Source organism: Streptomyces canarius, assembly GCF_014650735.1.
GTDB lineage: Bacteria > Actinomycetota > Actinomycetes > Streptomycetales > Streptomycetaceae > Streptomyces > Streptomyces olivaceoviridis.
This window is the reverse complement of record NZ_BMVN01000047.1, coordinates 1-56931: the sequence shown is the minus strand read 5'-3', so window position 1 is coordinate 56931 and position 56931 is coordinate 1. Positions and strand designations below refer to the sequence as shown.

Genomic DNA, 56931 nt, shown 5'->3' with positions numbered 1-56931 from the left:
GGACGGGCGCGCTGACCGGTATCGCCTTCCGCGTGCTGTGGGTCAACGCTCCCCGCTGGCTGTACACCCCCTGCTACCTGGCCCTGGGGTGGGCACCGGTGCGTTACCTGCCCGACTTCCTGCACACCGGCGGTGCGGCCGTGGTCACCCTGACAGTGACCGGTGGTCTCCTCTACAGCGCGGGCGCGGTGGTCTACGCCGTTCAACGCCCAGACCCCTCGCCCCGCTGGTTCGGCTTCCACGAGGTGTTCCACGCCTTGACCGTGGCGGCCTTCACCGCGCACTACATCGCCATCTCCCTCGCCGTCTACTGACCACAGCAGCAGGCGCATTCACCACTGCGGCACGGTGCTCTCGCCGCACTATCGGCCGGATCAACAACTGGGGCCGGGTGGGGGGATGCCTGGAGGGGAGGCGGCGGCGCCCGGGTAGGGAGCGTGCCAGCCGCCTCACCCTTTCTGGGCGGCGCCGCGACCGGGGCCGGAGGTGAGCGACGTGCCGGTGGAGCCGTTCGGACACGAGCACCATCTCTGCGCGCCACAGCCCGGCCACGCGCGGGTGTGATAGCCCGCCGATACCGGCGGGCCCGCTCACCTCAGGCTGCGGGCGATGGACTGGACGATCCGCCGGTGCGCCGGTATTCGGCGTTGATGCGCTGGGCTTCTTCGAGCTGGTCTTCGAGGATGATGATCCGGCATGCGGCCTCGATCGGGGTGCCCTGGTCGACGAGCTCACGCGCGCGGGCCGCGATGCGCAGTTGGTAGCGGGAGTAGCGGCGGTGTCCGCCCTCGGAGCGCAGTGGTGTGATCAGTCGCGCTTCGCCGATGGCGCGGAGAAAGCCGGGAGTGGTACCGAGCAACTCGGCAGCCCGGCCCATCGTGAAGGCGGGGTAGTCGTCGTCGTCAAGACGACTCAGCGACTCGTCTGCTGTCATCTCACCTCTCTGTGGAACGCGTGGAGGGGCCTTGGTGCCATTGGCACCAAGGCCCCGAAGGAACTGCAACACCATCTGCCGACCCTAGTGCTGCGCCGGCCTTCTGTTTCCGCCCAGCCGCCTGATACTCCGACGGGGGTGCGGGGATCGCGGATGCGTGACCGGAGACCACCTACCTATCGATGTCCTGCGGTACCCGGGCTCGCGTCTCCCGCCCGGGCGATCCTGATGGTGCTCGACTCCTTCGTTCCTCCCTAGGAACCAGTCACTTGCAAACAGGGACTGCATACTGCTCGTACTGCAACCGCGTCAACTGCGGTCCTGCTCACGGCGGCCCCTCGTCACTTCAGGCCACCCGGTCCGGTCGTCAGCCCCGTCGCCGTCGTACAACAACCTGGCTTCGAAACTCCACCACCGCACCGCCATACGTGGACTAGTGCCCGGCAGTTCGTGTCTGCCGGGCCTTGATCGATCTCAGCTACAAAAGAAACCATAAGCGCGAAGACATCGAATGTCTACTCCAGCCAGCATAGATTTTCTGCGGCTCGACGACGAGGTCTGGCCGTCCGCAGCGCAGGTCCGACGCACGGATGAGACCCGGAGCCGCCCACGGAGCTTCCCGTGGCGGCGCCGACCGCGGTTCTCAGCCCTCTCCGGCGAGCACGGCCGCTCGGGTGGGTTGGCAGGCGGGGCACAGGGTCGGGTGGGCAAGGGCCGGGCATGAACGATCCCGCAGACGAGAGTGACCCTGATGAACACGGTGTCCGTCAACGCCACAGCTGCCCCGTTCCACGCGGCCGTTGCCGGCGCACGCGATACCGCACAAGCGTTCATCGAAGACCTGTGGCAGCCGAACGGCAGCCGACCAATGCCTCGAAGCACGCCCCTGGCGCCCATGCGCACCCCCTGACCTGTAATGCGGCACCAGGGGAGCCGTGTGCGCCCTTCTCGCCCGGTTGCGGCGTCGTCCAAGCCGCCCGGGCGGGCCGGTGCATAGAATCCGATCCCATGCCGAAACCTGACGAGCTGCTCGTTGCGATAGCCGCCCTCGTGGAATCCGGGCAGAGCAATCAGATGACCCTGACCGTGGTCACCAGTGGTGCTGTCATCACCGGTCGGCTGGCTCCGGGAGCCATGTGGAGACAGAGGGCGTCTGAGGTGCTGACGGACTCCGCCGACCTTGGCGAGTTCTCCGCCGTCTTCAACACCCCCGCGAGGAAGGACGGACCGCCCACGCATCTGCATTTCCACGTCGCCCGGATCCTGCAGGGTACGGTGGGGATCCCGGAGACAGGCGGGATGTACCGCGTCGCGATCGAGGACGTCAGTGCCTGGACCGTGGGCGACTTCAGCTACTCCGATCACTTCAGCTACTCCGATCACTGACGCTCTACGGCCGGCAGGCATCCGGGAGGTACAAGGCAGCCCCGCCCATCGTGGACACGGGGCTGCCCTGGCAAGCACCCGAACCCCCGGCTCGCCCTGAGGAACCCGCCGGCCTGTCGCGCTACCTCACCGAGGCCGACCGCATCCACATCGCTGACCGGCTCGGGGAGAAGGTGTCCGTCCGGGCCATCGCGGCCGAGCTTGGCCGCAGTCCCTCCGCCGTGAGCCGGGAGATCCGCCGCAACCGCACGCTCATGCCCAACGGCAGCTGGTACTACCGTCCGCACGCCGCCCAGCGCCGCGCGGACGCCCGCAAACCGCGCCCCAAGCCCGGCAAGATCGGCCAGAACCCCAGGCTGCGGGACTTCCTCCAGGACCACCTGACCCGGCGGTAGAGCCCGGAGCAGATCTGCCACGCTCTACGGGCACGCTTCCCCGACCAGCCGGAGACGCACGTGGTCCACGAGACGATCTACCCGGCGCTTTGCGTCCAAGGCCGCGGGGAACCGAGGCGCCGGCTGACCCGGGCCCTGCGGACCGGACGCGCGTTGCGCCGCCCGCACCGGCACTCGGCAGCCCGCCGATCGCGGTTCGTGCCCTCCATGGTCATGATCAGCGAACGGCCCGCCGAGGCCGCCGACCGGGCTGTCCCCGGCCACTGGGAAGGCGACCTGGTCGTCGGCAAGAACAACGGCTCCGCCATCGGCACCCTGGTCGAACGCAGCACCCGCTGCCTGATGCTCGTGCACGTCCCACGCGACCACGGCGCCGCCGCCGTCCGCAACGCGCTCACCGAGACCGTCCTGATCCCCCGCTCACCTGATGCGGTCCCTGACCTGGGACCGCATCGAGATGGCCTCCCACCGCGCCTTCACCGTCACCACAGACATCCCGGTCTACTTCTGCGACCCGGCCAGCCCCTGACAGCGCGGCTCGAACGAGAACACCAACGGCCTGCTGCGGCAGTACTTCCCCAAGGGCACCGACCTGTCCCGCCACACCCGCGAGGACCTGGACGCCGTCGCCACCGAACTCAACAGCCGCCCAGGCAAAACGCTCGACCGGGAGACCCCAGCCGAGCGTCTGTCCGAACTGCTCGCGGCTTGATCAACTCACCGCGGTGTTGCTCCGACCCCTGGAATTCGCCCACGCCGGTGGGAGCTCACCGCTCTGTTCGGCTCACACCTGTCCGTAAGTCAGGCGGACAGGGGGAGTGCCGAGCGTTGCGGAAGCCGGCTCGTACGGGCCGGCCAGGGGCGCAGATGTGGCGGTAGGGCGGGTGCGGCAGGTGAAGCCGAGTCGGGTCATGGCCCTGAGGACTTCGCCGGTGCTGAAATCACGGCGGTCCTGGCGGGTGATGACCTGGCCGACCTGCTTGGCGGGGTAGTGGCGTCGTCCGATGATGACGAACTCACCGGTGACCGGCTCAGGTGTGACGCCCTTCATCGATTCCAGCACGCCGCTCTTGGTCAGATCGAACGGGAAGCGGGCGATGACACAGCGCATGATGCCTCCAGGGAGAAGAGAAGACGGGGCCGGGTAGGGGTGAGGGCGGTTCAGCGAGAGAGGGCGACGACGCCCAGAGCGTTGCCGTGTCCGTCGACCACGGGCGGGGCCCCGAGCCGGCGGCAGCGCATCGCACGCTCGGCTTCGGCCCTCGTGGCCAGCGGCGAGGCGAAGGGCCCGATGACGTCGGCGACGTCACGCAGGCGGATCCGGTCCGTGTATCCGGAACCGTCACGAACGGCCGTGAGCCGGTCCCGGGTGACCAGGCCGGTGCACATACCGTCCTCGTCGCAGACGACCAGATGACCTGTACGGGCGGCGGCCATCACGGACAGTGCCACCTCCACGGTCATGTCCTCCCAGACCTGCGGTTCGGCCGCGTCCATGGTGTCGGCCACCGTGCTGTGCGCGGGGTGGGCACTCGCCGGGCGGAACTGCGTCTGGTCCAGTGTCAAAGGGTGCCTCCTGCGGAGTTGGGCCGGCTTCCTGATCACCAAGGTTCTATGCCGCCGCACCGGCGGTGGACTGCCGTACGGGCGCGCGGCGGGCCGCCGAGACGGGGCGGCGTCGGCCGCGTGAGGTGGCGCCGCGCTTCTTGGGGCGTTCGACCACCGGTGCGGTGATGACGACCGGGATGCCGGAGGGGGCCTGGGCGCCGGTGATGCGGTGCAGGGCCTCTTCGCCGACGCGGACCTGGGTGGTCTGCGGGACGATGCCGGCCGCTGCCATGAGGCGGGCCATGCTGCGGCGCTGGTTGGGGGTGACCAGGGTGACGACGCTGCCGGACTCTCCTGCGCGGGCGGTACGGCCGCCGCGGTGGAGGTAGTCCTTGTGGTCGGTCGGCGGGTCGACATTGACGACGAGGTCGAGGTTGTCGACGTGGATGCCGCGCGCCGCGACGTTGGTCGCTACCAGCACGTTGACGTGTCCGGTCTTGAACTGTGCCAGCGTGCGGGTGCGCTGTGGCTGTGACTTCCCGCCGTGCAGGGCGGCGGCCCGTACCCCGCTGTTCAGGAGGTGCTCGGTGAGGCCGTCGACGGCGTGCTTGGTGTCGAGGAACATGATCACGCGGCCGTCGCGTGCGGCGATCTGGGTGGTCGCCGTGTGCTTGTCGGCGCCGTGGACGTGGAGCACGTGGTGCTCCATCGTCGTGACCGCGCCGGCCGAGGGGTCGACGGAGTGCACGACGGGGTCGCTGAGGTAGCGGCGCACGAGCAGGTCGACGTTGCGGTCGAGAGTGGCGGAGAAGAGCATGCGCTGGCCTTCGGGGCGGACCTGGTCGAGAAGGGCGGTGACCTGCGGCATGAAGCCCATGTCGGCCATCTGGTCGGCCTCGTCGAGGACGGTGATGGAAACCTCGTTCAGTCGGCAGTCGCCGCGGTCGATGAGATCTTTGAGGCGTCCCGGTGTGGCGACGACGACCTCGGCGCCACCGCGCAGCGCGCTCGCCTGCCGGCCGATCGGCATTCCGCCCACCACCGTGGCCAGCCGCAGCCTCACGGAGCGGGCGTACGGGGCGAGCGCGTCGGTGACCTGCTGCGCCAGCTCACGCGTGGGTACGAGGATCAGCCCCAGCGGCTGCCTGGCCTCGGCGCGCTGCCCGGCCGTACGGGCCAGCAACGCCAGCCCGAAAGCGAGGGTCTTGCCGGAGCCGGTGCGGCCACGACCCAGTACGTCGCGGCCGGCGAGGGAATTCGGCAGGGTCGCGGCCTGGATCGGGAAGGGTACGGTCACGCCGTGCGAGCTGAGCGCGCCCAGCAGCGCCCCGGGCATGTCGAGATCGGCGAAGCCCTCCACGGCGGGGAGCGCGGGAGTGATCGTCCTGGGCAGCGCGAACTCCCCCTGGACCGCGGCGGGCCGGCGGCCGTAACCACCGGAACGGCTCGACCCGGCGGAGCGGCTCCTGGCCGACGAACCGAATCGACTGCCACCCCTTCCGGATTCGGCACTGCTGTTACGGGTGCGGGTGAAGCGGTCGTTCGTGCGTGTGCGGTTCATGCGGAACCTTCCTCGATGCGGCACATATCAGGGAATTCCCGCAGCGATCAGCAGCGCAGAGAATTGCAAGAATGGACCGGTGGAATGCGGAAGCGAATCTGACCGACGAAAAGTCCGTGCGGGTACAGGAGCTGGAATGAGTGGCGCGAAGCGGACGCAATGTTCGGGGAGTGCACCGCGATGAAGCCATGAAGGGATGCGTGCACCACGCTCCGCATACGGTGAGCCTACGGGCTTCCTGGTTGTCATCCGCAGGCAAGACCACTGCGGAAAAATGCAAGTAGCTGGGGCCCGCACCCCGAAGGACGCGGGCCCAGCTACAAGTACGCGACAGTCAGTGTCAGGCGAGAACGATGTTCTCGGCCGTGGGGCCCTTCTGGCCCTGCGCGATGTCGAAGGTCACCTTCTGGCCCTCCAGCAGCTCGCGGAAGCCCTGGGCGGCAATGTTCGAGTAGTGGGCGAACACATCAGCGCCGCCACCGTCCTGCTCGATGAAGCCGAAGCCCTTTTCCGCGTTGAACCACTTCACGGTACCAGTAGCCATGTCATTTCTCCTTTGGGGCAGTGCATCGGGATCCGCGCTGCGCGGGCCCCGTGTCGCCGCGATGATCACCCCGCCGGAAAAGACCCCGGATAACAAAAGCACTTCCAGTGGGCACAGGTGTCGACCGGAGAGCACTTGAAGTTTTGGGAACCACAACTGCAACTGACATCGACAGTAGCACGCCGCAGCGGCCCGTGTACGGCGCATAGTCCCACTTCACTTTAATGCGGTAGAGAAACTGCCTGTCTGTTCCGTTGAAACCTCAGCTCGCGGGCACAGATATTTACCCAGCCGGAGCGTAACGTTTCGGGAAGCATTGGGGGCGCGCCCAGGGTAGGGCTGGTCTTCAGCCATGCCTTCGCGGGAGATACGGTGCTGTGGCCCGCCGTACGAGCCCCAGTCCCGGATGGCGAGGAACTGACGGCCCGGTCGAGGAAGAACTTCGTGCCGGCGATCCCGGGCGGGAGGAAAATTGCAGCGGGCCTTCGCGCGGATACGGCAGGCCATCAGGGACGAGGAAGACCTCCTCCTCTCCCGGGTACAGGAGCCGATGGACACCGGCCGGCTACGCGCACACTCGGCACCACCTGGGCGGCGGTTCGACAGACTCCCCCCGACGCGTCCGCTCCCCGTCATCCCCCGGCGGCCCCCGGGAACGCCCTGCTGGGTGTACCGCTGAGAGACGCAGCGCCCCAAGCGGAACTGAGCGCCCGGAACCGTGTTCCTTGACGGCGCCGCGTCGATCATCTCCGGAGTGCTGCTCTCGACGCGCCTACAGCCTGCCGACAAGGCACGCCATGACGATCGGAGTCTGTAGCGGCCCCGTGGGCTCTGCCCCATGTCACCCCCTCAGCACCCCAAAACCGCAGGCGAGTGCGCATTCTGCTGGGTCCTCCCCAGCCACTCCGCTGGGGAGCGGCTGGGGAGGAACCGGGGAGTCTCTCGCCGGTCAGGGAGGCTCTGGGGAGTTCGAGCGACACAAGCTCGAATGTCCCTGAAAGACGGTGAAAGAGACGTTCCCGCGGGTCAGAGACCACGAAGGGGCCAAAAGCCCAGGTCAGCGGCCCGCCCCGGGGGCTTCCATGCCGAAGGTGCCCTGGAGGGTGGGGCGGGTCGTGAACGTCATCTCTCACCTCGGTGTCCGGGTGCGTCGGTCGGCCCGTCCATCCTCATACAGTCCTCGGAGAGATTCCGGGGTTCCGGGAACGGGGCCGGCGCGGCCCGGACCGTTCCGTTCCGCGAGCGCCGGACACGGGCTCGCCGTCCGCAGAAGGAGCAGCAACGTCCCGCTCGGCCGACCGCTTCTTACCGGTGGACGGACACGTGCCGGTATCGACGCCACCACCGGGACACGGTTCCGTGCGGCCACGACGCCGGGGGCGTGGTACCGGGAGCGGCCGGCGGCGATGCGGGGCCGCCCGGCACGGTGGCTCCGCATCGCCGTTCCGGGCGGCCCCGCTGCGAGAGGCACCGCCGGGGAGGCGCGCGGTGCACGAACACGGCACCGCGTGCCTCCCCGCCCGGTTCCTCGCGCGGACGGTCAGCGGCGGTCCGCCGGCTGGGGAGCCGCGCCCCGGTCCACCTCCTCGAAGAGGGCCGCCGCCCGGGCGGCGGTCTCCTTGGCCCAGGTGCCGGTGCTGAGCAGCGCCAGGGCGACGATGCCGGGGCCGAGGCCGACCAGCAGCCACCGGACGCTGTGTTCCGCGTGGGTGTACGCGATCACAGTCCGTTCGCCCGCGGGCCGAGCCCGACCAGGTCCGACCATCGCCGAGGCCGCGCGCCGCACCGGGGTCAGCGTCCACACGCTGCGCTACCACGAGCGTGCCGGTCTGGTCATCACCGGCGTCGACCGAACGCCCGGCGCCGTTACCACCAGCGGAACCTGACCTGGATCACCCTGTGCACCACGCTCCGGGCGATCGGGATGCCCGTCGAGACGATCCGGCGGTAGGCCGAACTGGTCGCCGCCGGGTACGGCAACGAGGAGGAGCGCCTGGCCCTCATGGAGGCCCACCGCGCCGAAGTGGCCACGAGGATGACGGAGTTGCGGGAGAACCTGGTGCTCCTCGACCACGAGATCGACGTTTGCCGGGGCCGGCTCGCCGCCGGTGACGCCGACCGGCTGTGGGTGCCGCTCCCCAAGCCCCAGGCCGGCTGAGGAGGTCCCGCACCCCCGAGGGACGTGACCGGCGACCGGGGGAACACCACGGCCGGCCCCCGCGTTGATCCCGTGCGGGAGGAACGGAGGCCCAGGCAGTGCACGGTGAGTACAAGGTGCCCGGCGGCAAGCTCGTCGTCGTGGACGTGGACGTCGAGGACGGGGTGCTGCGGCACGTGCGCGTGGCGGGTGACTTCTTCCTGGAGCCGGACGAGGCTCTGGAGGCGGTGAACCGCGCGCTGGAGGGCGCCCCGGCGGACACGGACGCGGCGGGGCTGGCCGCGCGGATCGAGGCGGCGCTGCCCGCGGGGACGGTGATGTACGGGCTGACGTCGGAGGGCGTCGGCATCGCGGTGCGCCGGGCGCTCGCGCACGCCACGGACTGGACGGACTACGACTGGCAGCTGATCCACGAGGCCCCGCAGCCGCCGGCCCTGCACATGGCGCTGGACGAGGTGCTGACCGCCGAGGTGGCCGCGGGCCGGCGGGCGCCGACGCTGCGGGTGTGGGAGTGGGGCGCCCCGGCGGTGATCATCGGCAGCTTCCAGTCGCTGCGCAACGAGGTGGACCCGCAGGGCGCTGCCCGGCACGGCATCGAGGTGGTGCGGCGGATCTCCGGCGGCGGCGCGATGTTCGTGGAGCCCGGCAACACGATCACCTACTCGCTGTCGGTGCCCGAGTCCCTCGTGCAGGGCCTGTCCTTCCAGGACAGCTACGCCTATCTGGACGACTGGGTGCTGGGCGCCCTCGGCGACATGGGCATCCGGGCCTGGTACCAGCCGTTGAACGACATCGCGACCGACCAGGGCAAGATCGCGGGCGCGGCGCAGAAGCGGATCGTCGGCCCCGGCGGCGGCCCGGGTGCCGTGCTGCACCACGTGACCATGTCGTACGACATCGACGCGGACAAGATGGTCGAGGTGCTGCGGATCGGGCGGGAGAAACTCTCCGACAAGGGGACCAGGAGCGCGAAGAAGCGGGTCGACCCGCTGCGGCGGCAGACGGGGCTGCCGCGCGAGGCCGTCATCGACCGGATGATCGCCTCCTTCCGCGCGCGCTACGGCCTGGCGCAGGGCAAGGTCACCGACGAGGAGCTGGCCCGGGCCGAGGAGCTGGCGCGCACCAAGTTCTCGTCGCCGGAGTGGACCGCGAGAGTGCCGTAACCGTAACCAGAGCCGTAATCGCAGCCGTAGCCGTATCCGCGCCGGACCGGCCGGCCGTCGGCGGCTCGTGCTGCTGGCGGTCGACCGGGGGGCATAACGGGCAGAGCAGTACGTCGTGAACGCGCGCCCGTGATCGGGCGGGTACGCAGCGAGTTGGCACTTCCGCCCCACAGGGAGTCGTGTGACACTGTCGTCCCCGTCCACCCTGCGGACCCCTTCCGCACCCCCTCCCCCACGAGAAGTGCGCTGTGCGTTCCCTTCCTCTGCCGCTCGCTCTCACCGCGCGCCTGACGCCGGTCGCGGTGCTCGCCTGTGCCGGCTGGGCGCTGTCGTCCGGCCCGGCCGCGCCGCCGGCCTCCGCCGGGCACCCGACGGCCCAGAAGACGCCCCCCGGGTCCTCCGCCGCCGCACCGTCGTCCAGCGCGGCGGCGAAGACGTACACCACCGCACCCGCCCCCTGCTCCGCCGTGCCCGCCGGCACCGTCAAGTCCCTGGTGCCCGGGGCGAAGACGGCCGGCAAGGAGATCCCGTCCACGGACACCGCGCTGCGCCGCACCTGCTCCTGGAACGCGCTCCAGGGCTACGACTACCGCTGGCTCGACGTGTCCTTCGAGATCAGCGAGTCGGACCAGGGGGCGAAGAAGGAGTACGAGCAGCGGGTCGCCGAGAAGAGCGGCGGCGGGGTCGTCCCCGGGCTCGGGGACAGCGCCTACTCCGTCGTGAACCTCACCACGGAGGACGGCCAGCAGACCCGTGAGGGCGTGGTGCTGGTCCGTGCCGCCAACGCCCTCGTCGTCGTCACGTACAACGGAAGCGACTTCGAGAACAAGAAGGCCCCCGGTACGGACGAGATCAACAAGGGGGCCATCAAGGCGGCGAAGTCCGCGGTGGCCGCGCTGGGCGCCGGCCGGAACTGAGCACGCACACCGGACCGAGGGCTCGGGCCGGTGCCGGGGGCCGGGCGCGTACGCGGTGCGCCGGTGTCGAGAGCAAGTCCGGTCCCGCGCAATGGAATTGAGGTCGACTCCGAGCGCCTGCACCGGTGTTGAGGCCGAGCCCGTGTGCCGGTGGTCAGGCCGGCGGGTCCGTGGGCTCGGTCTCGATGCCGCGGACCACGAAGCCGGCCCGGGGGCCGAGTTCGACGCGGTCGCCGTTGCGCAGGCGGACGGCCCGGTCCGGCACCAGGACACGGTCGTTGACGCGCGTGCCGTTGGTGGCGCCCTGCGCGACCTCGGTCACCCAGGCCGCCCCGTCCGCGGTGTGCACGACGGTGGCGTGCCGGGCCGAGACCGTCTCCTCGTCGGCCAGGATCGCCGCCGCCTCGGGCGCCCAGCTGCTGCTGCGCCCCAGCCGGAGTTCCCCGCCGCGCGGCACGTCGAGGTGCCGACCGCCGGCGCGGAAGACGAGCCGGAGCACACCGCCCGCCAGCCGCTCCGGCCGCGGACCCGTACCGGGCTCCCGGCCGGGCGCGCCGAGCGGGGACAGGCACGCGGGGCACACGGCCGTACCGGCGGGGACGACCCTGCGGCACCCCGGGCACCGCTCGCCGACGGACGGCGGGGACGGGCGGGGTGCGGCGACCGGGGAGGCGACGCCGGCGCCGACCTCCCACTCGTCGTCGTCATCCCAGTCGTGCACCTCCGCCATCTGCGTCTCCCTTCTTGAGCACGACGGTCGTGTCCACCCGTCCGCTGTCGGTCTCCCGTACGTCCGTCACCACGACCGTGGTGCCCGGCCCGAGGTCGGAGGAGGCGAACAGTTCCCGGGCGAGCGGGTTGATCAGATGTGTCTCCAGGACCATGCCGATGCCACGGCCGCCGTTCCACTTGTCCCGGGTGCAGTGGTCGAGGAGCCGGCTCCGGGCCGTGTCCTCGATCCGCAGGACGAGTTGGTGGCCCTGGGCCAGCTGGCGCTGGATGTTGCGGACCTGGAGGTCGAAGATCTGCGCGGCGACCTCGTCGGAGATGAAGTCGAAGACGACGACGTTGCCGCCGATCCGGTTCATCAGCTCCGGCCGCCCGATGACCTGTTCGAAGTGCTTCTTGACGTTGTCCCGGACGGTGGCCTCCAACTCCCGGTACGGCGTGCCCGGTTCCACGATCCACTCGCGTTCCCCGGTCTCCGGGTCCGTGCGCTGCACGCCGAGGTTGGAGGTGAAGATGAGCACGCACTCGCTGAAGTAGGTGGTGACGCCCTGACCGTCGGTGAGCCTGCCGTCCTCCAGCACCTGGAGGAACTTGTCCAGGATGCCCTTGTCGGCCTTCTCGATCTCGTCGAAGAGGATGACGCGGAAGGGGTTCTCCCGTACGGCGGAGGTCAGTTCGCCGCCCGCCTCGTACCCGACGTAGCCCGGGGGCGCGCCGACGAGCCGGTCGGCGGAGTGCGCGGCGGAGAACTCGCTCATGTCGAAGCGGAGATATGCCTGGTCGCTGTCGAAGAGCACGGAGGCCACGGCCTTCGCCAGTTCCGTCTTGCCGGTTCCGGTCGGGCCGGCGAAGAACAGCACGCCGCGCGGCCGGTGTCCGGGGCTGGTGGCCTGCGCCCCGGACAGTCCGAGCGCGGCGCGCTTGAGGATGTCCAGGGTCATCGCCACGGCGGCCTCCTGACCCAGGACGCGGCTGGGGATGGACCCCTCCTCGCGGGGGTTCTCGCCGCGCAGGATGCGCTGCCGGATCTCGTCGCGGCTCCAGGGGTTCTTCTCCACCCCGAGCCGGTAGATCCGTACGGCGTCCGGCATGGCGGCGAACGGCAGGCCCCGGGAGCGGGCGAGCTTCACGCTCTCCTCCATGGCCCGCAGGCTCAGTCCGGAGGCCGCGCGGGCGAACGCGCCGACCGCCCGCGCCGACTCCTCGGCGTCCACACCGCCCGTGGTGGCACCGTCGTCGCGTGCGCCGTGTCCGGGGTACCGCTCGTAGCGCTCGTGCAGGAGGCGGGCCATCGTGGTGCGTTCGTCCGCGTCCGGCTCCGGTACGGCGACCGCGCGGATCCGCTCGCTGCCGGAGACCAGCCACGCGGGGACGTCCCGCTCCCCCTCGGCGAGCCAGACGACCGGGTTGAACAGGCCCGGCCCCTTCGGTACGACGCCGGTCCCGACGCGGGGCGGCAACGGCTCGGCCTCGTGGGCGAGTTTGAGGCAGGCGAGGAAGAAGTCCCGTTCGTCGGGGGTGACTCGGGACGGGTCGGTGAGCAGGCGGGAGGCGTGGTCGATCACCAGGGCGACCCGCAGTGGTCGCAGCCGGCGGCCGTCGCGCATCATCTCCTCCCGCTGCCGCGCCCACCCGCTGGTGATGTTCCGCAACTGCTCCAGCACCGCCTGGCGTTGCGCCGCCGTCTGACCGGGGAACTCGTGCGGTCCCTGGAGCAGTTCCTCCACGGCCGCGCGGACCTCGCCCTCACCGACCTGTGCCACGCGGAAGCCGCTCACCTGGTCGCACAGCACCAGCGCCTCGTAGCCCTTCTCCCGCAGCGGGTTCCAGAGCACGTCGTGCAGCGAGTGGAACCGGTCCCGGCCGCGCCGGCGCACCAGGTGCAGATCACGGATGTTGCCGTGCAGCACGTACTGCGCGTGCACCCCGAGTGTTCCGGTCAGCTCCTCCACGAAGGGCGGGAGCCGGTCTTCCTTGGACAGGTCCATCGTTCCTCCCCGATGCGCGCTGTCGCGGGCCGCGCGCCGGCCTCAGGTGGTCTCGGCGGCGCGCGCCCGGCCTTCCCGGCGGCGAGCGGCGTCCGTCATCTCTCAGCGGCGGCCGTCACCGTCGACGGTGCGGTGCCGGGGGGCGTCCCGGGGCACGTCCCGGTGCGTGCCGGCCGCGGGGCCGGCTTCCTCGATCAGTTCGTCGAGCACCCAGGCGTCCTCCCCCAGGACGCCCGGCAGGGCCCCCTCGGTGCGTTCGACCTCGAGTTCCAGGTCCAGGCCCAGCGCGCCGCTGATCTTCTCGAACTCGGCGAACCGCTGCTGGGCCTCGGCGCAGCGGGCGTCGTCCAGGGCGCGCTGCTCGGGCGTCCGCTCCCCCGGCGTGCCCCGGTACATGGTCGCCACGCGTAGGCGGCCGTCGACCAGGGTCGCCCTCAGCCAGTGCCCGGGCTCCCAGCCGTCCGGCGTCCAGTCGAGGCGGATCTCCTGTCCCTCGGGCCGGCCCGCCCCGGCCCGGCCGCCGAACCTCCTGGCCAGCTCCGCGACGGCGCCGGCGCACTGCTCACGGACGTACATCGCCTCCAGGGCGTGCAGCCGCTCCTCCACCCGGCACCGGACCAGTTCCTGTTCGGCCGGGGTCAGCGCGGTCCCCTCCTCCAGGGCCCGGCGCAGCAGCGCCACGGCGTCCGGGGCGGGGGGCAGGTCCTCGGCGCCCCGCGGGGTCTCGTACACGAGGAAGTCGTAGTGCAGGGCGGCCTTCTCCTGGGCCTCCCGCGTCCGCTGTGCCTGCTTGTTGGCGTCCCGCACGAACTTGCGTGCCTCCGTGAGGTGGATGCGGGCCCGGCGGGGGTCGTCGGCGGCCCGGCGTACGGCGTCCCGGACGGCGCCCGCGGCGAGTTCGCCGGCCTTGGTGTCGGCGTACGGGTCCAGTTCGCCGAGGATCTCCGCCCCGGTGCGGCGGACCTCCTCGGGGCCGAGCGCGGCGGGGCCGCGCCGGGGGGTGGTCTGCCGGGGGGTGGTCTGTCGGGGCAGTTGCCGTGCCTCGGCGTCGGCGGTGCGCTCGGCGGAGAACCGTCCCAGGGTGCGCAGACGGCTTTCGCGCAGGGCGCGCTGCCAGTCGTCGTCCCGTTCCTCGTCCAGCCGCAGCAGGGCGGCGAGCCGTTGCTGTTCCCACGCGGCCTGCCGGTCCTCCGCGCGGCGCAGGGCCTCCTCGGCACGGGCCATCTCCCGCCGGAGTTCGCCCAGTCGCTCCCCGACGGGCGTCAGCGGCGGTGGCACGTCGGGCGGTGGCGGGGGTCCGGGCGGGCCGCCGTGCGCCGCGGCCCGCGCCACCCGGGACAGCAGGGCGCGCCTGCGGGCGTTGACCCGGACGGCGGCGAACGCTGCGGCCTCCCACTGCTCGGCGGCCGTGGCCGCCAGGCGCTGCTGCCGCTCCAGGCAGCGCTGTTCCTCCGCGGCCCGCACCGCCGCGGCGGCGAGGACCCGGGTGCCGAGCAGGGCGGCCCGCCCGGCGAGCAGGACGCCGCTGAGCGAGCCGAGCACCTGGAGCGCGGCGTCCGCGGCCTGGTGGACCGCGTGTCCGGCCGCGTCGGCGAGGTGGGCGGAGGCCTGTCCCGCCGCGTCGTGCAGGTGCAGCATGCCGGTGTGCGGCAGCGCCTGCGGGTCGAGGGGCGGCGGGGGCGGTGCGAAGTGCACGGCGGGTGCCACCGTCTGGATCGTGGGGATGCCCAGACCCGAACTCATGCCTGCTCTCCTGTCGTATCGGTCGTCGTCCCGGACCGCCCGCGGGCTGGCTGCCGCGCCCGGCGCCACCGGCCCCGGCCACCGCCGCCCCGGCGGGACACCCGCCGTGCCCGGCGTTCGCGCCATCGCCGCCACCGGCCGCCGGCACCCGGACGCACCGCCTGCCGCGCCCCGGGCCCCCGGTCCCCGGCACTCCGGCGCACCCCTTGCCATACGCCCCGCAACCGGTCCCCCGCGCCTCGGCCGACCGCCTGCCGCACCCGGCGCCACCCGTCCCCCACACCCTGGCGCACCCTGCGCGCTACCTGCCGCCAGGTCCAGCCGCCTCGGCCGCCGGCTCGCCGGTCGGGGCGCCGGTCGAGGCCCCGGCGGCGGGCCGTCCGCTGGGCCCGGTGCTCGCGGCGCAGGCGGCGCCAGGCCCAGCCGCGGCGGACGCTCCAGACGGCGACGGCGGCGGCCGAGGCGAGCGGCCACAGCCAGGGCACGACGGCGATGGCGTAGAACGCGAGGACGACGGCGAGGACGAGCAGCGCCGCCGCGACGTAGCGCCCGGCCCGGGTGCGGGCCAGCCTGGCGGGGCGGTCCGCGCTGCGGATCAGCAGGCCCGCGAGCGAGCGGCCGGGGTGGTAGAAGGGCGGCCCGATGTACACGGCGGTCCACAGCTCCACCACGAAGACGAACGCGGCGGCGGGCAGCGCCTCCAGCCAGGCCGTGACGACCGCCTCCTGGGAGGCACGGCCCAGCACGTCCGCGAGACCGATGACGAAGCTCCAGGGCGCGGTGACGGCGGTGGCGCCGAGCAGCGCCCAGCCCAGGGTGGGCAGGCGGTCCAGCCGGCGCAGTACGGCGAGCAGGCCGTCCTGGTCGGCGGCGAGCAGCCGCTCGTGCTCCTCGACGACGCGCCTGTGCCGGAGCTCCTGCGCGTCCTGCCGCGCTCGGCCGCCGAGCAGGAGGGCTGCGACCAAGCGCAGGTCGTCGTCCTGGGCGGAGAGCAGCGCGTCGAACCACGGCACCCGCTCCGGGAACTCGGCGCGCAGCAGTACGAGTTGACGGGTGAGCAGGCTCCTGGTGCGTTCCGGTTCACGCGCCAGTTGCAGCAGCCAGGCGTCCACGGCCACGGTGCGCCGCAGGGCCGCCCGGTCCCGGCGGTCGCGCCTCAGCTCCCGGACGGTGGGATCCCAGCGGGCACGCAGGACCCGCCAGGCGCGGTCCGTCTCGTCCAGGCCGTCGCCGCCCGGTCGCTGGGCGAGTCCGGTCAGCACCTCCGGGTGCTGCGCCAGGTGCCGCAGCAGCGCGACCGCGTCGGCGTGTCCGTCCCGGGCGCCCTGACACAGCCGGCGCATGCTCTGCGCGTCCAGGGCGGCTCCGTGCCAGGTGACGTCCAGGCCGGGGCCGAGCCAGTTGAGGAGCCGTACGAGGCCCGCGACGGACGGGGGCTGCGCCAGTTCCCGCCGCAGGTCGGCGAGCCTGCCCAGTTCCTCGGGGCTGCGGCCCCCGACGGTCTCGAACTGGCCCAGCCACACGACCAGTCGGGCCCGGTCGCCGTCGTCGGCCAGCATGCGCGCCGCCGAGACGTGGTTCTGGTCCAGGTGGACGGCGAGGTGGTCGGTCCCGGTGAACTCCTGCCCCATGAACGGGAAGGGGTCGACGGCGGGGCGGGTGGGGTCGTCGGGGAAGATCCGCCCGTCGGTGCGCGGGGCGACGTCGGGGTCCCGGCCGTCGAGCCAGTCCCGTACCTCGGCCGCCTGCCAGCGCTGTTCGGGCGCCCGGGTGAGCAGGCCCTCGCAGAGCAGCCGGGTCCTGCGGTCGGTGATGTCACTGACGTCGGGGTCGTGCGTGGCGATCTCCGCGAGCACGTCCTCGTCCCGGCGGAACCCGATGGGGTGCCTGCCGAGGGCGAGTTGGGCGACGACCATGCCGAACGACCACCAGTCGCCCGCCTCGGAGACGGTCTGCCGGAGCAGTCCGGCCTCGGGTGCGAGGTAGAGGGGTTTGCCGCGCCAGTCGGCCGGGGGGTCCAGCGCTTCGTCGGGCCGGTGGGCGGCGGCGCCGAAGTCGACGAGGACGAGGTCGACCGTGTCGGCGCGGCGGGTCTGCACCATGATGTTGTCCGGGGTGATGTCCCGGTGGACGACGCCCCGCTCGTGCAGGGCGGTGACGGCACCGTGGAGCTGGCCCACCACGGCGCGGACGGCCTCGGGGGGCAGCCCGTCGGGGTGGTCCACGTGGTACTTCTCCAGGGTCTCCTCGCCGTGCGACCAGTACAGGTGCCAGGGGTGTCCGTGCGCGTCGCCGGTCTCGAGGAGCCGTTCCAGATGGGGAGTCGGGGGCTCGGCGAGGTCGCGCAGCTCCCGTTCGACGTTCGGGTCGGGGGCGTGCAGCCGGTGGTACCACTTGAGGACCAGGGGTATCTCCGCGGCTCCGTGACGGCCCGACAGGTCCCGTACGCGCAGGACGACGGCCTCGACGGGCCGGCGCGCCTCGCGGAGCACGGTGACGAGCAGGAAACGATCGGCCAGTTCGGGCGGCACATCGGCGCCGACCGGGCGGGTCTCGATGAGCCGGGCATCGGTGAAACCCCCGTCCGCGGGGTCGACGAAACGGGTGGGCGGTGTGGTCGTCATCTTCCGGCCTTCCGGGAAACGCGCGGGGTGAACCGGGGGGCCGCAATGCGGAGCGAACCGGCCCGGCGCGCGGGCCGCGGGACGATGAAGATAACGCGATTCCTGCCCGGTGGCGGTGACTTTCCCGGATCTTCAGGGAATCCCCGGCCGGGGCTACGATGCGCATCATGCAGCCCCTGCCCCCGCACGGAAATCTCGTCGCCGAACTCAGGGAACTGAGACGTCGCGGCCTGCCCGGGTTGCGCCACTGCACCAGGGACGCCCTGCGCGAGACCGCCGTAGCGGCCGGTCTGTGCACCGGGCCGGACGACGAGCAGACCGGCATCGAGGAGCTGCTGGGCGCGGCGGTACGGCGGCTGGCCGGCGGGCATCCGGTGCGGGACGACGACTCGTGCGATCCGCTGGCCCGGGCCGCCGCCCACTCCTTCGGGATCTTCGCCGCGCGGCGCGGGGTCCCCGGCACCGACCGGCGCAAGGCCGCGGCGGCCGTCTACGGCGTGACCACCGAGCGGTTCCGCAAGAGCCAGGAGCACGATGTCGTCGCCGAACTCGCGGCGGCGGTCCTGGCCGTGGCCCGGGAGGCGGGCGTCGGCGAGGCACCCGGCCGGCAGGTCGTCGTGGTGGGCGATTCGGCGGCTCCGGCACCGCCCACTCCGCCGGCGCACGCGGGGCCGCCCGCCGCCGGGCTGCCGCGGCGCCCGGGTGCCCGGCCGGCCGCCGCCGCACCCGTGGCCCCGACGGGCCGCATCACCGTCCGGGTGTGCCCGATCGAGGAGGTGCGGGACGTGGACGTCCTGGTCTCCTCCGAGAACACGTATCTGGAGATGTCCAAGACCTTCCGCCCCACGGTGTCCGGTGCGCTGCGCCGGGCCGCCGCCCTCCGGGACGCCTCGGGCGAGATCGTGGACGACGTGCTCTCCCGCGAACTGCGTGTGTGGCAGCGGACGCACGGCCGCGCGGGCATGCCCGTGCGGCCGGGCACGGTCGTCGCCACGTCGTCCGGCGCCCTGGCCGCCCACGGGGTGCGGCGCATCCACCACGCGGCGATCGCCACCCCGGTCGGCGACGGCGACCGCTATCACGTGTCCCCCGCCGTGCTCGCCGAGGCGGTGCGTGCGTCCTTCGAACTGGCCCGCCACGAGAGCGAGTTCCTCTCCCTGCCGATGTCCTCGATCTGCTTCCCGCTGCTGGGCGCCGGCCGGGGCGGCCTGCCCGTGGAGACCGTGGCCCGCCGGCTGCTCGACGCGATCCGGGCGGAGTTGCGCCGGGACCCGTCCTGGTCGGTGCTGCTGGTCACGCCGGAGGAGAGCCACGCCAGGCTGCTCACGGCCGCCAGCTCCGCTCCGTGAGGGCCACCCCGCCCTGCCCCAGCCGCCGTTCCAGTTGCAGGAGTTCACCGCGCAGGGGGACACCGTAGAGCCGTAGCTCCCCGTCCCCGCCCGAGGTCACCTGGAGGCGCGGGCCCGGCGCCTCCCGGGCCAGGTACGGGCCGTAGCGGGCGGCGCCGAGCGGTGTCAGCGGGACGATCCGCTGGTTGGCCGAGCCGCGCCAGGCGAGCCGGGTGGGCTGCGCCACCCGGAACCGGCCGGTGATCACGGCGTCCGCGCCGGCGAGGGCGGCGTGCCGCTCAGGCGTCAGCTCCGCGGGCTCGTACCCCGTGTACACCAGCAGGTCGGCGGGACGGTGCCCGGCGCTCCCCTCGCGGCGCCGGGCACCGTCCCGCAGGCGTGCCGCACCGGCCAGCAGTTCGGCGAGCGCCGCCGCCTGCTGCAAGGGCTCGCCGCCGCTGACCGTGAGGCCACCGGCCCCGTCGGCCAGGGCCCGCCGCCACAGCGCGAGCACCTCGGAGACGGTGGCGGGTGTGCCCGCGGCCGGGTCCCAGGTGTGCCGTGACATGCATCCGGCGCAGCCCAGGGAGCAGCCCTGGAACCAGACGCCGAGCCGTTTTCCGGGGCCCAGCGTTTCCAGTGGGTAGTGCGTCCCGTCGAGGCGCAATTCCACGGCATCTCCTCCTCGCACCGGCTTGGAGTATCCAGTGCGCCGAGGGGCCCCCGCAATTGCCGGAAGGCCCCGATCCGGCTCTCCGCCGGGCGAGAACCGGTTGTTTTCCGGAGCACCGCAAAGAATGATCGGTTCCTCTCAAATCACGTGTCCCGCTAGGGGTTTTGCTCCGCTACTCTCTCCCCATCGCGGCGCCTTCCCACCCGGACCGCCCGCGACGAATGGGGGCTCTTCGAAAATGATCAACAAAGCTCGAATAAATGTCCGGGTTCGACGGCTGAAAGCGGGGCGGCTCTCCTCGGCACGCGCCCGGTTCCACGGCCGCCGGGACGCGGCCGGGCTCCGGGAATTCCTGACGGACGCGGCGGCCGGCCGCACACCGGCCGACGACGACGGCCTGCCGCCCTACATCCTGGGCCTGCGGGCCCAGGTGCGGCGCGGCACCGCACGGCTGCGCTCCCGCACCCTCACGGCGCACCGCGCGCTGCACATCCGCATCCAGGCCGAGTCGGTGCGGGTCGTGACCCAGTACACGGTGCGCGGGGAACCGGCGCCCGCCGCGCTCGCCCGGTTCGGGCAGATGGTCGGTCAGTGGCGCTCCGCCGCCTCCGTCTGCCGCCAGCAGGCCCAGCAACTCGCCGACGAAGCCAACCAGTTGATCGCCTGCTACTGGGACGGCGCCTGGACCCGCAGCCAACGCGACGGCCATGTCAGCGGGCCACGGCCCACGGGCTGGCTGCCCGGGGAGATCACCCTGGACCACACCTGGGCCCACCTGGACGACGGTCTGCTCAACGACCGCTGGTACGCCCCGGACCACGCCGGACGCGACACCGATCCGTCGGCCGTCGCGCAGGCGCTGCACATCCTCGACCACCAGGCGGCGCGCGGCGGCGACGCCACGAGCGGGGTCCGCGGCCGATGACCGTCCGTCTTCCGCTCCCCGTCCGCTCCCCGTCCCCCGCTCCCAGGAAGGCCAAGGAAGTGATCGTGCGTCACTCGGCCCGGACCGCTCACCGGTCCCCCGTCCGCGCCGCCGCCCGGCTCGCCGTCGTCGTCCCGCTGGTGTGCGCGCTCTCCGCCCTCGTCTCCTGCACCAAGCAGGAGGAGGCCCTCACCACTCCGTGCGGGGTGGTCGTCGACGGCTCGGGGTCGGCCGCCGCCGTCAAGCAGGGATTCGACTCGGAGGCCAAACTGAAGGACAGCCTCGTCGAGTTCCTCACCGACCAGAAGTGCGGCACCGTGGACTTCGCGCCCATCACCCGGTCCTCGCGCAGTTCCTCCTGCCGGCAGGGCCAGGTGGACCTCGACCCGCCGCACGACGCCAACACCGACCAGAAGGTGCAGCGGGCCAACGCCCAGCGGAACGCCGCCGTCGCGGCGCTCGCCGAGCTCAAGTGCGCCCGCTCGCAGAACGGTTCGGACGTGTGGGGTGCGCTGGCCCGCATCGGTGAGGCCGTACCCGGCGACGGCGAGGCGCCGAAGCTGCTCGTCGTGAGCGACTTCGCCCAGGCCGACCCGGAGTTCTCCCTGTCCCGCCACGACCTCAGCACCAAGGCCCGGCGGGCGAAGGTCATCGACTCGCTCGTCAAGGAGCGGGGTCTGCCCGGCATCGAGGGCATGGACGTCTTCCCGGTCGGGCTCGGCATGCAGTACTCGGCGAAACCCAGCGAGGCCGACGACTTCGAGTCCTTCTGGGTGGAAGCACTCGAAGGGAGGGCCAAGGCACATGTCGACACCCAGTACAAGCGCTGACACACCCGAGCCGCGCCGCCGGCGGCTCACCCGCTCCGTGCCGTTCCCGGGACGGAGCACACAGCGGACCACCCGGCCCCGGCCCGGCCCCGCGCCCGGCGGGCTCGCCGGGCGGCGGCCCCTGGTCCTCGACGACAAGGCCGAGAGCGGCCTGCTCGGCACCGCCCGCAAGCGGGGCCGGCAGGCCGGCCGGAAACGGACGCTGGACCCGTGGGTGCTCAACAGCGGTGACCGGTTGCCGTACTTCGCGGAACTGGCCTCCGTGCGGGACACCGTGATCCACCGGGTCGAGGAGGACCTGCGCCTGTGGGAGGAGGCGGCACGGCTCCAGGACGCCCGGGCGGCCACCGCCGTGACCGCGGGCGAGGAGGAGACCCGGCTCCTGGACGAGCGGCTGAGGGAGGCCGACCGGGACATCGAGGCGGCCCGCGGCCAGCTCGACCTCCTCGCCCTCCGGTCCTCGCGCTGGCTCCGCTTCCGGGACCGGCTGCGCGAACGCGTCGAGGACCGCTGGCTGCGCGCCCGCTTCCCGGACCCCGCCGGGCCCCCGGCCGCCCGCACCGCGGACCCGGACGCGCCCGCGGACGAACCGGGGCCGACGACCGGCAAGGACGAGAGCGCGGAGCCGGGAGACGAGTGGCAGTCGGTGTCCACGGCGGGCTCCCCCGCGGACGACCTCTCGCCCGCCGCGCTGCGCGAGGAGTTCCGCGCCGCACGGCGGGAGGCCGGCATCGGGTCGGGCGAGGGCTGGGAGGGACTCCAGACCCGCCCCGGCCTGCCCCGGTGGCTGACCCTGGCCCTGCTGGTCGTCATCATGGCCGTCGAAGTGCCGGTCTACTGGGTCGCCTACCAGCCCTTCCACGGGGTCGGCAGCACCGGCGGGGACGCGCTCTCCGGCACGCTCGCGGTCTCCTCCGCCGTCATCATGCTGATCCTGCCGCACCTGGCGGGACACATGCTGCGGTGGCGCTCGGCGACCGGATCGCCGCGCGGCGGATGGCTGCCCGCCCTGTCGCTGCTCGGCGTGTGGGGCGGGCTGACCTGGGTGCTCGGCACGCTGCGCGCCAAGTTCGTGATGCAGCACGACGCTCCGGCGCCCGCCGGCAAGGACACCTCGGGCTTCCGCGGGCTCGGCGGCTCGTCCGCCGACACCTCGACCCTGGTGGACCGGCTGCACCTGTCGACCCAGACGGTGACCTGGCTGTTCTGCGCGCTGCTGCTGCTCTCCGGCGGGGTCGGCTTCCTGCTCGGCCTGTTCCGGGAGCACCCGTTCCTCGACGCCTACCGCACGGCGGTCGAACGGCGTGCGGAGCTCCAGGGCCGGCGCGAGCGGAGCGCCGCCGCCACCGAGCGGGCCAGGGCCGCGCAGCAGACGGCCGAGGACCGGCAGGGACAGCGCAGAGAGGCCGCCGACGAGCGGATCGCCGCGGCCCGCCAGCTGTACGAGGCCGCAGCCCACGAGTACCTCGACGGGGTGATGACGGCCTCCAAGGACCCCGCCGTCACCGAGTCGGCGATGCGCCTGTCCCGGAACTGGCCGCTGCTGCCGGCACCGCTGCGGGACCGGTGAGGGACGGCCGGCGTCCCCGGAACACCGGACCGGTACCGCCCCGGCCCCGGCGAGGGGACCGGGGCGGTCGTGTGTCCCCGGTGCTCAGCCCTCCGTGACGGAGACGACGGCGTGCAGCGGCGCCAGCAGCCGGTTGACCCTGCGTACGTCGTCCGTCGACGCCAGCCGCAGGCGCTCCCGCGGGCGGGGGTCGAGGGGCGGGTCCGGGCAGCGGTCCTGGAACAGCTGGAGCGCGGGGCGCGGCCGGCAGCGCTTGGACGTCCACCACAGGCCCTGGACGTCGTCACAGCGTTCGCGGATCACCCGCACCCAGTACCGGGTCCCGGCGTACTCCTCGGTGTCGATCAGCCAGTCGTCCTGCCAGACGGCGGCCAGGCCCTCGGCGGTCGTGAGGTCCACCAGGGAGAGGTCCGCCGTGGTGCGGACCGCCGAGAGGACGTACCGGGAGGCCTGTGCCCAGGGGATCTGGCGCACCCCGTCGTCGCCGAACTCGACTGACCTGAGCAGGACTTCGGACAGGGCGGTGACCGGATCGAGGGCCGCGTAGAGGTAGGGGTAGGGGTCCTTGTCGGTGGGGTCGAAGCGGCTGCCCTTGAAGAACTCGTGGGCGACGTTCGGGTTGAACTCGCCGGCCCCGAACCGCTCCTCGTGGCACCGCCACAGCACCGTGCCCGCCGTCAGGGTGTGACGCAGCGGCTTCATCGGCACGCCCTCGGGCGGAAGCTGGCCCGCCATCAGTACGCCCCCACGAGCTCGGCGGCGGCGCGTTCCAGCGCGTCGTCCGGCAGGACGCCGAGCAGTTCCGCCGGGACGCCGCCCAGCCACCGGTTGCCGCCCAGCCACCAGTCGGCGGCTCCCCAGGGGTCGCGGTCCGCGCGGAGCAGTACGTTGATCCGGCGGACGACCGGCAGCGGTTCGGCGGTGCCGGGCCTGAACTGGAAGCGGGGGTAGCGGATGCCGCGGTCCGGGTCGCGGAGCCGGATCAGTTCGGCGGGCCGGTCCGAGGCCCCGGACGGGGTGGGGGTCAGGGCCGCGTGCTCGGCCTCGGTCAGCGCGGGGGCGTCGAGGAGCCGCCGGCGGGCCGACCGCAGCAGTTCGGCGGGGTCGGGCGGTGGGGTGCCGAGGACGTCGATCACCGCGTCGATCGTGGGGAGACCGGGCAGTTCGCGGGTGCCGGCGGCGTAGCGGTGGCCGCCGAGCGCCTGCGCCACGGGGTGGTCGGGCGGCAGCGCGGACAGGGTGCGCTTCAGCCGGCGCACGGTGCGGGCGACGGCCGCGGGATTGCCGGCGGCGGTCTCCTCACGCATCTCCCGCAGGGCGTCGGACACCTGTCCGAGGTCGTCGTCGCCCAACTCCGTGATGACGGTGGTCCAGTGGCTCTCCAGGAGCCCGAGCAGTTCCTCCGACGTCATACGCGCTCTCCTTCCCGCTGCCGGGCGGGAGCCGCCGGTGCCGGGTTGCCGTGGTGGACGAAGGCCGCCCAGGTGTCGGGCCGGTCGCGGAAGTCTTCCGCGAGCCGCCAGGGGGCCGAGAGGCCGTGCAGCGCCGGGACGGGCGGGCGCTCGCCGGGCGGGGTGAGCATCCAGCGCTGGGCGGCGCGCAGCGCGTCCGGCGGGGCCAGGCCCCGGGCGAGCGCGTCGTGCAGGACGAGCATGAGCAGTTCGGACCGCATGTCGTCGACCTTCCAGCGGGAGCCGATGGCGTCGGCGGCCAGCCGGTGCACCAGCACCGAGGTCACGGTCAGGGCCTCGTCGTGGTCGCGGGTGGTGAGGTCGGTCTCGCAGCCGCCGCACACGACGAGGGGGCCGGCCGCGCGGAAGGCGTCGCCTTCGGCGGGCGTCTCCAGCAGGGTGCTGAGCGTGAGCTCCCCGCCGCCGGACGACTCGCCGGCCTCGCTCGATGCCGCCAGGTGCAGGGCCGAGCGGGTGGGGTCCGGCCCGGCGAGCCCGTGACAGGCCAAGTGCACGAGGGAGGCGGGGGCGGTGGCCCGGCCGCCGAGCAGGGCCAGGACGGTTTCCGGGGTGGCGGGGTTGTCGTCGGGATGGTGGACCAGGGCGCCGGGATAGTGCGCACCGGCGAGGGTCTCGATCTCCTCCTCGGCCCACTCCAGATCGTCCACCGCGTGGAACACCAGGGCCGGCCGCTCACCGAGCGCCATCCGCCGACGGGCCGCGGCCCGCAGGAACTCCCGCCCGGAGGCGGCGTACGTGAGCACACCGACCTCGCAGACCCGCACCCCCCGCGCCACGCCGGGCACCTCCAGAACACCCGCCTGCCAGGGCACGACGCCCAGTTCCCCACAGGGGACGATGACGAGCCTTACGGCCGGGGGCGGGGCGGGCTGGGGGTGGGTGGGGTCGAAGGTGCCGGGAGCGATGGCGTTCGGCGGGGCGTCGACCGTTCGGGAACCGGCGCCATCGCCCGCCACCGCGGTCGACCCCGCCTCCGCCAGGGCGCGGTCCCACAGTGCCAGGTGGTCCAGGGCGGGGCCGAGGACGCCGCCGGCCCAGGCGCACAGGTCGTCCAGGGCCCGCAGCCAGCGGCGTTCGGCGCGCTCCGTCTCCCGCGGGTTGGCGGTGTCCTCGTCGGCGGCCTCCAGACGCTGGCGGTCGGCGCCGGCCGCCAGGTACCGCGCGACCGGCCCGCGGCCGGCCGGGGTGAGGCCCGGCAGGGGCAGCGCGGTGACGGGGCCGTCGGCGGGGACGACCAGGACCGCCCCGTCGGAATCGTCCAGGCCGGGCACGAGGTACAGCAGCGCGTCCGCCTCCGTGGCCCGCAGCCCGGCGCGCAGGTCGTTCACGGAGGCGACCACCGGCTCCATGTCGGCCCCGCCCTGCCCCCGCAGCAACTCCAGCGAGCGACGCCGCAGGTCACCGGGCAGCCCGGGAACACCCGAGCCCACGGCGGCGAGCACCTCCAACGGCGAACGCCCCCGCGCCTCACCGGGGGCACCCGGCCCCTCGTCGGCATCACCGGCAACCGGGCCACCGTCGTTGGGCACCGTCAGCGAGGAGCGACCCCGCACGTCACCGGCAGCACCCGGACCCCCGTCGGCGACCACCCCCAGCGAAGAGTTCCCCCGGGACTCACCATCGCCGCCCTCACCCGCCTCAGCGAACGTCTCCACGGGGGGACGCCCCCGCACCGCGCCGTCGGCCCCCGCGCCCACCTCGGCCGAGAGTTCCAGCAGGGAACGGCCGTCGTCGGTCCGCTCCCAGGAGGGCTCGGTCGCGGCCTCGCGCCAGCGGTCGGCCAGTTCCGTTTCCCCGAGGGCCGCCAGCCGGTCGGCTACGCCCGCCGAGACGGCCGCCGCGCCGAGTACCAGGGAGCGGCCCGCCTCCAGGCACGCGATGGCCTCCTCGGTGAGTCCGGCGCGCAGCGCCCAGAAGGCCGCTCGGCGGCCCCGCTCGGCCGCAGCGCGCGCGATCCGCAGACCGCGGCCGACGCCCTGCTGGAGCAGAACGTCATCGGCGGACAGCCGCAGTGACCGGCGGGCGAGACCGACGGCGGCCCGCAGATCGTCATCGACACCGGATACTCCCGCCGGAACAGCAGGGTCGGCACCGGACCCACCCACCCGCAGCGCGCGGTCCGCACCGGACCCACCCGCCCGCGAGCCACCGCCAACACCCGACCCGCCCACCGACAGGCCACCGCCAACACCCGACCCACCCACCGACAGGCCACCGTCGATACCGGACACCCCCGCCGGAACAGCAGGGTCGGCACCCGACCCGCCCACCGACAGGCCACCGTCGACACCGGACACCCCCGCCGGAGGGGCCTCGTCGGTGCCGTCCCCTCGTGTCCCCGGCCCACCGTCAGCACCAGCCACCCCCGCCCGCAGGGCACCGTCGGGGCCGTCCCCGGCCGCCCGCAGGCCCGCCCGCTTCGCGTGCAGTGCCGCCAAGTCCCAGGTGAGACCCGCGCCGCCCGGGCCGCCGTCGGGGAATTCCGTCAGCGCCTGGGTCAGTTCGCCGATCGCCTCGTCCAGTGCGCCGGTGTCCCCGGTGAGGAGGTGCAGGGTGTCCAGGGCGAGCGCGATGCCGCCGCGGGCACGGGGCCGGAAGTCGGAGGTGAACCCGGTGGCGTCCAGGGCCGACCGAGCGCGCTGGACGCCCTCGGCGATGCGGCCCGGGTCCGACTCGGCGATCGCCGTCAGGGTGATCAGCGGGGCCCAGGTGATGTCGAGGAGGCTGCGCAGGACGGGCATGTCCACGGATGTCTCCACGGCCCGCTGGAGGTGGTGCACGGCCGCGCGCAGATGTGCGGTGCGGTCCTCCGCGGACGGCACGAGCACGACGCGGCTGAGGTAGGCCATGCCGAGGACGAAGCCGGTCAGCGCGCCGGTCCATTCCTCGGCACCGTCGTAGGTCTCGTCCAGTTCCAGTTCGCACAGCTCGTCGATCACGTCCTCGACCTCGCCGACGTCACCCCGGTCCAGGGCGGACGTCACCCGCCCGTGGAGCCGGACGGCCTCCCCGCACAGACGCAGGCTGGCGGCGAGGTCGCTCGTGGGGTCGTCGTCCCACCGCTGCGCCTCCAGCAGTTCCCGGGCCATGTCCTCGTCCTGGAGGCTGCCGCCGGTGAGGGCGGCGCCGAGGAGCAGTCCGGGCACGACGGTACGGAGCCACTCGCCGTGGGAGCGGCTGTCGAGTTCCCCGTTGGCCGAGGCCTCGTGCATCAGCCGGAGCGCCGTGCGGAATCCCTCCATGTCGCCGGTGCGGGTGGCGAGGGCGACGTGGACGAGCGCGGCGACCATCCGGGACGGCAGGGGTGCCGGGCCGCCCTCCGTCGCGGTGCCCGCCGGGTCTCCGGACAGTTCGGCGAGGAGCCCGGAGAGGTGCTGCGGCGCCATGGTCCCGGGCGACATGACCTCGGCGAGGGCCAGCAACTGGCTCAGGAGGTGCCGGGTCTCGGCGGACGAGCCGGAGGAGTCGTCGGCCGATGCCTCGCCGGTCTCGCCGGACGGCCCCCGTTCCATCTGGCCGAGTATCAGCGACAGTATGGTGCTCAGCGACGACGACGGCGTCTGGTCCGCCATGGTGTCGGCGATCCGCCGGCCCCCGCGGACGAGCGTGGTGGTGTCACCGGACAGCAGCGCGTCGGTCATCTCACCGAAGGTCCGGAGGTTCTCCCGGAGCTGGGGCTCCATCCGCTGGTGCTCGCGTTCCAGCAGCAGCCGGACGAGCAGCGCGCTGTCCTCCACCATCCCCGAACCGCCCTGGGCGAGCGGGGTGCCCTCCGCGGCCAGGGACATGAGCCGGTCGACGGTCCAGTCGCCGGGAGACATGGCCATGGCCTCGCGGCTGAGCCGCATCAGCCGCGACGCGACCAGACCCACGAGGTCCCGGTACGCGGCCTCCCGGTCCGCCTCCCCGAGCAGGGGCGAGCCGAGGGCCTGCTCCAGCAGGGGCAGCGCCCGCTCCCGGTCGGCCGGGGTGCCGTCCAGGATGAACCGTACGGCGTGGCACCGGCCGAGCCGTGCCGCCACCAGTGCGGCCGTCGTCCCGTCGCCGCCCGCTCGTGTCAACTCGTCCAGCAGCAGGGTCAGTTCACCGGTCAGGGCATCGAGTTGCGGTCCTCGTGTCCCTTGGTAGGCCTCCGGTTCGAGCGGTACGGAGAACCCGGCCGCGCGGGCGAGCGCGGCGGTGGCGCGGTCGGCCACGGGTGCGGCCCCGGCTTCAGTCATGCGTCATCCCCTCCCCCCGCCATGGTGCCCGTTCCCGTGCCGCGGCAGCCGGGTCCGGCGCGCCTGACCGGCATCCTGCCGGACAACGCCCGGCCCCCGGCCGGTTTCCGCCCGATCCGCCGTGGCACAGCAGGGGCGGAGTGGGCATGCTGGGGTTGCCGGCCGAGCACGGCCGCACGGGTGACGCAGGGGGGAACACGGTGACGAACTCCGGACCGGGGCCGGACACCCTCGCGCCGTACCTGGAGACGACCCAGGGGGACTACGCGGCCCGTTACACGGCCGGTCTGCGGGTCGAGGCGGCGGACGCGGGCGTGGTCGTCCTGTACGGCCGCTGCCCCCGGTGCGGCTGCGCGTTCACGTACACGCACACGGACCGGGTGTTCCGCTCGCCGCGCCGTGGGCCCCGCCCGGCGCATGTGCCGGTGCTCTGCGCGTGCGAGGCCGAGCATCCGGGCCGGCCGGCCGAGGAGACGGGGTGCGGCGCCTACTGGAACGTCGTCGTGGAGCGGGGGTGACCCCGCGCCCGCGGGTCCGGCCGGGTCCGCCCGGGACCCCCGCCGACCGCCAGGCGGCCCGGCAGACCCGGGAGTTGCTCGCCGGTGAGCTCTCCCGGGCCCGGGAGGCGGCGCTCGCCTGGCGCAACGGGCTCGCGGCGCTCTTCGCCGGGTTGTTCGGCTTCGGCCTGATCAAGGGCCGTACCGACGTGGGCGGACTGGCCGCCCCGTACGACGCCCTGGTGGGCGGCGCGCTGCTGCTGTGCCTGGTGTGCGGCACGCTGGGCGCGCTGCTGCTGCTCCGGGCGGCGCACGGCGCGCCCACCGGGGTCCGGCTGCCCACCGGCGTGCCCGCCACGGCCACCGCGCTGCACCTGGGCGATCACATGGAGACCCGCCGCACGGTGCGGGCCCTCACCCGTGGGGTGGCGCTGACGATCTGCTGCGGGGCGCTGCTCGTCACGGCGGTGGCGCTGACCTGGTACGGCCCCGGTAAGGACGGTCCCCGCATCCTGGTGCGCACCCCGTCGGGCGTGGTGTGCGGGAAGCCGGGGCGCACCGAGGCCGGAGTGCTGCTGGTGAGGACGGACACCGGCGAGGTCGCGGTGCGGCTGGCCCGGGCCGAGGCCGTGACCGCGGTCGACGACTGCCCGGGCGCCGCGCCCCCCTGAGGATGCCGGTCCGCTCAGCCGTCGGCGTGCCGCCCGGAGGCCAGGGTGAGGGTCAGGTACAGCACCAGGGAGGTGCCGAGGCCCACCGCCCAGCCGTAGTCGGCGAGGGGCGCCAGGGCGGGGACGGGGCGGCCGTCGGTCAGGGGCTTGAGGCTCGCGCCGCCGAGCGCGAGGACACCGCCCGCCAGGAAGGCGACGACCGCCCGCCAGTTCCAGCCGCCCGTGTACCAGTACGCACCGCCCGGGCGGTACAGGTCACCGAGGTCCAGGCGGGTGCGGCGCAGCAGCCAGTAGTCGGCGACGAGGATGCCGGCGACCGTGCCGAGCAGGCCGCCGACCAGACCCAGCCAGGTGAAGATGTAGCCCTGCGGGTCGGAGTACAGCTTCCACGGGAAGATCAGCACGGCGAGGACGGCGGTGATCAGGGCGCCGGTGCGGAAACTCACCTTCCTGGGCGCGACGTTGGAGAAGTCGAAGGCCGGGGAGACCAGGTTGGCGGCGATGTTCACGGACAGCGTCGCCACCAGGACGGTCACGAGCGCGTACAGCAGACCGGCCACGTTGTCCGTCTTCGCCGCCAACTGCACCGGGTCCCAGACCGGTTCGCCGTACACGGCCTGTGAGCCGGAGGTGACCAGCACGGACAGGAACGCGAACAGGGTCATCGTGGTCGGCAGGCCGAGGGCCTGGCCCCAGGTCTGCGCGCGCTGGCTCCTGCCGTAGCGGGTGAAGTCGGGGATGTTCAGCGACAGCGTCGACCAGAAGCCGATCATGCCCATGAGGGAGGGCCAGAACAGCTTCCAGAAGTCGCCGCCCCAGCCCAGCTTGGACGGCTGGTCGAAGAGCGGCCCGACGCCCCCGGCCTTGCCGCTCATCCACCACAGCATCACGAACGCGCCGACCAGGACGAACGGCGCGGCCCAGTTCTCGAAGCGGCGGATGGTCTCCATGCCGCGGTGGATGATGGCCACCTGGATCGCCCAGAACACCGCGAAGGACAGCCACATGGTCCAGGCGTGGCCGCCGATGTGCCCCGCGTTCCTCCAGCCGTCGCCGATCAGCTTCCCGGCGAGGAAGTAGATCGCCTCGCCGCCGATCCAGGTCTGGATGCCGAACCAGCCGCATGCCACCAACGCCCTTACGACGGCGGGCAGGTTGGCGCCGCGCACGCCGAAGGAGGCGCGGGCGAAGACCGGGAAGGGGATGCCGTACTTGGGGCCGGCGTGCCCGGTGAGCAGCATCGGCACCAGCACGATCAGGTTGGCGAGGGCGATGGTGAACACCGCCTGCTTCCAGTCCATGCCCACCGCGATCAGCCCGGAGGCGAGGGTCCAGGAGGCGGTGTTGTGGGCCATGCCGACCCACAGGGCGGAGAAGTTGTACGTCGTCCACGTGCGCCGGTCCACGGGGACCGGGAGCAGGTCCTGGTTGGCGTAGGGGCCGCTGGGCGGCGGTGTGCCGGGGGCGAGTTCCACGCGCCCGTCGGGGAGGGTGACTTGGTCGGGTATCGGTCTGGCCGTGGGAGTGGTGTCGGTCATGGGCTGGCCAATCGGGGAGAGGCGGATCGGGAATGGCCGTGCGGGCACCAGCCCCCTCCCCAGGCGGCGGGGAGGGGAGACCAAGGGGGGCGTGGGGGGACTCGCGGACGTGGGCGGGTCAGGAGTTGACGGCGGGGATGACGTGGTGGCCGTAGGCCTCGATGGTGGCTTCCTGCGCGTCGTGCATGTCGTACACCGCGAACTGGTCGACGCCCAGGGCGCGCAGCGCGGTCAGTTTCTCGATGTGCTTCCCGACCGGGCCGATGACGCAGAACCGGTCCACGATCTCGTCGGGCACGAACGCGGTGTCCGGGTTGCCGCTGCGTCCGTGGTGGGCGTAGTCGTAGCCTTGGCGGGCCCTGATGTAGTCGGTGAGTTCCCCGGGGACCTGTGCGGAGTGCTCGCCGTACCTGGCGACCAGGTCGGCGACGTGGTTGCCGACCATGCCGCCGAACCAGCGGCACTGGTCGCGGGCGTGCGCCAGGGCCTCGGGCGAGTCGTCCTCGGTGACGTACGCCGGCGCGGCGACGCAGATGGTCACCTCGGACGGGTCGCGGCCGGCCGCGACCGCCGCGTCCTTGACGGCGTTGACCATGTACTCGGTCAGGTAGAGGTCGGCGAGCTGGAGGATGAACCCGTCGGCCTCCTCGCCGGCCATCTTCAGCGCCTTCGGCCCGTACGCGGCCATCCAGACCGGGAGTTCGGCGCCCTCCCTGATCCACGGGAACCGGATCTTCGTACCGCCGAGGTCGGCCTCCTCGCCCCGGCCGAGGGCGCGGATGACCTTCATGGCCTCGCTGATCCGGGCGAGCGTGTTGGGTCTGCGGCCCGCGACGCGCATCGCGGAGTCGCCGCGGCCGATGCCGCAGACGGTGCGGTTGCCGAACATGTCGTTGAGGGTGGCGAAGGTGGAGGCGGTGACCTCCCAGGTGCGGGTGCCCGGGTTGGTGACCATCGGGCCGACCGTGAGCTTCCGTGTGTTCGCCAGGATCTGGCTGTAGATCACGAACGGCTCCTGCCAGAGCACGGCGGAGTCGAAGGTCCAGCCGTAGCGGAAGCCGTTGCGCTCGGCCCGTTTCATCAGGCTGACGACCCGGGAGGCGGGCGGGTCGGTCTGGAGGACGAGTCCGAAGTCCATGGGGCGCCACTCCTAGGTGAGGTACTGACAGGTGGAGCGCGGGGTGAAGACGCCGTGCCCGGCGCGTCCGGTGTACTCCCGCTGGTCGATGACGAGTTCGCCGCGCGACAGGACCGTCTCGACGCGGCCGGTGACGCGCTTGCCCTCGTACGCCGAGTAGTCGACGTTCATGTGGTGGGTCTCGGCGGACATCACCTGTTCGGCGTGCGGGTCGTAGATGACGACGTCCGCGTCGGCGCCCGGGGTGATGGTTCCCTTCTTCGGGTACAGCCCGAACATCCGGGCCGGGGCGGCGCAGGCGATCTCGATCCAGCGGCGGCGGGAGATGTGCCCGTCCACGACCGCCTGGTGGAGCAGGTCCATGCGGTTCTCCACGCCCGGCAGCCCGTTGGGGATCCTGGAGAAGTCGCCGCGGCCCAGTTCCTTCTGGCCGGTGAAGCAGAAGGGGCAGTGGTCGGTGGAGACGACCTGGAGGTCGTTGGTCCGCAGGCCCCGCCACAGCCTGGCCTGGTGCTCCTTCGGCCTCAGGGGCGTGCTGCACACGTACTTGGCGCCCTCGAAGCCGGGCTCGGCCAGGTTGTCCGTCGACAGGAACAGGTACTGCGGGCAGGTCTCGCCGAAGACGTTCAGCCCCTCGTCGCGCGCCCGCGCCAGCTCGGCCACGGCCTCCATGGCGGAGACGTGCACGACGTACAGGGGCGCGCCGGCCACCTGGGCGAGCCTGATGGCCCGGTGGGTGGCCTCCGCCTCCAGCAGGGCCTTGCGCACCTCGCCGTGGTACCGCGGGTCGGTCTCGCCCCGGGCGAGGGCCTGCTCGACCAGCACGTCGATGGCGATGCCGTTCTCGGCGTGCATCATGATCAGTCCGCCGTTCTCGGCGGAGCGCTGCATGGCGCGCAGGATCTGCCCGTCGTCGGAGTAGAAGACCCCGGGGTAGGCCATGAACTGCTTGAAGCTGGTGACCCCCTCCTCGATCAGCAGGTCCATCTCCTTGAGCGTCTCCTGGTTCACATCGGAGACGATCATGTGGAAGGCGTAGTCGATCGCGCAGTTGCCCTCGGCCTTGGCGTGCCAGGTGTCCAGGCCCTCGCGCAGGGTGTGGCCGACGCTCTGCACCGCGAAGTCCACGATGGTCGTCGTACCGCCCCAGGCGGCGGCGCGGGTGCCGGTCTCGAAGGTGTCGGAGGCGAAGGTGCCGCCGAACGGCAGCTCCATGTGGGTGTGGGCGTCGACGCCGCCCGGGATGACGTACTTCCCGGTGGCGTCGATGGTGCGGTCCGCGCTCCAGTTCTGCGCGCCGGGCGTGGCGAGGGCGGTGATGCGGGAGTCCTCGATGAGGACGTCGGCGTGGATCTCGTCGGACGCGGTGATGACGAGACCACCGCGGATGACGGTACGGCTGCTCATGCTGCTCCCTTCGTCAACGGTGCCGTCAGGGCGTGGTCAGCGGTCCGTAGGCCCCCGGCGCACGATCCCGGTAGAACTGCCAGCGGTCGCGGACCTCGCGGAGTTCGGCCAGGTCCAGGTCGCGGACGACGAGTTCGGTCTCCTTGTCGCTCGCGACCTCGCCGACGAACCGGGCCTCCGGGCCCACGAAGTAGGTGGTGCCGTAGAAGTCGTTGTCGCCCAGGTCCTCCACGCCGACCCGGTTGATCGCGCCGACGAAGTACTCGTTGGCCACGGCCGCCGCCGGCTGCTCCAGCTGCCAGAGGTAGCGGGACAGGCCGCGCGAGGTGGCCGACGGGTTGAAGACGATCTCGGCGCCGGCGAGGCCGAGCGCCCGCCAGCCCTCCGGGAAGTGGCGGTCGTAGCAGATGTAGACGCCGATCCGGCCGGCGGCGGTGTCGAAGACGGGCCAGCCGCTGTTGCCGGGGCGGAAGTAGAACTTCTCCCAGAACCCCTGGACCTGCGGGATGTGGGTCTTGCGGTACTTGCCGAGGTAGGAGCCGTCCGCGTCGATCACGGCGGCCGTGTTGTACAGGACGCCCGGCTGCTCCTCCTCGTACATGGGCAGGACCAGGACGATGCCCAGCTCGCGGGCGAGGGCCTGGAAGCGCCGGACGGTCGGGCCCTCGGGGATCCGTTCGGCGTACGCGTAGAACGCCTTGTCCTGGACCTGGCAGAAGTACGGGCCGTAGAACAGCTCCTGGAAGCAGAGGACTTGGGCGCCCTGGGCGGCGGCGTCGCGGGCCGCCTGCTCGTGCACCCGGATCATGGACTCCTTGTCGCCGGTCCAGGCGGTCTGGAAGAGGGCGGCACGGATCACTCGGCTCATCGGGACCTCCGGTAGCTCGGTGTGCCGTGAGCGTAGGAAGCCCGGAGGGCCGGTTCGACGGGCAGCGTGTCACGTCCGCGGGTGGCCGGCGTGCCACCGTGTCACGTGTCCGCGGTCCCATGTTTCACCGCCGTTGTCGCAGGTCGTCGCATGTTTCACCCCTGTTGCGCGTCGTGTGCGAGGAGCGCGATGTGCACGGAGGCCGCCTGTTCGAAATCGTCCAGGTCGACGCCGAGGCGGCCCTGTATGGCCTCCAGGCGGCGGTAGAGGGCCGGCCGGGAGACATGGTGGAGCTGGGCGGTGCGGGACTTGTTGCGGCCCGTCGCCAGATAGGTCCGCAGGACGTTCAGCAGTTCCGGTTCGGCGTCGCACAGCAGCCCGTCCAGCTCGCGCTCGGCGAAGGACTGCACCTGCGGGTCGTCGCGCAGCAGGCGGATCAGCCCGCGCAGATGGACGTCCTTGAGGCGGACGACGGCCGGCAGGTCGAGGGCGGCCGAGGAGCCGGCTACGGCGTCGGCGACGTGCCGGGCCTCGCGCAGCCCGGCGGGCACGTCGTCCCACGCGGTGCGGGGACCGGCGGCGGCGACCACGGCCGGGGACGCGGCGCGCAGCCGGGTCGCGAAGTGGGCGGTGAGCGCCTCGGCGTCCTGGTCGCGGGCGAGGCTGAGCAGCACGGTGACGGCGCCGGCGGCGAGCTCGGCGACGAGGCCGGGCAGCCCCAGCAGACGCAGCACCCGGTCGAGCTGGCCGGGTGTGCGGCCCTGGACGACGAGCGGCACGAAGGTCCGGCGGTTGACCGGCAGCCCGGCGGCCCGGGCCCGCGGCAGCAGCTGCCGGGCCGGTACGACCCCGGAGACCAGGTCGGTCAGCAGGCTCTGCGCGGACTGCTCCTCCCAGCTGTGCGCGCGGGCGCCGCCGAGCATCCGGTGCAGCACCAGGGCCTCGGCGGCCCGGTCCGCGAGCAGCCGCCCGGTGGCCGCGTCGCCCCGGTAGCCGCAGAGCAGCAGCCGGCCCCACCGCTCCCCGCGCCCGCCCAGCTCGGCGCGGACCCAGCCGTCACCGGCGCTGCCGCCGGCCTGCCGGGCGATCCGCTCCCAGTCGCGCAGCACGTCGTCGACCGCGGACCGCTCCCCCGCCGTGCCGAGGACGCGGTGGGCGAGGTTGGTGACGACGACCGGGCAGCCGCCGTGCCGGGCGACCTCGTCGAGCAGCCGTTGCAGCGGCGCCCCGGCCGTGATCAGCCCGGTGAGGGCGGTGCGTACGCTCTCCGACAGGCTGATCGCGGCGAACTTGCGCCGCACGAGCCGGGACTGCACCTCCTCCGTCAACTCGGCGAAGGGGAACGGCCGGTGCAGTACGACCATGGGCAGCCCGCACCGCTCGGCGGCCCGGCGCATCACCTCGGGCGGCGCGGGGAAGGCCCGGCCGAGACCGAGGACGACGGCCGCCGCCTCCGCCCGGTGCAGGGACCGGATGTACTCGGCCTGCCGGGCCTCGTCCCCGGCGAGCAGCACACCGGTGGTGAGGACCATCTCCCCGCCGCTGAGCATGACGCCGACGTCGGCGGCCTCGGCGACGTGCACCCAGCGCACCGGCCGGTCGAGCTGTGCGGCGCCGGCCACCACCTCGGGCTCCCCGGCGAGCACGCGCTCCAGGGTCAGCACCTGGCGCACGGAGAGGGCGGGTTCCAGCACGTTCCGGGGCTCCGAGGTGATGCTCATGGCCGTACACCTGTTCTCTAGTACGTGCTCCTCAGCGCCTGTTCCAGGATCGCCGCGCCCTCTTCGGCCTCGGCGACCGTCAGCGACAGCGGCGGGCTGATCCGCAGGGCGCTGGTGTCGTGCCCGCCGCCCTTGCCGAGGAGCAGCCCGCCCTCCCGGGCCGCCTCCAGCACCGCCGCGACGGCCTGCGGGTCGGCCTCGTCCGTGCCCGGTCTGACCAGCTCGACGCCGATCATCAGCCCGCGTCCGCGCACCTCCCGCACCCCGGGCAGCTGCGCGCCGACCGCCCGCAACCGCTCGATGAGCAGGCCGCCGACGCGCCGGGCGTTGCCCTGGAGGTCGTGTTCGAGGAGGTAGGTGAGGTTGGCGAGGCCGGCCGCCATGGTGATCTGGGTGCCGCCGAAGGTGGAGATGCTGTTGGCGTCCAGGCAGTTCATGATCTCGGAGCGGGCGACGACCCCGCCGATGGACATGCCGTTGCCGATGCCCTTGGCGAAGGTGACGATGTCCGGCGGGCCGCTGCGGGCGTGCGCCTGCCAGCCCCAGAAGTGGTCGCCGGTGCGGCCCCAGCCGGTCTGCACCTCGTCGGCGATCCACAGGACGCCGTGCTCCTTCAGCACCTCCCGGAAGGAGGCGTAGAGACTGTCCGGCGGGGAGGTGAACCCGCCGACGCCCTGGACGGGTTCGGCGATCAGCGCGGCCGGCGGCCGGGTGTGGCCGAGGACGTCCTTCAGGTCGGCGACACAGGCGTCGATGAACGCGCGGTCGTCGAGGTGGGCGAACGGCCCCCGGGTGCGCACGCCGCCGTGGACGTACAGGGTCTGGAGCGGGGAGAGGGAGGTCGGGGACCAGCCGCGGTTGCCGGTGACGCCGATCGCGCTGAAGGACCGGCCGTGGTAGCTGTTCCGCATGGCGAGGACGGTGTTGCTGCGCCGGTAGGTGGTGGCGAGCAGCAGGGCGGTGTCGTTGGCCTCGGTGCCGGAGGTCGTGAAGAACACGCGGGCGTCCGGGATGCCGCTCACCTGGGCGATCCGCTCGGCGAGTTCGACCATCGGCCGGTTGAGGTAGAGGGTGGAGGAGTGGATGATCCGGCCGGCCTGCTCGCTGACCGCCTTGGTCACCTCGGGCAGGGCGTGCGCGGTCAGCGTGGTCAGGATGCCGCCGAAGAAGTCCAGGTACCGCCGGCCGGCGGTGTCCCAGACGTGGCGTCCCTCGCCGTGGCTGAGCTCGATCGGGTCGTCGTAGTAGAGGGCGAGCCAGTCGGGCAGGACCCTGCGGTGGCGGGAGTAGAGGTCGTTCACGGCTGCACCAGCCCTTCGTAGGCGTCGGGACGGCGGTCGCGGTAGAAGGCCCACTGCCGCCGCACTTCCTCGATGAGGTCGAAGTCCAGGTCGCGGACGAGGAGTTCCTCGCTCTTGTCGCTGGCCACCTCACCCACGAACTGTCCGCGCGGATCGACGAAGTACGACGTCCCGTAGAAGTCGTTGTCGCCGTACTCCTCCTGCCCGACCCGGTTGATGGCGGCGATGTAGTACTCGTTGGCGACGGCCGCGGCGGGCTGCTCCAGCTGCCACAGGTACGCGGACAGGCCCCGGTGGGTGGCGGACGGGTTGTAGACCAACTGGGCGCCGTTGAGCCCGAGTTGCCGCCAGCCTTCCGGGAAGTGGCGGTCGTAGCAGATGTAGACGCCGACCTTGCCGACGGCGGTGTCGAAGACGGGCCAGCCGAGGTTGCCGGGCTTGAAGTAGTACTTCTCCCAGAAGCCCTTGACCTGCGGGATGTGGTGCTTGCGGTACTTGCCGAGGTAGGTGCCGTCGGCGTCGATCACGGCGGCGGTGTTGTAGTAGAAGCCGGACCCCTCGACCTCGAAGACCGGGACGACGATCACCATGCCGGTCTCGCGCGCCAGCTCCCGCATCCGGCGCACGGTCGGACCGTCGGGCACGGGCTCGGCCCAGCGGTAGTGCTCCGGCTCCTGGACCTGGCAGAAGTAGGGGGCGTTGAAGACCTCCTGGAACCCGATGATGCGCGCGCCCCGGCGGGCCGCCTCGCGGGCGTGCTCCTCGTGTTTCGCGACCATGGACTCGGTGTCGCCGGTCCAGGTGGCCTGGACCAGAGCGGCGCGGACGACGTTGGTCATGAGCTGCTCCTTCGACACGACGTCAGAGCCTCTACGCCCGTAGAGCAGGCGGTAGATTGACGAAAGTAAGCCTCCGCGCGGCCCTTGCCAAGACCATCGCCGCCAACCCGCTGAGTCGATCTCGATTCACACCCCTGTGGGTGAGCCGTCGGCCCGGCCCGGGGGCGCGGACCGTGACACACCAGGACACTACCCATCCTGGCCTGTCACACGGTGTACCCGGCGACACGCAGGGCGTGCACGAGGTCCCGGTGCCGCTCGCCGGAGACGCCGAGCGCGGCGTCCAGCAGCAGCGGGACCAGGCGCCCGGGGTCGGCGGCGACACACCGGGCGGCCTCCTCGGGGGTACGGACGCGCACATGGGCGTCCAGCAGGGCCCGCGCCTCCCGCCGCCTGCCCTCGTCCTCCATCCGCAGCACGGCCGCGCCGATCTTCTCCGCTGGCCGGGCCACGCCCTGCCGCAGCAGTCGCCGGCCGTCGCCGTCCCGGCCGGCCGCGGTGAGCGCGTCGGCGGCGGCGACCAGCCGCTCGGCGGGCAGCGCGGCGGCCTCCCACAGCAGCGTGGCCCAGTCGGCGCCGAGCCCGGCCCGGTGCAGGGCGTCCGCGAGCAGCGGCAGCCGGCCCACGGGCCAGCGCGCTGCCTCGACCAGCACCACGTGCGCCTCCCCGCCCCGCCCCTCGCCCCGCAACCGCGCCAGCCGCCCGACGACCCCGTCGACGGCCTCGCGAGCCCCCTCGTCCACGGCCGCGCCGTCCGGCACCGACGGCTCCGCCACCTCCCCGGCCCCGGCGAACCGGGCCCCCCGCGGCGACCGCGGCCCACCGTCCGCGACGGCACCCCCGGAAGCCCGCGGTACGACGACGGGCGCGGCCTCCGCACCCTCGACGGCCCCGGCGAACCGGGCGCTGCCACGGCGACGTCTGCGGGCTTTGGGGTCGGGGGTGTGCGCGGGGGTGGCGCCGGGCGAGGAGGCGCCTCCGGCTTCGGCACCGGCGGCGGCCGGTGAGGCGGGCACGTCAGGAGCGGTCACCCCGGAGGCCGAGGCGGGCAGAGCGACGCCGTGGCGGGCCTCCTCGGGTGCCAGTGCGGCACGGGGGCGGGGAGCCGCGGGCGGATCGGTGCGGGAAGGGCGGACGGCGACGTGAGGAGCGGGCGCGACACCGGGGCGGGTGGGTCCGGGCCTGCCTCCCGCAGAACCCGTCCGCCGGTCCAGCGCCTCCAGGCGGGCGCGGAGTTCCGCGCAGCGGGACGTGGCGCGGGTGTGGTCGTCGTGGGCCCAGGCGAGGTCGAGCCGGAGGGCGTCGGCCTGGTCCCCGGGGAGCGGCGTGGACAGCCTGCGGCTCAGCCCGGCGTGGCGTTCCGCCGCGTACCGCTGCTCGCGGAGCATGACGTCGAGCCGGTCGGCCAGGGCGTCCCGGGCGCCGGGCCGGGTGTCGTACGCGGTGACCGCGGCGGCGTGCAGCGCGCGGGCCCGTTCCCGCTCGACCCCCGCGGCGGCGGGGCCGTACAGCGCGCCGAGATCCTCCAGCAGCGCCTCCACCACGTCCCACGGCGCCACCTCGCGCCCGTCCAGGCAGGCGCGCATACCCTCGGGGTCCCGCTGCCAGAAGACCCCGGTCCAGCCGCCGCGCGGATCGAGGCGCGCCAGCAGAGCGTCCAGGTAGCTCGCGAACTCCCTTACCTGACCGGGGAGTTGATCCACAGCCATCGTCCAGCTCCCGCCCGACCGCCGGCACTCTCGTCCGGGTAGGCAACACCAGTGGTGTTACGGGCTTGCTACGGAGAGTTTTCCGGCAGCACGCGAACCGCTCAGCGAGGGATCCCGACCGTTGCGCGTCCGACCCCGCCGCACGGGCTCCTCAGACGGCCATCAGGGCGCACCGGGCGACCAGGTCGTCCATCGACAGGCCGAGGACGCGCGCCAGCGCGGCCACGGTGAAGAACGTCGGCGTCGGCGCCCGCCCCGTCTCGATCTTGCGCAGCGTCTCGGCCGAGACGCCCGCCTCGGCGGCGACGTCGACCATGCTCCGGTCACCGCGCGCCGCCCGCAGCAACTGCCCGAGCCGCTCGCCGCGTTCACGCTCTTCGGGGGTGAGGGGGGTGCGCACCATGCACCCCATTCTAATACCACCCCGCACCGACTCCCCATTCACATACCGGTATAGTAATTGGGGCGGGGAACTGAAGACGGCGTCTCCCTGCCGGAGCAGGACGAGGCGGCCCGGGAGGCGCTCCGCGCGGCGGGCGCGACCCCACCTCCGGCTGACCGAGACCGCCGAGCGGGCGCCGGCGGCGGGCATCGAGGCGGCGATGGCCGCGCGTCGGCGCCATCGCGCACGCCGTCGGCCCGGTCCGCCGTACGGCCGGTCACGGCATCCCGGACGGCTTCGGCGGCCACGGCCCGGACCGCCGTGTGCACGACCGCGGCCGGGCCGGTGGCCCTCGCCATCGAACCCCCGGGGATCGGGAGCGGCGAGGACCCCTGCCAGGCGGCGGCCGACGGCTGGACGAGGCGACCCGGGAGGTGCTCCGCGCGGCGGGCACGACCCCACCGTTCCTCGGCCACCGCCCCTCCTCCGCCCCGACACCATCCCCACGAGGGCCGCCCGCGCCCCGCGGACCTCCGGCCGACCGAGACCGCCGAGCGGACGCCGGCGGCGGGCATCGAGGCGGCGATGGCCGGGAACCGCGTCGGCGCCATCGCGCACACCGTCGGCCGGGACCATGGTCCTCGCCATCGAGCCCCTTGCGGCGAGGACGTGCCAGGTGTGGGCCGACGGCTGGACGCTCCGCACGAACGACGGCTCCCGCGCGGCCCGCGTCGAGCACACGGTTGCGATCACGGAGGACGGCCCCCGGGTCCGGACCGCACGAGAGGTCCCGTGAGGGGCGCGGGCCACCCCCGTGCGGACGGCCCCCGGGTCCGGACCGCACGAGAGGTCCCGTGAGGGGCGCGGGCCACCCCCGTGCTCGCGCGAGCGCCGTGCCAGACCGGCGCCCGCACCCTCCTGGGCGGACATGCCCACCCCCACGGATCGTGTCATCGTGGGCATGAGCAACCCGCCCCCGGGTTACCCGGCCGCTCCGCATGTCGTCAGCGAAGGAACCCACGCGATGACCAACGGCTACCCTCCTGACCCCTTCGGTGAATTCCTGGCCCGCTTCTTCGGCGGCACGGGCGGAGCCCCCGGGCCCCGCCACATCGACATCGGCCGCCTGCTCAGCCAGCCGGCCCGGGAGCTGGTCAGAGGAGCCGCCCAGTACGCGGCCGAGCACGGCAGCCGGGACCTGGACACCCAGCACCTGCTGCGCGCGGCGGTGTCGACGGAGCCCACCCGGAGCCTGCTGAGCCGGGCGGGCGCGGACCCGGACTCGCTCGCGACGGAGATCGACGACCGGGCGGGCCCCGTCCAGCACCCGCCCGGCGAGGCACCGCCGCCGACCTCGCTGTCGCTGACCCCGGCGGTCAAGCGCGCCCTGCTGGACGCGCACGACATGGCGCGGGCGAGCGGCGCCGGGTACATCGGCCCGGAGCACGTGCTGAGCGCGCTGGCCGCGAACCCGGACTCGGCGGCCGGGCACATCCTGCACGCGGCCCGGTTCTCGGCGGGCGGCCTGCCGCCCGAGGCCCCGGAGAGCGCGCCGCCCCGCCCGGAGCGGCAGCGCCAGCGGCCCACCGGCACGCCGACGCTGGACAAGTACGGCCGTGATCTGACCGAGATGGCCCGGCAGGGCCGCATCGACCCGGTGATCGGCCGGGAGACGGAGATCGAGCAGACCATCGAGGTGCTGTCGCGGCGCGGCAAGAACAACCCGGTGCTGATCGGTGACGCGGGCGTCGGCAAGACGGCCATCGTGGAGGGCCTGGCCCAGCGGATCGCGGACGGGGAGGTCCCGGACGTCCTGGCGGGGCGCCGGGTGGTCGCCCTGGACCTCACCGGGGTGGTGGCCGGCACCCGCTACCGGGGCGACTTCGAGGAGCGCCTCAACAACATCGTGGAGGAGATCCGCGCCCACTCCGACCGGCTGATCGTGTTCATCGACGAGCTGCACACCGTCGTGGGCGCGGGCTCCGGCGGCGAGGGCGGCACGCTGGACGCCGGGAACATCCTCAAGCCGGCGCTGGCCCGCGGCGAGCTGCACATCGTGGGCGCGACCACGCTGGAGGAGTTCCGCCGGATCGAGAAGGACGCGGCGCTGGCCCGCCGCTTCCAGCCGGTCCTGGTGCCCGAGCCGACGGCCGAGGACACGATCGAGATCCTGCGCGGGCTGCGCGACCGGTACGAGGCCCACCACCAGGTCCGCTACTCCGACGAGGCGCTGGTCGCCGCCGTGGAGCTGTCGGACCGGTACCTCACCGACCGGCGGCTGCCGGACAAGGCGATCGACCTGATCGACCAGGCGGGCGCGCGGGTCCGGCTCGGTGCCCGGACGAAGGGCACGGACGTGCGCGCGATGGAGCGCGAGGTCGAGCAGCTGGTCCGGGACAAGGACCAGGCGGTCGCGGACGAGGACTACGAGCAGGCGAAGCAACTACGGGACCGGATCGGCGAGCTGAAGGAGCGGATCGCCCAGGTGTCCGACGGCTACAAGGCCGACGAGGGCCTGGACCTGGAGGTGACGGCGGAGGCCATCGCCGAGGTGGTGTCCCGGCAGACCGGCATCCCGGTCAGCCGGCTGACCCAGGAGGAGAAGGAGCGGCTGCTCGGCCTGGAGCAGCACCTGCACCAGCGGGTGGTGGGCCAGGAGGAGGCGGTCGCCGTGGTGTCCGAGGCGGTCCTGCGCTCCCGCGCGGGGCTGTCGAACCCGAACCGGCCCATCGGCAGCTTCCTCTTCCTCGGCCCGACCGGCGTCGGCAAGACCGAGCTGGCGCGGGCGCTGGCGGAGGCGCTGTTCGGCAGCGAGGACCGGATGGTCCGGCTGGACATGAGCGAGTACCAGGAGCGGCACACCGTCTCCCGGCTGGTGGGCGCCCCGCCCGGGTACGTCGGCCACGAGGAGGCCGGCCAGCTCACCGAGGTGGTGCGCCGGCACCCGTACTCGCTGCTGCTGCTGGACGAGGTGGAGAAGGCGCACCCGGACGTCTTCAACATCCTGCTCCAGGTGCTCGACGACGGCCGGCTCACCGACTCCCAGGGCCGGACCGTGGACTTCACCAACACGGTCATCGTGATGACCAGCAACCTGGGCTCGGAGGCGATCACCCGGCGCGGTGCCGGGATCGGGTTCGGGCCGGGTGGCGCGGAGGCCGACGAGGAGGCGCGGCGCGAGCAGATCCTGCGGCCGTTGCGCGAGCACTTCCGGCCGGAGTTCCTGAACCGGATCGACGAGATCGTGGTGTTCCGGCAGTTGACGAGCGAGCAGTTGCGGCAGATCACCGATCTGCTGCTGGAGACCACCCGGCGGCTGCTGGACGGGCAGGGCGTCTCGGTCGAGTTCACGAGCGCGGCCGTCGACTGGCTCGCCGAGCGCGGCTACCAGCCGGAGTACGGCGCCCGGCCGCTGCGCCGCACCATCCAGCGGGAGGTGGACAACCAGCTGTCCCGGCTGCTGCTCGACGGCACGATCTCCGAGGGCAGCCGGGTGACCGTGGACGCGCGGGACGGGCGGCTGGACTTCCGCACGGAAGCGGCCGGGCCGCCCGCGCCCGAACTCTGACGGCAGGGCCCGCGGGCCCTGCCGTCAGCGCACTGTGACCCGGGCCGTGGGCCCGGCCGTCAGCGCGCCGGGTTCACCACCATCGCCGAGCCGCCACCGCGCCGTACCTTCTCGGCGGCGGCCAGCCACTCGCCGTCCGGCAGCCGCTGCACGCCCGTGGCCGCGCCGATCTCCGGGTTGAGGCTGAAGGAGTGCCCGATGGCCTCCAGCCGCTTCCTCAGGTCGCTGTCGTACAGTCCCGGTTCCAGCTCGGTCCGGGCGGCGTTGCGCTGGCTGGCGCGCGGTGCGGCGATCGCGTCCACCAGGGGCAGTTTCCGGTCCAGGAACCCGGTGAGGGTCTGGAGCACGGTGGTGACGATGGTCGCGCCACCGGGTGAACCGAGCGCCACGACGGGCCTGTTGTACCGGTCCAGGACGATCGTCGGGGAGATCGAGGAGCGCGGGCGCTTGCCCGGGCCCGGCAGGTTCGGGTCGTGCACGGCCGGGTTGGCCGGGGCGAAGGAGAAGTCGGTCAGCTCGTTGTTGAGCAGGAAGCCCCGGCCCGGGACGGTGATGCCGCTGCCGCCGGTCTGCTCGATGGTGAGCGTGTAGGCGACGACGTTGCCCCACTTGTCGGCCACGGTGAGGTGGGTGGTGTTCTCCCCCTCGTAGGTCGTCGGGGCCGCCGTACCGCCCTGGCCGCAGGGGGCCGGGTGCCGGGGGTCGCCGGGCGCGAGCGGGCTGGTGAGGACCGCGTCGTCCTTGATCAGGCAGGCGCGGGAGTCGGCGTACCGCTGGGACAGCAGTTGCGCGGTCGGGACGTCCTCGAAGGCGGGGTCGCCGACCCAGCGTCCGCGGTCGGCGAAGGCGATGCGGCTGGCCTCGATGTAGTGGTGCAGGTACTGCACCTCGCTCGCCTTCGACAGGTCGGTGTTCTGAAGGATGTTGAGCGCCTCGCCGACCGTGGTGCCGCCGGAGGAGGAGGGCGCGATGGAGTACACGTTCAGGCCGCGGTACGACGTCCTGGTGGGCGCCTGGAGCTTGGCGCGGTAGACGGCGAAGTCCTTCTCGGCCAGCTTGCCGGGGCGGGCGTTCCAGCCGGAGGCGGGGTCCACGGGCGGGTGTTCGACCGTCTTGACGATGTCGTCGCCGATGTCCCCGCGGTAGACCGCGCCGATGCCCTGCCGGCCCAGTTGCTCGTAGGTGCGGGCGAGTTCGGGGTTCTTGAACGTGGAACCGACGACGGGCAGCCGTCCGTTCGGCAGGAACAGCTTCGCGGTGTCCGGGAAGTAGCGGAACCGGGTCTCGTTGGAGGCGGTCTGCGCGCGGAAGGTGTCGTCCACCGTGAAGCCGTCGCGGGCGAGGCGCTCGGCGGGCTTCAGCAGGGTGCCGAGCCGCTTGCTGCCCCACTGGTCCAGCGCCTTCTGCCAGGTGGCGGGCGTGCCCGGGGTGCCGACGCTCAGACCACTGCTGACGGCGTCGGCGAAGGCGAGCGGCTTGCCGTTCTCCGTGAACAGGTCGGCGTCGGCGCTCAGCGGCGCGGTCTCGCGCCCGTCGACGGTGTGCACCGTGCGGGACTTGGCGTCGTAGTAGACGAAGTAGCCGCCTCCGCCGATGCCGGCCGAGTAGGGCTCGGTGACGCCGAGCGCGGCGGCGGTGGCGACGGCCGCGTCGACCGCGTTGCCGCCGTGCTTGAGCACCTCGATGCCGACGGCGGAGGCGTCGGCGTCGACGCTGGCGACGGCGCCGCCGTAGCCGACGGCCACCGGGACCTTCGCCGGTGTCCTGTTCGTCGTCGCGGCGGGCGGCGCCGCCGCCCCCACCGACACCACAGCGGCCGAGACCGCAAGAACCGCCAGTTTCCGCGTGCCTGGGCGACCCATCCGTACCTCCCGTCGGGACAAGTCCGCGCAGCGTAACCGGATGACCGGTACTACCGACAGTACGCCTGCGCACCGCGGTCGTCGCCCGGGCCCGCTACCATGCGCGGCCATGAACGACGACGTGCGCAACATCGTCCTCGGGGTCATGGCCGCGGGCGTCTCGGCCGCGCTGGGCTGGGTCGCCCGGACGTACCTGTGGAAGCGCCGGCTGCGCCGCAAGCAGTCCTTCTTCGGGCTGCCGGACCACGCCGAGTCGCTGCTGGTGGTCAACCGCAACGCGGGCGGGCCGGAGCTGTCGGTGATGCGGCACGACGTGTTCGCCCTGCTGGAACTGTCCGCCCTCATCAAGGACTGCAACGCCCACGCGCGGGTGGTGGCGCACGACGCCGCCCAGCAGGGGTTCGGCGAGCGCACGGAGTTCTGCCTCGGCGGTCCCGCCTCGAACCGCCGGATGGAGGCCCACCTCTCCTCGCTGCTGCCGGGCGTGCGGATGAACGCGGAGGCCGCGACGGGCCCGGACGTCGGCGCCTTCCGGATCGGCGGCGAGGAGTACCGGATGGACGCCGGCCGCAGCGAGTACGTGCTGCTCGCCCGGCTCACCGCCGACGGCGGCCGGGACACCCGCCCGGTGTTCCTCTTCTGCGGCCAGCGGGCGATCACCCATCAGGCGGCGACCCGCTATCTCGCCCGCCACCACGAGCGGCTGGCCCGCAAGTACGGCGGCGGCTCCTTCGTGTTGCTGCTGAAGGTGGTCAACTCCGAGGCGTACGGCCCGGATGTGGTCGAGCTGGTGGCGGACGTGACGCGGGCGGCGCGGACAGCGCTGCCGGAGCCCGCCCCCACCACCGCCGAGTGACACTTCAGGCGCGCAGCGCGGTGCGGCCGTGTCCCCTGCCGCTGCCGCCCCGCACACCACGCTCACCCTGACCGGGGAGAGCGGCACTCTCATCGCCTACCTGTACGACGTGGGTCCGCTCGGCATCGGCAAGCTGGTCACCCGCGTGCCCTGGACCGGGCACGGGCGGACGCCCGGCGAGCCGTTCGCCGTCGACCTGGACCCGTTCTCCACGGCCTACGACGTCCCCGCCGGGCACCGCCTCGCGCTGGTGGTCGACACGGTCGACCCGCTCTACGCCGAGCACAACCCGTCCGGCGCGCAGCTGACCTTCTCCTCGCCCTCGGACGACCCGTCGTACGTGTCCGTCCCGCTCGGCGAGCAGTGATCTCCGGCTGCCGCCGGACGAGCCTGGCCCGTAGAACCGCCGCCCCCCTCATGCTTTCGGGGCCGTGGGGGGCACCCCACCCGGCAGCAGCGCCCCCGGCCCGGGAGCGGCGACCGCCACCCCCGTGGTCCTGGGGCTGCGCCGCTCCCGCCGGGACACCCGGTCGGCGAACCAGGAGAGCAGCATGCACATCCCGATGTAGATCGGCGAGATCACCATCACCACGGGGATGAACGGCAAATCGTAGTCGAGGTTGGAGGCGATGAGCTTCCCGGCGTGGAGGAACTCCTCGTAGGTGATGAGAAAGCCGAGGGAGGTGTCCTTCAGGGTGACCACCAGCTGGCTGATGACGGCGGGCAGCATGGCGCGCACCGCCTGCGGGACGAGGACGTACGCCATGACCTGGGTCTTGCGCATGCCGAGCGCGAACGCGGCCTCGCCCTGGCCGCGTTCGACGGCGTTCACGCCCGAGCGGAAGACCTCGGCGAGCACCGAGCCGTTGTAGAGGGTGAGCCCGGCGACCAGCGCGGGCAGCGGCTGCACCGTCAGCGCCACGAAGATGAAGAAGATCATCACCAGGACGGGCATCGCGCGGAAGAACTCCACGACGACCGTGGCGAGCAGGCGCACCGGCCGGTGGTCCGACAGCCGGCCGGTGGCCAGCAGCCCGCCGAGGGCGAGGGAGAGGACGGCCGCGAGGGCGAACGCCTTGAGGGTGTTGCCGAGTCCGCGCAGCAGCAGTTCCTGGATGCCTTCGTAGGCGAAGGGCATCCACTTGGTGTACGTGAACTGGCCGGTGGCGACGAGAAGGTACAGGATCCAGGCGAGGAGCGCGAGGATGACGACGGCGGACAGGACGGCGTAGACGGCCTGCCGGCGGCGGGTGCGCGGGCCCGGGACGTCGTAGAGCGCGGTCGCCCCGGTCATCGGGCCACTCCCCAGGTCCGCTCCAGCACGTGGAACAAGGCGCTGATGGCGAGCGTGATGACGAGGTAGCCGACGGCGATCCAGACGAACGTCCAGATGATGCTGTAGCCGAGTTCGTTGAGCGTCTTGTAGGTGCCGAGCAGTTCGGTCACGCTGAACGCGCCCGCGATGGCCGAGTTCTTGGCGAGCGCGATGAGGGTGGAGCCGACGGGCGGGATCACGGACCGGAACGCCTGCGGCAGCACCACCAGCGACAGGGTCTGCCCGAAGGTCATCCCCAGGCTGCGGGCCGCCTCGCCCTGCCCCTTGGGCACGGTGTTGACGCCCGCGCGCAGCGCCTCGCAGATGAACGCGGAGGTGTAGCAGCCGAGGGCGAGGACGGCGAAGACCTGGAAGGGCAGCACCAGTCCGAAGCGGGGCAGGCCGAGCAGGACCGCGAAGAACAGCAGGGTGAGCGGGGTGTTGCGCAGCACGGTGACCCACACGGTGCCGAAGACCCGCAGCGAGGCGACGGGGGCGACCCGGAAGGACGCCATCAGGAAGCCCAGCGCGAGGGCCAGCAGAGAGGCGTAGACGGTCAGCCGGAGCGTGCCGAGGAAACCGTCGCCGTAGGCGGAGAAGTTGTCGGTCAGTACGTTCATGCCGTCCTCGGTCGGCTCGCCGGGTAGCGGTCGATGGCGGGAGGTCTGGGTGCGGGCACGCCGGAGAGGCCGAGCGTGGCGTCGTACGCCTTCTTCCAGTCGCCGTTGCTCTCCCGGGCCGCCAGGGCGTCGTCGAGGGCGAAGCGCAGCGCGTTGTCGCCGTGCGGGACGCCGATGCCGTACGGCTCCTCGGAGAACGGCCTGCCGACGGCCTTGAGTTCGTCGGGGGCCTTGGCCGCGTAGCCGATCAGGATGGCGTCGTCGGTGGTGACGGCGTCGACCTGGTAGGTGAGCAGGTTGTCGACGCAGACCGAGTAGGTGTCGTAGGCGACCAGGACCGCCTGCGGGTAGTCGCCCTTGATGCGCTGGTACGGCGTGGAACCGGCCGCCGAGCAGACACGCTTGCCGACGAGGTCCTGCGGGCCGTGGATGCCGTCCTCCTCCTCGCGGACCAGGAGCGACTGGCCGGCCAGGTAGTAGGGGCCGGCGAAGCCGACGAGCTCCTTGCGGCCCGCGTTGATGGTGTAGGTGCCCACGTAGTAGTCGATCTGGCCGTTCTGGAGGGCGGTCTCGCGGTTGGCGGAGGCGATCGTGCGGAAGCGGACGGTCTTCGGCGGGAAGCCGAGGGAGGCGGACATCATCCTGGCGATCTCGATGTCGAAGCCGGAGTAGGCACCGGTGGCCGGATCCCTCTCGGCGAGGTAGGGCTGGTCCTCCTTGGCGCCGACCACGAAGTAGCCGCGCTTCTTCGCCCGGGTCCAGGTCGGCGAGGCGGGCAGGCGGAAGTCCCGGGCCACCTGGTAGTGCGGGAGCTTCTCGGGCGCCGGGCCCTTGCCGGGCGGGCTGCCCTCCTTGCCGCAGGCGGCGGCCAGCAGGGCCAGCGGGACGCACAGGGCGCGGAGCACACGGGTGGGACGGATCACGGGTCGCACTCCCCCGGTCAGTGCTTGAGGATCTTGGACAGGACCTCCCGGGCACGGTCGCCGCGCGGGTTCGGGAAGACCGTGCCGGCCTCGGCGCGCGGCCGGGCGAGGGCCCTGTCCCAACGGATCGACGGCCATCCGCAGGCCCACCCACTCTCGGCTGTGTCGTGGTGCCGCAACCTATCCAGACGACAGCGGAGTTGAGGGATGACACGCACCTTCCGGGCAATAGCCGTATTTACGCCCACCGGGGCATCCGGGGCGGCGGCGTCAGGTCTCGGCGATCTCCGCGTACAGCTGGGACAGCTCGGGAACCCCGCTCACCGCCCACTCCTCCCCGGCCGGCACCACCTCCGCGGTGCGGCCGGAGGCGAGGCGCACGACGGGCTCGCCGTCGGACCGGATCCGCCAGGCGGCGCCGGGTACGGTGCGCACGACGACCGTGCCCAGGTACAGCCCGGCGTCGTGGCCCAGCCAGGGCAGGATCTCCGGGTCGTCCCGCCAGCGCGGGACCATCTGGTCCAGGGCCTCCAGCGAGGCCGGGGTGTCGTCGAGGCGGACGCCCGCCCGAGCCGCCTGCGAGCGCAGCAGCTCGCACTCGGACAGCAGCGCGGCGACCGCCTCGGGGTCGGCGCGGAGCGCCGCTTCCGCCTTCTTCGCGTGCCGGGGGCCCAGGAACGGAAGGTTCATGGACCCAGCGTGGCATCACACGTCCAGGTCGACCACCACCGGCGCGTGGTCGGAGGCGCCCTTGCCCTTGCGCTCCTCGCGGTCGACGTAGGCGTCCTTGACGGCCTGGGCGAACGGCTGGTTGCCGTACACCAGGTCGATGCGCATGCCGCGGTTCTTCGGGAAGCAGAGCTGGCGGTAGTCCCAGTAGGTGAACGGGTGGTCGTACTTCAGCGGGCGCGGCACGACGTCGTCCAGGCCCGCCTCGCGCAGGGCGGCCAGCGCGGCGCGCTCGGCCGGAGTGACGTGGGTGGAGCCCTCGAAGGCGGCCGGGTCGTAGACGTCGTCGTCCGTCGGCGCGACGTTGTAGTCGCCCAGCACCGCGAACGGGCGGCTGCCCTGCGCGTCGCCGTACACGGCCGCCTTCAGCGCCTCGAACCACTGGAGCTTGTACGCGTAGTGCGGGTGGCCGACCTCGCGGCCGTTCGGCACGTAGACCGACCAGACGCGGACCGGGCCGCAGGTCGCCGAGAGGGCGCGCGGCTCGGTCACGCCGTCGTAGCCCGGGTCGCCGGGCAGGCCCTTGACCACGTCCTCGATGCCGACGCGGGAGAGCACTGCCACGCCGTTCCACCGGCCGGTCGCGTGGACCGCGGCCTCGTAGCCCAGCTCGCGGAGCTGGTCGAACGGGAACTGCTCCTCGGCGACCTTGGCCTCCTGGAGGCAGAGCACGTCGGTGCCGCTGCTCTCCAGCCAGGCCAGCAGCCGGGGAAGGCGGGCGGTGATCGAGTTCACGTTCCAGGTAGCGATGCGCATGCCTCACAACCTACCCGGCGGGTCCGACAACGCGGTCCGCGCGCTCAGACCTCGGTCCACGCCCCGGGGTGCAGCCGCTGGTGCTCCGTGCCGCCCAGGCGGCCGAGGTGGCCCTCGTAGAGCGGCAGGGCGAGGTCGGTGAGCAGGGCGTCGTGGACGTCGTACGCGCGCCGCGGGCCCACCTCGCGGACGTAGTCGATCACCTCGGAGATCTTGTTCCAGGGCGCCATCACCGGCACCAGCAGCGTCTCGACCGCCTGGCCGGGCACGGTGAGGGCGTCACCGGGGTGGAAGACCTTCCCGCCGTCGATCAGATAGCCGACGTTGGTGATGCGCGGGATGTCCGGGTGGATCACCGCGTGCAGCTCGCCGTGGACCTGGACGTCGAAACCGGCGGCGGTGAAGGTGTCGCCGTGGCCGACGGTGTGCACCCGGCCCGGGAAGGCCGCCTCGACCTGGTCGGCGACCGACTTCAGCGTCCAGATGTGGGCGGCCGGGTTGTTCTCCATGGCGGCCCGCAGCCGGAACTCGTCGAAGTGGTCCGGGTGCTCGTGCGTGACCAGGATCGCGTCCGCGCCGAGGGCGGCGTCCTCCTCGGAGAACCCGCCCGGGTCGATGACGAGGGTCTGCCCCTCTTTCTCCAGGCGGACGCAGGCGTGGGACTTCTTCGTGAGCTTCATGTCTCCCCATCCTGCCGTCTGCGACCGCCCGGGGCCCTACTCGGCGGGCGTGGTCTCCTCCCGGATCACCTGCTGGGCCACCCGGAACGCGCTGTTCGCGGCCGGCACCCCGCAGTAGACGGCCGCCTGGAGCAGCACTTCCTTGATCTCGTCCGGGGTGAGCCCGTTGCGCAGGGCCGCCCGGGTGTGGAAGGCCAGCTCCTCCAGGTGGCCGCCCGCGACCAGCGCGGTGAGCGTGATGCAGCTGCGGGTACGGCGGTCCAGGCCGGGACGGTCCCAGATCTCGCCCCAGGCGTAGCGGGTGACGAACTCCTGGAAGTCCCCGGAGAACTCGTCGGCCTGTGCCAGCGCCCGGTCCACGTGGGCGTCGCCCAGCACCTCGCGGCGGACCTTCAGCCCGGTCTGGTACCGGTCCGGCTGCCCGGTGGGCTGCGCCGGTACGGCGGCCGGGGCGATCTCGGCGACCGGCGCGGGCTGCGGCGCGGCGGCCGGGACCGGGACGGCCGGCGTGCCCGGCAGGGCGGTCTGGCCGGTGTCGTAGGGCTGCTGCCAGGCGGTGGAGAAGTGGTGGACGAGCAGGTCGGTGACGGCGGCGGGCTGCTCGACCGGCACCAGGTGGGAGGCGCCGGGGACGACCGCAAGCCGGGCGTCCGGGATGCCGGCGACCAGGGTGCGGGCCTCGGCCGGGCCGGTGACCTGGTCGTCGGAGCCGACCAGCACCAGGGTCGGCACCCCCACCCGGCCCAGCTCGGGCCGTACGTCGAAGGAGGCCAGCGCCTCGCAGGCGGCGATGTAGCAGCCGGGGTCGGTGGTGCGGACCATCTGCACGGCCCACTCGGTGATCGCGGGCTGCGCCGCGGCGAACCCGCCGGTGAACCAGCGGTCGGGCGCGGTCCGGGCGATCGGGTCGAGCCCGTTGGTGCGCACGACCACCCCGCGCTGACGGAACTCGTCGGCGGTGCCGAACCGGGGGGAGGCCGCGACCACGGCGAGGGAGGCGAGCCGCGCGGGGTGGCGCAGGGCCAGCTCGATGCCGATCGCGCCGCCCAGCGCACAGCCCGCGTAGCCGAACCGCTGCACGCCGAGCGCGTCCAGCGTCGCCAGCAGCCGGGCGCTCAGCTCCGCGACCGATCCGGCCGGGTGCGCCGGGGCGCCGCCGTGACCGGGCAGATCGAACCGGAAGACGCGCCACTGCTTGGCCAGCTCCGGGACCTGGCGGTCCCACATGTGCCATGTGGTACCCAGAGAGGGTCCCAGGATCAGGACGGGCGCCTCTTCTGGCCCGTCAAAGCGGTATTGCAGGGTGTTCGACGGTGTCTCACTCACGCGTCAGACCCTCTCACGTCTCACGGACGCCCCTATAACGCGGGGGCGCAGGAAACCGGTCTGACCAGGTCGAAGACCTCGCGGGCGGCATATCGCTTGAGGCATCGGATGATCTCGCGTCGAGTCTTGCCTTCCTGGGTGCGGCGTTCGTAGTACGCCTGGGTCCGTGGGTCGTGGCGCAGCCGGGTGAAGACGATGCGGTGCAGGGCCGCGTTCGCCTGGCGGTCACCGCCGTAGTTGAGCCGGCGCATGCTCCGACGGCCCGACGAATACTCGATGGGGCTGACTCCGCAAAGGGCAGCAAAGGACGCCTCGGTGTTCAGCCGGTCGGGGTTGTCTCCCATGGTGATCAGGAGAGTGACGGCGCTGTCCGGACCGATGCCCACCGGTTCGAGCAGCTGCAGGGCGTGACGTTCGACGAGCCGGGTCAGGCGCTGGTTCAGCTCATCGATCTGCCCGGTGAGCTGTTCGATGCGCTCGGCGAGCATACGCAATGTCAGGTGGGTAGCCCGGGCCACCGCGTCCTCGTCTCCCCCACCGCCGGATAGGCCGAGGCGTGCGCAGGTGCGGAACAGCTCGCGGTTGCCCAGGCTGGACAGCTGTTCCCGAAGGGCGGGTCGGCGATGACCAGGACGGCTTTGAGCTGGTTGATCGCCTGGGTGCGGGCCTTGACCGCGGAGTCCTTGGCGAGCTTGTAGATCCGGGCGCTGTGCACCGGGCCGTCGCCGGACTTGGCCCGGGCGCGACCGCTGAGCACGGCTCGCGCGGCGGCCTGCGCATCGAGCGGGTCCGACTTCCCCCACAGACGGCGGGCCGAGCGGTCGGGCCGGTTCACCTCGTACACCTGGACCCGCTGAGCCAAAAGGTAGCGGGACAGGCCCGCGCCGAAGGTACCGGTGCCCTCCACCCCGGCCCGGCGCACCGTTCCCCGCTTGCGGGCCCACACGAGCAGCTGCCGGTAGCCGGCCGCCGTCGCCGGGAAGGACTCGGTCCCCAAGATCTTCCCGAGCGGGGAGACCACGGCGGCGACATGCACCTCGCCGTGCGTGTCCACGCCCAGGACGACCTCGCGCCGAACGGGAGGATCCGTGCTTGAGGAGGTGGTGCGCTGTCGGCTCGTCATGATGAATCGCCTCCCACGTGATGACGTGCTGGGTGGATGGCACCGACCCGCTCGGGCGGTCTGAACGGTGATGGCGCCCGAAACTCGGCAAGGCCCCTATTGGGACACGCCCTGTGGCTCGGTACCAGCAGGCACCATCCCGCAACGGCAGTCGACAAGCCCGTGACTGGACACTTCGGTCATAGATCTCATGAGTCAGACCCCCGCCATGGGACGGCAGTGTCCAACCGTCCCACTGATGTCGGTACAACGGCATGACCCGATCGCCGCCGGAAGACTTTGTCGGAGCTGGCACTCAACCTGGCTTGGACGGGCTAACAGCGAGTCAAGTTCTCGGCCACCCGTGACCGGCATTGACGGAGAGTCCTTGGGCCGGCTTACCGGCCCCGCGGTCGGGTAGCTACGGCAAAGGAACAGTAGCGTCGAGTAGTTGCTGTAACTAAGCGTGATGGGCGAGGGGCCCGTCGGGCGAGCACCGCCAGCGAGGCCGGCGCCGGGAGGAACCACGGGGTCATACCGTCGCAGTGCAGACGAAACCGAGGTCGGTCAGTCCCCTGGCCGGGCAGAGCCGGTCGGAGGGACCCGCTGGCGGTGGTCTGCAGCAGTTGCTAGTCCAGTGTCAGGGACCAGCGGAAATCTCAGGAGTCAGACCCCGCCGCAGGACAGCACCCACCTACCGTTCTGCGTCTATCCGGCTTGCAGCCACGTCAGCTCGCTCGTTCGGACGAATCGAGTCGAAGCGCCGGTCGCCTGCCAACGGAACTGGCACCATGCCGCCGTCGTACGTCACTGCGAGTCGAAGGCGGACCATTGGAACGGCGGGTCAATGAGCGGCAGCTCTCGGTGTTGCGGTGCTTGCCGTGACTGATGGCCAGGTCGGTCGTTGGTGTGGTTGTGGGTGGGGACCTTGCTGATGTCAGGTTGTGGGCGCGTGAACTGGAAGCCGTGCATGAGCGGTTCGTGCACCGTTTCAGCAGGTCGGAGCCGCGGGAATCGGCACTGGCTTATATGCGGGGCCTGATCGCACCCTTGCAACGGAAGAACGGCTGGACGCTGGCGGAGGAAGCCGGCCACGCAGGCCCGGACCGTATCCACCGGATGCTGAACCGGATCGAGTGGGACGCCGATGAGGTCCTCGACGACGTGCGCCAGTACGTCGTCGACAACCTCGGCGACCCCAACGCCGTCCTGGTCGTGGACGACACGGGCTTCTTGAAGAAGGGGACACGGTCGGCCGGGGTGCAGCGCCAGTAATCCGGCACCGCCGGGCGGACGGAGAACTGCCAGGTCGGCGTCTTCCTCGCCTATGCCACCGACCGAGGGCGGACACTGATCGACCGGCGTCTGTATCTGCCCACCTCCTGGACCGACGACCGCGAAAGGTGCCGCAGGGCCGGCATCGACGACGAGGTCGCCTTCGAGACCAAGGTGGCCATGGCCAAGGCGATGGTCCGCCGCGCGATCGCGGACAAGGTTCCGTTTCGGTGGGTGACCGCGGATGCCGCCTCGGGTTCTCCAAGGGCTGGCGCTCGGAGTTGGAGCGGGCGGACGTCTTCCACGTCATGGCCACCACCCGGCACGACACCGTGGTCACCCGCTGGGCACTCGACCACCCCGTCCACGACCTGTTCAACGGCCTTGCCCGGCAGAAATGGAAGCGCCGTTCCTGCGGCAACGGCGCTCACGGCCTGCGGATCTACGACTGGGCACGCGTCGAGGTGCGGCCCTGGCACCGACCCGACCGCCGCCACTGGGTGATCGCCCGCCGCAGCGTCACCCGCCCCACGGGAGATCTCCTACTACATCGCCTACTGCCCCGCCGGCACAACGCCTGACGACCTGATCCGCATCGCGGGCAGCCGATGGGCCATCGAGGAATGCTTCCAGAGCGCGAAACAGGAATGCGGCCTGGACGACTACCAGGTCCGCCGCTATCCCGGATGGCACCGCCACATGACGCTCGCCATGGCTGCCCACGCCTGCCTGACAGTCCTGCGAGCGCGCGAACTGGACGCCTGGAAAGCAGAAACGGATCCTCCCAGCTCATCCACCTCAGCCTCGCCGAGATACGACGGCTGATCACCCGCCTCACCGACCGCCGACGTACACCCGTCGAGCACATCCTGCACTGGTCGACCTGGCGCCGACGACGACAACACCAAGCTCGCATCAGCCACTACAAGCGGCGCGGACACAGCCCCTGAACTGGCCATCAGTCACAGCAAGCACCGTTGCAGTACTAGTACTCCAGCAGCGTTTCGCTATCTTGCCTGGTCAGAGGCATCGTCGGGAGTGTAGTTGGCTGATGGTCCATCAGGGGCGGTCTTGCCAGACCGCCCCTCCAACGAGTGGCATCGTCGCCGGTAGTGGCAGTGCCTGGCGACGGCCTGACGC

The 56931-nt window shown here is 72.6% G+C and carries 46 protein-coding genes and 5 pseudogenes (1 of these 51 only partly in view); 18 read left to right on the top strand and 33 right to left on the bottom strand.

The window, feature by feature from the left end; all coding sequences use genetic code 11:
- On the top strand, positions 1-314 hold the final stretch of the coding sequence (trhA, locus tag IE294_RS38555; protein ID WP_229917764.1) for a PAQR family membrane homeostasis protein TrhA. It extends 424 nt beyond the left edge of the window; 314 of the gene's 738 nt are visible here — the last part of the coding sequence; the start codon falls outside the window, past its left edge; it ends in the stop codon at positions 312-314.
- Positions 315-595: 281 nt separating this feature from the next.
- Here the strand turns inward: trhA and IE294_RS38550 are convergent, their stop codons facing one another.
- Entirely contained in the window at positions 596-934 is a 339-nt protein-coding gene (locus IE294_RS38550) for a MerR family transcriptional regulator (protein ID WP_189894005.1), read from the bottom strand.
- A 1008-nt stretch (positions 935-1942) separates the two neighbouring features.
- On the opposite strand from IE294_RS38550, the gene IE294_RS38545 reads away from it, so the two are divergent.
- On the top strand, positions 1943-2320 hold the full coding sequence (locus IE294_RS38545; protein WP_189894003.1) for a hypothetical protein: 378 nt from the start codon (positions 1943-1945) through the stop codon (positions 2318-2320).
- Positions 2266-3427: pseudogene (locus tag IE294_RS38540) on the top strand (IS30 family transposase). Before IE294_RS38545 ends, IE294_RS38540 begins: the two are co-directional and overlap by 55 nt.
- A 72-nt stretch (positions 3428-3499) precedes the next feature.
- On the opposite strand, the gene IE294_RS38535 reads toward IE294_RS38540, so the two are convergent.
- The 5 genes from IE294_RS38535 to IE294_RS38515 form a co-directional block, all read right to left on the bottom strand.
- On the bottom strand, positions 3500-3826 hold the full coding sequence (locus IE294_RS38535; RefSeq protein WP_189894001.1) for an SCO5918 family protein: 327 nt from the start codon (positions 3824-3826) through the stop codon (positions 3500-3502).
- A gap of 50 nt (positions 3827-3876) precedes the next feature.
- A complete protein-coding gene (locus tag IE294_RS38530; protein WP_189893999.1) occupies positions 3877-4281 on the bottom strand; it encodes a CBS domain-containing protein in 405 nt (134 codons plus the stop codon).
- Positions 4282-4327: 46 nt separating this feature from the next.
- Positions 4328-5824, bottom strand: a complete 1497-nt coding sequence (locus IE294_RS38525; RefSeq protein ID WP_189893997.1) for a DEAD/DEAH box helicase — start codon at positions 5822-5824, stop codon at positions 4328-4330.
- Between the two features lie 340 nt (positions 5825-6164).
- A complete protein-coding gene (locus IE294_RS38520; protein ID WP_031045667.1) occupies positions 6165-6368 on the bottom strand; it encodes a cold-shock protein in 204 nt (67 codons plus the stop codon).
- Positions 6369-7908: 1540 nt separating this feature from the next.
- Complete coding sequence (locus IE294_RS38515; protein WP_189894016.1) at positions 7909-8091, bottom strand: hypothetical protein; 183 nt, start codon at positions 8089-8091, stop codon at positions 7909-7911.
- Between IE294_RS38515 and IE294_RS49900 the strand changes: the two genes are divergently transcribed.
- Positions 8027-8254 carry a MerR family DNA-binding transcriptional regulator gene (locus IE294_RS49900; protein ID WP_359836486.1) on the top strand — a complete coding sequence of 76 codons (228 nt, stop codon included), beginning with the start codon at positions 8027-8029 and terminating at the stop codon, positions 8252-8254. The two genes, IE294_RS38515 and IE294_RS49900, sit on opposite strands and share 65 nt — an antisense overlap.
- Here IE294_RS49900 and IE294_RS48215 read toward each other — a convergent pair.
- Positions 8235-8372 (bottom strand): hypothetical protein, encoded by a 138-nt coding sequence (locus IE294_RS48215; RefSeq protein ID WP_229917763.1) that lies wholly within the window; start codon positions 8370-8372, stop codon positions 8235-8237. The two genes, IE294_RS49900 and IE294_RS48215, sit on opposite strands and share 20 nt — an antisense overlap.
- Between IE294_RS48215 and IE294_RS48210 the strand changes: the two genes are divergently transcribed.
- The 3 genes from IE294_RS48210 to IE294_RS38500 all read left to right on the top strand — a co-directional run bounded on the left by IE294_RS48210 (position 8371) and on the right by IE294_RS38500 (position 10606).
- Entirely contained in the window at positions 8371-8526 is a 156-nt protein-coding gene (locus IE294_RS48210; RefSeq protein ID WP_229917762.1) for a hypothetical protein, read from the top strand. The two genes, IE294_RS48215 and IE294_RS48210, sit on opposite strands and share 2 nt — an antisense overlap.
- A 98-nt stretch (positions 8527-8624) precedes the next feature.
- Entirely contained in the window at positions 8625-9689 is a 1065-nt protein-coding gene (gene lplAB / locus IE294_RS38505; RefSeq protein ID WP_189893995.1) for a lipoate-protein ligase LplAB, read from the top strand.
- A 248-nt stretch (positions 9690-9937) separates the two neighbouring features.
- Positions 9938-10606, top strand: a complete 669-nt coding sequence (locus IE294_RS38500) for a hypothetical protein (protein ID WP_189893993.1) — start codon at positions 9938-9940, stop codon at positions 10604-10606.
- A 154-nt stretch (positions 10607-10760) separates the two neighbouring features.
- Here IE294_RS38500 and IE294_RS48205 read toward each other — a convergent pair whose 3' ends face one another.
- The 4 genes from IE294_RS48205 to IE294_RS38480 all read right to left on the bottom strand — a co-directional run bounded on the left by IE294_RS48205 (position 10761) and on the right by IE294_RS38480 (position 17690).
- Positions 10761-11336 carry an FHA domain-containing protein gene (locus IE294_RS48205; protein WP_229917761.1) on the bottom strand — a complete coding sequence of 192 codons (576 nt, stop codon included), beginning with the start codon at positions 11334-11336 and terminating at the stop codon, positions 10761-10763.
- Positions 11311-13323, bottom strand: a complete 2013-nt coding sequence (locus IE294_RS38490) for an AAA family ATPase (protein ID WP_189893991.1) — start codon at positions 13321-13323, stop codon at positions 11311-11313. Before IE294_RS38490 ends, IE294_RS48205 begins: the two co-directional genes overlap by 26 nt.
- A 102-nt stretch (positions 13324-13425) precedes the next feature.
- Positions 13426-15066 (bottom strand): hypothetical protein, encoded by a 1641-nt coding sequence (locus IE294_RS38485; protein ID WP_189893989.1) that lies wholly within the window; start codon positions 15064-15066, stop codon positions 13426-13428.
- Positions 15063-17690 (bottom strand): protein kinase domain-containing protein, encoded by a 2628-nt coding sequence (locus IE294_RS38480; protein ID WP_189893987.1) that lies wholly within the window; start codon positions 17688-17690, stop codon positions 15063-15065. Before IE294_RS38480 ends, IE294_RS38485 begins: the two co-directional genes overlap by 4 nt.
- A 167-nt stretch (positions 17691-17857) precedes the next feature.
- On the opposite strand from IE294_RS38480, the gene IE294_RS38475 reads away from it, so the two are divergent.
- Positions 17858-19039, top strand: coding sequence for a macro domain-containing protein (locus IE294_RS38475; RefSeq protein ID WP_189893985.1), 1182 nt, complete (start codon positions 17858-17860; stop codon positions 19037-19039).
- On the opposite strand, the gene IE294_RS38470 is transcribed toward IE294_RS38475, so the two are convergent.
- The gene (locus IE294_RS38470; RefSeq protein WP_189893983.1) at positions 19014-19691 is read right to left on the bottom strand and encodes a 4Fe-4S cluster-binding domain-containing protein; all 678 of its coding nucleotides are present in this window, start codon (positions 19689-19691) and stop codon (positions 19014-19016) included. The two genes, IE294_RS38475 and IE294_RS38470, sit on opposite strands and share 26 nt — an antisense overlap.
- A gap of 238 nt (positions 19692-19929) precedes the next feature.
- Between IE294_RS38470 and IE294_RS38465 the strand changes: the two genes are divergently transcribed.
- From IE294_RS38465 to IE294_RS38455, 3 genes are all read left to right on the top strand, one after another.
- On the top strand, positions 19930-20616 hold the full coding sequence (locus IE294_RS38465; RefSeq protein ID WP_189893981.1) for a hypothetical protein: 687 nt from the start codon (positions 19930-19932) through the stop codon (positions 20614-20616).
- Positions 20617-20681: 65 nt separating this feature from the next.
- Complete coding sequence (locus tag IE294_RS38460; protein ID WP_189893979.1) at positions 20682-21446, top strand: hypothetical protein; 765 nt, start codon at positions 20682-20684, stop codon at positions 21444-21446.
- Positions 21421-23016 carry a hypothetical protein gene (locus tag IE294_RS38455; RefSeq protein WP_189893977.1) on the top strand — a complete coding sequence of 532 codons (1596 nt, stop codon included), beginning with the start codon at positions 21421-21423 and terminating at the stop codon, positions 23014-23016. Before IE294_RS38460 ends, IE294_RS38455 begins: the two co-directional genes overlap by 26 nt.
- 84 nt (positions 23017-23100) lie before the next feature.
- On the opposite strand, the gene IE294_RS38450 is transcribed toward IE294_RS38455, so the two are convergent.
- From IE294_RS38450 to IE294_RS49160, 3 genes are read right to left on the bottom strand one after another with little or no spacing between them, the layout of a single operon-like run.
- Positions 23101-23751, bottom strand: coding sequence for an RES family NAD+ phosphorylase (locus tag IE294_RS38450; protein ID WP_189893975.1), 651 nt, complete (start codon positions 23749-23751; stop codon positions 23101-23103).
- Positions 23751-24428, bottom strand: a complete 678-nt coding sequence (locus IE294_RS38445; RefSeq protein ID WP_189893973.1) for a hypothetical protein — start codon at positions 24426-24428, stop codon at positions 23751-23753. The genes IE294_RS38450 and IE294_RS38445 overlap by 1 nt, the downstream gene beginning before the upstream one ends.
- A complete protein-coding gene (locus IE294_RS49160) occupies positions 24425-28708 on the bottom strand; it encodes a CHAT domain-containing protein (protein ID WP_189893970.1) in 4284 nt (1427 codons plus the stop codon). The genes IE294_RS38445 and IE294_RS49160 overlap by 4 nt, the downstream gene beginning before the upstream one ends.
- Before the next feature lie 146 nt (positions 28709-28854).
- Here IE294_RS49160 and IE294_RS38435 point away from each other — a divergent pair, with 146 nt between their 5' ends.
- Together IE294_RS38435 and IE294_RS38430 are read left to right on the top strand one after the other, a co-directional pair.
- The gene (locus IE294_RS38435; protein WP_229917760.1) at positions 28855-29226 is read left to right on the top strand and encodes a hypothetical protein; all 372 of its coding nucleotides are present in this window, start codon (positions 28855-28857) and stop codon (positions 29224-29226) included.
- A complete protein-coding gene (locus tag IE294_RS38430) occupies positions 29223-29876 on the top strand; it encodes a hypothetical protein (protein WP_189893966.1) in 654 nt (217 codons plus the stop codon). The genes IE294_RS38435 and IE294_RS38430 overlap by 4 nt, the downstream gene beginning before the upstream one ends.
- A 14-nt stretch (positions 29877-29890) precedes the next feature.
- On the opposite strand, the gene IE294_RS38425 is transcribed toward IE294_RS38430, so the two are convergent.
- From IE294_RS38425 to IE294_RS38385, 9 genes are all read right to left on the bottom strand, one after another.
- Positions 29891-31414, bottom strand: coding sequence for an NCS1 family nucleobase:cation symporter-1 (locus IE294_RS38425; RefSeq protein WP_189893964.1), 1524 nt, complete (start codon positions 31412-31414; stop codon positions 29891-29893).
- Positions 31415-31532: 118 nt separating this feature from the next.
- The gene (locus IE294_RS38420) at positions 31533-32552 is read right to left on the bottom strand and encodes a TIGR03842 family LLM class F420-dependent oxidoreductase (RefSeq protein WP_189893963.1); all 1020 of its coding nucleotides are present in this window, start codon (positions 32550-32552) and stop codon (positions 31533-31535) included.
- Between the two features lie 12 nt (positions 32553-32564).
- Positions 32565-33959, bottom strand: coding sequence for a dihydropyrimidinase (gene hydA, locus IE294_RS38415; RefSeq protein ID WP_189893961.1), 1395 nt, complete (start codon positions 33957-33959; stop codon positions 32565-32567).
- Positions 33960-33984: 25 nt separating this feature from the next.
- The gene (locus IE294_RS38410; RefSeq protein WP_189893960.1) at positions 33985-34827 is read right to left on the bottom strand and encodes a nitrilase-related carbon-nitrogen hydrolase; all 843 of its coding nucleotides are present in this window, start codon (positions 34825-34827) and stop codon (positions 33985-33987) included.
- A 155-nt stretch (positions 34828-34982) separates the two neighbouring features.
- Entirely contained in the window at positions 34983-36548 is a 1566-nt protein-coding gene (locus tag IE294_RS38405; protein WP_189893958.1) for a PucR family transcriptional regulator, read from the bottom strand.
- Positions 36549-36565: 17 nt separating this feature from the next.
- Complete coding sequence (locus IE294_RS38400; RefSeq protein WP_189893956.1) at positions 36566-37849, bottom strand: aspartate aminotransferase family protein; 1284 nt, start codon at positions 37847-37849, stop codon at positions 36566-36568.
- A complete protein-coding gene (locus tag IE294_RS38395; protein ID WP_189893954.1) occupies positions 37846-38688 on the bottom strand; it encodes a nitrilase-related carbon-nitrogen hydrolase in 843 nt (280 codons plus the stop codon). The genes IE294_RS38400 and IE294_RS38395 overlap by 4 nt, the downstream gene beginning before the upstream one ends.
- 206 nt (positions 38689-38894) lie before the next feature.
- Positions 38895-40397 carry a hypothetical protein gene (locus IE294_RS38390; protein ID WP_189893952.1) on the bottom strand — a complete coding sequence of 501 codons (1503 nt, stop codon included), beginning with the start codon at positions 40395-40397 and terminating at the stop codon, positions 38895-38897.
- Between the two features lie 151 nt (positions 40398-40548).
- Positions 40549-40800, bottom strand: coding sequence for a helix-turn-helix domain-containing protein (locus tag IE294_RS38385; protein ID WP_189893950.1), 252 nt, complete (start codon positions 40798-40800; stop codon positions 40549-40551).
- Positions 40801-41192: 392 nt separating this feature from the next.
- Between IE294_RS38385 and IE294_RS48190 the strand changes: the two are divergent.
- A pseudogene (locus IE294_RS48190) lies at positions 41193-41575 on the top strand (hypothetical protein); the annotation flags it as partial.
- A gap of 228 nt (positions 41576-41803) precedes the next feature.
- Positions 41804-44347 carry an ATP-dependent Clp protease ATP-binding subunit gene (locus IE294_RS38380; protein ID WP_189894012.1) on the top strand — a complete coding sequence of 848 codons (2544 nt, stop codon included), beginning with the start codon at positions 41804-41806 and terminating at the stop codon, positions 44345-44347.
- A gap of 59 nt (positions 44348-44406) precedes the next feature.
- Here the strand turns inward: IE294_RS38380 and ggt are convergent, their stop codons facing one another.
- Positions 44407-46209 (bottom strand): gamma-glutamyltransferase, encoded by a 1803-nt coding sequence (ggt, locus tag IE294_RS38375; RefSeq protein WP_189893948.1) that lies wholly within the window; start codon positions 46207-46209, stop codon positions 44407-44409.
- Between the two features lie 109 nt (positions 46210-46318).
- Here ggt and IE294_RS38370 point away from each other — a divergent pair, with 109 nt between their 5' ends.
- Together IE294_RS38370 and IE294_RS38365 are read left to right on the top strand one after the other, a co-directional pair.
- On the top strand, positions 46319-47065 hold the full coding sequence (locus tag IE294_RS38370) for a hypothetical protein (RefSeq protein ID WP_189893946.1): 747 nt from the start codon (positions 46319-46321) through the stop codon (positions 47063-47065).
- Positions 47066-47117: 52 nt separating this feature from the next.
- Positions 47118-47432 (top strand): annotated as a pseudogene (locus IE294_RS38365) (CocE/NonD family hydrolase C-terminal non-catalytic domain-containing protein); the annotation flags it as partial.
- Between the two features lie 48 nt (positions 47433-47480).
- On the opposite strand, the gene IE294_RS38360 reads toward IE294_RS38365, so the two are convergent.
- The 8 genes and pseudogenes from IE294_RS38360 to IE294_RS50170 form a co-directional block, all read right to left on the bottom strand.
- Entirely contained in the window at positions 47481-48359 is an 879-nt protein-coding gene (locus IE294_RS38360; RefSeq protein WP_189893944.1) for an amino acid ABC transporter permease, read from the bottom strand.
- Positions 48356-49000, bottom strand: a complete 645-nt coding sequence (locus tag IE294_RS38355) for an amino acid ABC transporter permease (RefSeq protein ID WP_189893942.1) — start codon at positions 48998-49000, stop codon at positions 48356-48358. Before IE294_RS38355 ends, IE294_RS38360 begins: the two co-directional genes overlap by 4 nt.
- Entirely contained in the window at positions 48997-49923 is a 927-nt protein-coding gene (locus IE294_RS38350) for a transporter substrate-binding domain-containing protein (protein ID WP_229917759.1), read from the bottom strand. The genes IE294_RS38355 and IE294_RS38350 overlap by 4 nt, the downstream gene beginning before the upstream one ends.
- 270 nt (positions 49924-50193) lie before the next feature.
- Positions 50194-50613 carry a DUF6278 family protein gene (locus IE294_RS38345; protein ID WP_189893938.1) on the bottom strand — a complete coding sequence of 140 codons (420 nt, stop codon included), beginning with the start codon at positions 50611-50613 and terminating at the stop codon, positions 50194-50196.
- 15 nt (positions 50614-50628) lie between these two features.
- A complete protein-coding gene (locus tag IE294_RS38340) occupies positions 50629-51408 on the bottom strand; it encodes an exodeoxyribonuclease III (RefSeq protein ID WP_058082659.1) in 780 nt (259 codons plus the stop codon).
- Between the two features lie 44 nt (positions 51409-51452).
- Entirely contained in the window at positions 51453-52088 is a 636-nt protein-coding gene (locus tag IE294_RS38335; RefSeq protein WP_189815964.1) for an MBL fold metallo-hydrolase, read from the bottom strand.
- Between the two features lie 36 nt (positions 52089-52124).
- The gene (gene pcaDC / locus IE294_RS38330; RefSeq protein ID WP_189893936.1) at positions 52125-53414 is read right to left on the bottom strand and encodes a bifunctional 3-oxoadipate enol-lactonase/4-carboxymuconolactone decarboxylase PcaDC; all 1290 of its coding nucleotides are present in this window, start codon (positions 53412-53414) and stop codon (positions 52125-52127) included.
- Positions 53415-53446: 32 nt separating this feature from the next.
- A pseudogene (locus tag IE294_RS50170) lies at positions 53447-54537 on the bottom strand (IS110 family RNA-guided transposase).
- An 894-nt stretch (positions 54538-55431) separates the two neighbouring features.
- Between IE294_RS50170 and IE294_RS38320 the strand changes: the two are divergent.
- Positions 55432-56616, top strand: a pseudogene (locus tag IE294_RS38320) (IS701 family transposase).
- Positions 56617-56931: the final 315 nt, after the last annotated feature.

What these genes read in the sequence shown, in the direction of transcription:
- IE294_RS38520 (WP_031045667.1), bottom strand. Translation starts at nt 6,368, where the DNA reads ATGGCTACTGGTACCGTGAAGTGGTTCAACGCGGAAAAGGGCTTCGGC.
- IE294_RS38535 (WP_189894001.1), bottom strand. Translation starts at nt 3,826, where the DNA reads ATGCGCTGTGTCATCGCCCGCTTCCCGTTCGATCTGACCAAGAGCGGC.
- IE294_RS38385 (WP_189893950.1), bottom strand. Translation starts at nt 40,800, where the DNA reads ATGGTGCGCACCCCCCTCACCCCCGAAGAGCGTGAACGCGGCGAGCGG.
- IE294_RS48215 (WP_229917763.1), bottom strand. Translation starts at nt 8,372, where the DNA reads ATGAGGGCCAGGCGCTCCTCCTCGTTGCCGTACCCGGCGGCGACCAGT.
- IE294_RS49900 (WP_359836486.1), top strand. Translation starts at nt 8,027, where the DNA reads ATGCCGGGGCCGAGGCCGACCAGCAGCCACCGGACGCTGTGTTCCGCG.
- IE294_RS38345 (WP_189893938.1), bottom strand. Translation starts at nt 50,613, where the DNA reads ATGAACCTTCCGTTCCTGGGCCCCCGGCACGCGAAGAAGGCGGAAGCG.
- IE294_RS38475 (WP_189893985.1), top strand. Translation starts at nt 17,858, where the DNA reads ATGCAGCCCCTGCCCCCGCACGGAAATCTCGTCGCCGAACTCAGGGAA.
- IE294_RS38435 (WP_229917760.1), top strand. Translation starts at nt 28,855, where the DNA reads ATGCTGGGGTTGCCGGCCGAGCACGGCCGCACGGGTGACGCAGGGGGG.
- IE294_RS38370 (WP_189893946.1), top strand. Translation starts at nt 46,319, where the DNA reads ATGAACGACGACGTGCGCAACATCGTCCTCGGGGTCATGGCCGCGGGC.
- IE294_RS38405 (WP_189893958.1), bottom strand. Translation starts at nt 36,548, where the DNA reads ATGAGCATCACCTCGGAGCCCCGGAACGTGCTGGAACCCGCCCTCTCC.
- IE294_RS38450 (WP_189893975.1), bottom strand. Translation starts at nt 23,751, where the DNA reads ATGGCGGGCCAGCTTCCGCCCGAGGGCGTGCCGATGAAGCCGCTGCGT.
- IE294_RS38490 (WP_189893991.1), bottom strand. Translation starts at nt 13,323, where the DNA reads ATGGACCTGTCCAAGGAAGACCGGCTCCCGCCCTTCGTGGAGGAGCTG.
- IE294_RS38395 (WP_189893954.1), bottom strand. Translation starts at nt 38,688, where the DNA reads ATGACCAACGTCGTCCGCGCCGCTCTGGTCCAGGCCACCTGGACCGGC.
- IE294_RS38480 (WP_189893987.1), bottom strand. Translation starts at nt 17,690, where the DNA reads ATGACGACCACACCGCCCACCCGTTTCGTCGACCCCGCGGACGGGGGT.
- IE294_RS38340 (WP_058082659.1), bottom strand. Translation starts at nt 51,408, where the DNA reads ATGCGCATCGCTACCTGGAACGTGAACTCGATCACCGCCCGCCTTCCC.
- IE294_RS38550 (WP_189894005.1), bottom strand. Translation starts at nt 934, where the DNA reads ATGACAGCAGACGAGTCGCTGAGTCGTCTTGACGACGACGACTACCCC.
- IE294_RS38390 (WP_189893952.1), bottom strand. Translation starts at nt 40,397, where the DNA reads ATGGCTGTGGATCAACTCCCCGGTCAGGTAAGGGAGTTCGCGAGCTAC.
- ggt (WP_189893948.1), bottom strand. Translation starts at nt 46,209, where the DNA reads ATGGGTCGCCCAGGCACGCGGAAACTGGCGGTTCTTGCGGTCTCGGCC.
- IE294_RS49160 (WP_189893970.1), bottom strand. Translation starts at nt 28,708, where the DNA reads ATGACTGAAGCCGGGGCCGCACCCGTGGCCGACCGCGCCACCGCCGCG.
- IE294_RS38545 (WP_189894003.1), top strand. Translation starts at nt 1,943, where the DNA reads ATGCCGAAACCTGACGAGCTGCTCGTTGCGATAGCCGCCCTCGTGGAA.
- IE294_RS38410 (WP_189893960.1), bottom strand. Translation starts at nt 34,827, where the DNA reads ATGAGCCGAGTGATCCGTGCCGCCCTCTTCCAGACCGCCTGGACCGGC.
- IE294_RS48205 (WP_229917761.1), bottom strand. Translation starts at nt 11,336, where the DNA reads ATGGCGGAGGTGCACGACTGGGATGACGACGACGAGTGGGAGGTCGGC.
- IE294_RS38425 (WP_189893964.1), bottom strand. Translation starts at nt 31,414, where the DNA reads ATGACCGACACCACTCCCACGGCCAGACCGATACCCGACCAAGTCACC.
- IE294_RS48210 (WP_229917762.1), top strand. Translation starts at nt 8,371, where the DNA reads ATGGAGGCCCACCGCGCCGAAGTGGCCACGAGGATGACGGAGTTGCGG.
- IE294_RS38360 (WP_189893944.1), bottom strand. Translation starts at nt 48,359, where the DNA reads ATGACCGGGGCGACCGCGCTCTACGACGTCCCGGGCCCGCGCACCCGC.
- IE294_RS38335 (WP_189815964.1), bottom strand. Translation starts at nt 52,088, where the DNA reads ATGAAGCTCACGAAGAAGTCCCACGCCTGCGTCCGCCTGGAGAAAGAG.
- IE294_RS38420 (WP_189893963.1), bottom strand. Translation starts at nt 32,552, where the DNA reads ATGGACTTCGGACTCGTCCTCCAGACCGACCCGCCCGCCTCCCGGGTC.
- IE294_RS38455 (WP_189893977.1), top strand. Translation starts at nt 21,421, where the DNA reads ATGTCGACACCCAGTACAAGCGCTGACACACCCGAGCCGCGCCGCCGG.
- IE294_RS38465 (WP_189893981.1), top strand. Translation starts at nt 19,930, where the DNA reads ATGATCAACAAAGCTCGAATAAATGTCCGGGTTCGACGGCTGAAAGCG.
- IE294_RS38485 (WP_189893989.1), bottom strand. Translation starts at nt 15,066, where the DNA reads ATGAGTTCGGGTCTGGGCATCCCCACGATCCAGACGGTGGCACCCGCC.
- IE294_RS38355 (WP_189893942.1), bottom strand. Translation starts at nt 49,000, where the DNA reads ATGAACGTACTGACCGACAACTTCTCCGCCTACGGCGACGGTTTCCTC.
- hydA (WP_189893961.1), bottom strand. Translation starts at nt 33,959, where the DNA reads ATGAGCAGCCGTACCGTCATCCGCGGTGGTCTCGTCATCACCGCGTCC.
- IE294_RS38525 (WP_189893997.1), bottom strand. Translation starts at nt 5,824, where the DNA reads ATGAACCGCACACGCACGAACGACCGCTTCACCCGCACCCGTAACAGC.
- IE294_RS38445 (WP_189893973.1), bottom strand. Translation starts at nt 24,428, where the DNA reads ATGACGTCGGAGGAACTGCTCGGGCTCCTGGAGAGCCACTGGACCACC.
- IE294_RS38380 (WP_189894012.1), top strand. Translation starts at nt 41,804, where the DNA reads ATGACCAACGGCTACCCTCCTGACCCCTTCGGTGAATTCCTGGCCCGC.